Below are 57671 nucleotides of genomic sequence, written 5' to 3' on the forward strand. Positions count from 1 at the left end.
TGGGACGGGACATATAATGGAGTGCCGTTGCCATCAACAGATTACTGGTTTACGGTAGATTATCCGGAACAAGGAGTTATAAAACAATTTAAAGCCCATTTCTCATTAAAAAGATAAATTACAATGAATTTTAGAAAATTTTGTCTACTAGCTATACTTTTTGTATCTCAAGTTTCAAATTCCCAAGAAGGATTACCGGTATACTCTGATTACCTATCAGACAATTATTATTTGTTGCATCCTTCTATGGCTGGAGCTGCAAATTGTGCCAAACTGAGATTGACTGCCAGACAGCAGTGGTTTGGTCAAGAAGACGCTCCTGCATTGCAAACATTGAGTTTCAACGGGTCGCTGGGAGAGAGATCTGGAGGAGGAGTAATTGTTTTTAATGATAAAAACGGATATCATTCACAAACCGGGATGAAGTTGACGTATGCACATCACTTGATGTTTTCACGTGACCGTGTAGATTTGAATCAGCTATCTTTTGGAATGAGTGCCGGTTTTGTACAAAGTAGTTTGGATGAGTCGACTTTTTATACCAATGATCCTACTTACGATCCGGTAGTATTTGGTTCCATTCAAAGAGCCTCATATTTTAACATGGATATTGGTGCCTCATACAATTTTTTGGATTTTTATGTTCATGCCACTGTGAAGAATGCTCTGGCCAGTGACAGAAAGTTATATTCTGACCGTGAGCCGGTTAATTTAAGACGATTTATTTTGAATGCCGGTTATACTTTTGGGGATTCGGAGAGAATACTTTGGGAGCCGTCATTTATGTTTCAATTAGTGACTCAAACACAAGAGAAAACGGTTGACTTAAATATTAAAGCATATAAAGAATTAGACTTTGGGATGTTATGGGGTGGCTTATCGTACCGCAGAAGCTTAGACGGAGCCCAGTTTATTGAAGGAAATGCGGTTGCCGATCAAAAGATGCAATACGTAACACCGATATTGGGTGTGAATTTTAAGAACTATGTGTTCTCTTATACCTATTCTCATTTACTCGGCAATGTGAAATTTGATGCCGGTGGTTTTCACCAAATTACATTAGGAATTAATTTATTCTGTCAACCGGAGAAATACCACTGTAATTGTCCAGCGATTAATTAATATACTATACCAGTCCCGATTTGTTCGGGACTCTTTTTTTATGGTTATAAAGTCAGTAAACGGAAAGATGCCTCAAATCCCTGAGGATTGTTATGTAGCGGAAAATGCTACTATTGTTGGTGATGTAGTAATTGGTACTTCTTGCAGCATTTGGTTTAATGCTGTAGTGCGCGGGGATGTTCATTACATTAAAATCGGCAATAAGGTGAATATTCAAGACGGCGCGATTATTCATTGCACTTACCAAAAGCACCCAACCGTGATTGGAAATAATGTGTCAATTGGTCACAATGCGATTGTTCATGGGTGTACTATTCAGGATAATGTTTTGATTGGGATGGGCGCTATTGTAATGGACAATTGTGTGGTGGAGTCGAATTCGATTGTAGCTGCCGGAGCAGTGGTTACGCAAAATACGGTAATAGAATCGGGGTCGATTTATGCCGGGGTTCCGGCTAAGAAAGTGAAGGCCATCAATCAATCGGATTTTGCGGGAGAGATTGAACGGATATCTAACAACTATGTGATGTATTCAAGTTGGTTTAAAGAAGGCGAATAAAAGAAGCCGATAGCTTGGTTATAGCCCCGATGGCAGCGGACATCCTTTTTGTTTTATAGAGCTGTTGGTATGCGAGCAAGTCTTGCGAAACAAAAAGAGGGAAGCGGACAGCGGGAATAGGGTATAAAGAATTCCCGAAAGTTGGGCTTCTAAAAATCTTTTTGTACCACTTCGTATTTGTTTTTGAGGATATCACTCAGCACTTTTGGATTGGCATTGCTGTAAAAAATAGCCTTTCCTTTGAGCGGGTTATTGGTCAAACCCACTTTTTCTTCCAGTACTTTTTTGGTTTGTTTGGCAACGGCTTCCCCCGAATCGATGATTTTGACACGTGGCGGTACTATTTTTTGGATTTGCGGAATGAGGTATGGGTAGTGACTGCAACCGAGTACAAGATAATCGATATTGGCGTCAATCATAGGCTCGAGATAACGATGCAATAGCTGATTCATTTCGGGGGATTCTATCTCACCGTTTTCGATGAGCGTCACCAAGCCATGACCGATTTGTTCGATGATTTTAGTGTCCTGATATTTTTCGACGGTTTGATGGAACAGTTCACTGTTTAAAGTGCCTTGTGTGGCTAATATACCGATGGTATGACTTTGAGAGTTAAGTGCCGCCGGTTTGATGGCCGGTTCGATACCGATGAACGGAACGTCGAATTTGGCTCGGAGTTCTTTAATAGCATTAGTGGTAGCGGTGTTGCAAGCCACCACGATGATTTTGGCATTTTGGTTGAGTAAAAACTCCGTGTTTTTGATGCTGAGCGCAATGATTTCTTCCTTTGACTTTTGTCCGTAGGGCGCGTTTTTACTGTCGGCCAAATAGATGGTGTCTTCGTGTGGCAGCAGTTCGTGAATGGCTGTCCAAATAGACGTTCCGCCTACACCGGAATCGAAAAGGCCTATGGGATTGTTATTTGTCATTGTAACAAAAGTATAAAAAAACTGCTCTGCAGAAAATTCGGCAGAGCAGTTTTAACGTATCTTTTTATCAGATTAGAAACCTAAGTCTTTCTTCACATCAGCAGTTAAGTCCGGACCGTCGGCTAACAATAAGTCGGCCACGTTTAACACGTATTGGTATCCTTTAGCTTTTCCTACTTTAGCGATAGAAGCTTTGATTTTTTCCATCAATGGTTTCACCAAGTCGGCTTCTTTCTTTTGCAACTCTTTTTGAGCGTTGTCTCTGTAATCTGTGATTCTTTTTACCAAGTCTTGTACTTCCGTTTGACGCGTTTGGTTTACGGCGTCACCCACAGTAGAAGCTTCTTTGTCGTATTTCTCAATTTTAGCCTGATATTCTTGAGCCATAGTTTTGTATTCTGCATCGTAAGTAGCACTCAATTTTTCTAATTGTTTTTGTGCATCTAACATCGCCGGCATTTTAGAAATAATTTCATTTACATCTACATGTGCCGTTTTAGCTTGGGCATTGATAGCTTGGTTTGCGCCTAAAAACAATACAGTAGCTATTAGTAATGATTTCAATCGTTTCATTTTTAAAAGGTATTAATTATTATTTGTTATTATTTACTCGGTTTTGGGTTGGCTGCTTTTTTCCTCTTTGGCTTTTTTGGCAGCTTCTCTTTCTTCTAATATTTTTTTCTTTCTTTCTTCCAGGGCTTTTTTCTTGTCTTCAATCAGTTTGGCTCTGGCGGCAGCTTTATCCGCTTTCGGATCTGATGTTTTGGATGAATCTGACGACTTATCGTTGGTTTCAGCAGCGGGTTTATCGCCGGCCGTTTTATCGGTAGCAGGAACCGTGCCATTTTTTTTAGCTTCTTTTTCGGCGGCGGCTTGTTTGCGTTTTTCTTCTTGTTCTTTTTTGCGTGCTTCGGCAGCGGCTTTGCGATCGGCCACTAATTTGTCACGTTGTGCTTTCTTTTCTTCCAAGGCTTTTTTGCGAGCAGCAAGCGCCGGATTCTCATCCTCTACGTCTTCTTGGTATTCTTTTTTCTCTTGCTCTTTGAGTTCTTTTTTAGAAAGTTGCTCCCTTCTTTCGGCACGCGTAATGGCACGAATGACTTGGTCGCTGATGTCGTGTCTTTTGGCTGCAAATAGCATGGTCAAGTCGGAAGACTTATCGAACACATAATCGTATTTTTTTAATTCGGCTATATCTTGAACCGCATTGAATACTTGGTCTTGGATAGGTTTTACCAAAACGGCTTTTTGGGTGATAAGGTCGCCGTTAGGACCGAACTTTTTTTGTTGAAAATCTAATAATTCCGATTCTTGAAATTTAATTTCTTCTTCACGTTCATCGATTAACTCTCGGGTCAGTAAGGCTCTTTCGGTTTTTAAAGCATCTTTTAGTTTTGCAATTTCAATTTTTTTCGCTTCGATATCCTGCTTCCATCTTTGTGCTTTTTGTTCCAATTGGTTTTTAGCTTCGGTATAATCGGGTACATTTTGTAAAATATATTCCATGTCGATATAGCCTACCTTAATACCACGAGTTTGCGCATTACCTTGAAATGCTAAGGATAAAAGGAATAATGCTATTGCAAAACATTTTTTCATACGATTATGATTTAGAAATATGTACCAAATATAATTAAAATTGTTGACCAATGATAAAATGTGTCTCCCAACCGTTAGGTTGTGTATAGCCCGGAACCGGATCGAAACCGTGAGCAAAGTCGATTCCGAGTAATCCGAAGGCCGGCATAAAGATACGGATACCAAAACCGGCAGATCGTTGTAGTACAAACGGGTTGTATTCTCTGAATGTATCAAAAGAAGAACCGGCTTCTAGAAAGGTTAGGGCATAAATGGATGCCGCTGCTTTTAAGGTTAACGGATAACGAAGTTCTAACGAGAACTTGTTGTATACGGTGGCACCATCAATTGAAGAAAGGGATTGATTCGGATATCCTCTTAACTGTACCACTTCCCTGCCATCGAGAGAGAAATTCGCCAATCCGTCACCGCCTACAAAGAATCTTTCAAACGGAACCAAACCGCGGCCACTGTTGTAAGCGCCCAAATAGCCAAACTCTCCTAAAGCTCGTAACACCAACGCTTTTGAAGGGCCGCCGGCCAAACGGGTATACCAATCGGCTTTGAATTTTAATTTATAGTATTCGAGCCATTTGAATTTTTCTTGATCCACTCTTCCTCTGTCGGCAGAGGCATCCTGATAGCTGTATACTTTTTCGTAAATTCTGGAACCTGGTGTGGTTTCTTTCAGATAATCGCCCGGAGCCGGTAATTCACCGCTGGCATTGGCTGTTATCGTGTAACCGGCATCTTCTTGGTATTTTATTTTATAGGCTTCTAAGTTTTCTAAATTGCCGTAATCGATACCGTTGAACGCAGAATACGGTAAAGTGAATTTAGCCGACAAGCTAAACTCTGAACCATACGTAGGATAGATAGGATTTACCCCTTTGTTGTTTCGGCTCAAGCCTAATGTAAAGGCCAAGTTTCTCGAGGCACCGTCTCCAAACGTAAATAATCCGGTGTTGTAATTATTTAAGTCGTAGTACTGGAAGCTCACCGAGTTTGAAAATACAAAGAAATCATCCGGCACCGTTAATCTTTTGGCATACCCTACCGATAAGGATGTGATGTTAAAGCTTTTGCTTCGGTCTACATTACTTGATCTTCCGGAGTACAAAAATTGTTTACTGTGTGATAACGATGTCGAGAATTGTATTGGTTTTTTTCCGCCCAACCAAGGTTCGGAGAATGACAAGCTGTAGGTTTGGAAAAACGAACTGGCTTGTAAACGAAGCGATACTTTTTGTCCGTCACCCATAGGTAAAGGTTTGTAGGCTTCTTTCTTGAACATGTTTCTGGCGGAGAAGTTGTTGAATGACAATCCGAGGGTTCCGATGAAACCGCCACCGCCGTAACCACCTTGAAGCTCAATTTGGCTGGATCCTTTTTCAACTACATTGTATTCAATATCAACGGTTCCGGCTGCCGGATCCACGTTTTTAAATTTAGGGTCAATTGCCTCGGGGTCAAAGAAACCCAATTGTCCGATTTCTCGAATGGTTCGTACTAAATCTTCTTTGCTGTACTTTTGTCCCGGTTTGGTTCTTAATTCACGGTAAATTACACGATCGTTAGTTTTGTCGTTGCCGACTACTGTAATGTTATTGAAGTAAGCAATTGGGCCTTCCACAATTCTGATTTCAAAATCGATGGTGTCGTTAGCAGTTTTAACCTCTACCGCATTAATGTTTGAGAATAGATAACCGTTGTTTTGGTATAAATTGGTTAAATCTTCACCATCCGGTTTGGTTTTATCGGCTATTCTTTTTTCCAGCAAAACACCATTGTAGGTTTCCCCTTTTTTAATTCCGAGGATTCGTCCTAACAATTGATCGGAATACACCGAATTTCCTAAAAATTTAATGTCACCAAAGTAATATTTTCGCCCTTCTTCGACTTTGATGTTGATAGCCAACTTTGATTTTTTAGCATTTAAAAACACCGAATCTTTAATGACCCGAGCATCGCGGTATCCTTTTTCTTTGTACTTGTCAACGATAGAAGCTAAGTCTTCCTGGTATTTATCTTTGATAAATTTGGAAGCCTTAAAGATGCGAATCGGGTTAATTTGTTTGGTGTTTTTCATGGCACCTCTCAGTTTTTTATCCGAGAATTTTTCGTTGCCCTCAAAACTTATTTTAGAAATTTTGAGTTTATCACCGCGATCGATATTCACCAACATTTTTACCTGATTGCCTTCGGTGGTATCGGGTGTAGTGGTGATGAAAACTTTGGCTTTGTAATAACCGTCTTTTTTGTATTTGTTTTCGATGTAGTTTTTGGTAGTGGTAATCAGGTTTTCGTTAACAATTTTTCCTTTGGTCAAGGAATTGTCTTTGATTAGTGCTTCTTCTTTCGATTTTTTAATTCCCTTGAACTTCACTTCACTTAATTTCGGTAGCTCGGCAATATCCAAATCGAGCCAAATGCTGTCTCCTTCGGTTTTGTTAACATAAAAATCAATGTTGCTGAAAAGACCCAACTTCCCCAGTTTTTTGATGGCATTACTAATTTGCTCACCGGGTACGGTTATTTCCTGTCCTTTCTCCAAACCGGTAAAAGTAACCACTGTTTGTTGATTATAACTGATTTTACCGTTTACTTTAACATCGGCTAAAATATATTTTCTTCCTTGGTCAAAAGGTAATCTGTCCTGGGCTTGTAATTGAAAAATAGTTCCAAAAAATAAAAGGATAAGGAATATTTTTTTAGGTGTAATTTGCACTGAAATATTATTTAATCTGTTCACTTGTTTTTCCAAATCTTCGTTCTCTTTTTTGATAGCTGACAATGGCTTCATATAAATCTGCTTCTTTAAAATCGGGCCATAAAACATCGGTAAAATAAAATTCTGCATAGGCTATTTGCCATAGCAGAAAATTGCTGATGCGATGTTCACCGCTGGTTCTGATTACCAAATCTACATCGGGTAAATTGTGCGTGTAAAGATGCTGATTAATAATTGATTCATCAAGAGAGTCTGTTGAAATTATATTATTTTTAACTTTATCACTTATAATTTTAACAGCATTTAACAATTCTTCTCTGGAGCCATAACTTAGCGCCAAAGTTAGGGTCATTCTGCTGTTGTTTTTGGTTTTTTCGATTACGGTTAACAGTTCGTTTTTTGCTTTTTCGGGCAGCCTGTCAATATTGCCGATGCAGTTTAATCGAATGTTGTTTTTTTGAAGGGTTTCCAACTCGTTTTTCAGAGAGGAAATTAAAAGTTTCATGAGTGTATCCACTTCCAATTTGGGGCGATTCCAATTTTCGGTGGAAAAGGCATACAAAGTAAGGTTTTCGATGCCTAATTTAGCGCAGGTTTCCACGGTTATGCGTACCGATTTTGTGCCGTTTTCATGTCCGAAGGCGCGCAATAGACCTTTCTGTTTAGCCCAACGGCCATTGCCATCCATGATGATGGCTAGATGTTTGGGTAATCTGTTCGTGTCTATTTTTTCAATCAAATTCATTGTCTATTCTGCACAGTAACATGGCTTGTCGCCAAAGGTATATGTTAATGTAAAACCTGTAAACACATACCAATCTTTACTGTTTATGTTGCCAAATTGTAATGGCGCTAAATTTTCGTTTTTGGGCAAACTTCCGTCTAAGTTATCCGTAAAAGTGTAGCGAGCACCAACTTCTAATCCCAGAACAAAGTTTTTAATGACGTTGCTTTTAATGCCTACCGTCATCGGTATGGCTAAACTGCCTTCAGTGTAATCTTTTTTGGTTATTCCGTTTACGACATACAATTCGTCATAGGCAAAATAGGCCAAACCGGTATACACGTACGGCGTTACTATTTTGTCTAATTCTTCATGCAGATTGAATTCAAAAAAATTAAATTCCATGCCTGCCGATAGTTCTTTAATATTATTTTTAAATCGGTATCCTCGTGCATATCGTCCCGGAACTTCAGAGTCGGCATCATTGCCTGACAGGGTTGTCTGCGTGTAAGAAAATCTATACGAGTGTCGCGGACTTTTATTCCATTTATACAATATGCCAATCGCCGGTTCATTGGGTGATATATAATTGGTTTTACCAACGTCACCTATGAAATTACTCCCTCCGAGAAAGAGCCCGATTTCATGAATTTGGGCATTCAAAAAATTTTGAAAAATCAAACCAAAAAATAATACTAAAATCCTTTTCATTAAATTGAAAATAGCGTGCAAATATAATAATTATCAGTACTTATGCAGCATGAATTTCGTATTTCTGCTAAATAAAATAAAGTATTGACAATTACAGTGATTAATACTGATTACAATCTAAAACGAATTTTTTTGGGATGTAGTATAATGTAAGGTGCTTTTTTTCTAATTTCTCTTGTCCTGGCCCCAAAGCAATTTGTTGCGAAGGGTTTTAAAAAAAGTTTCTTCAGGTATTTCCACCATATTTATCACAAACGGAGTTTTTTTGATTTTCAGTTCGGCATTATTGCTAATGTAGGTAATTCGGGAGTCTAAAGAAACCAAATATTGTTCTTCTCTTCCTGAAACTTTTAATCTTATTTCAAGATTGTCGGGAACTACTAACGGACGTGCGGTTAAGTTATGAGGAGCAATGGGTGTAATAACCAAACCTTTAACATCGGGAGTTAAAATTGGGCCGCCGCAACTCAATGAGTAGCCGGTTGAGCCGGTTGGTGTAGAAATGATTAAACCGTCTGCCCAATACGAATTGAGGTATTCCTCGTTGAGATACGTTTCAATAGTTATCATCGAGGTCGTGTCTTTTCGGCTTACCGAAATTTCATTCATAGCAAACTCAATGTCTATGTCTTGGTTGTCGGGATTGATTTCTATTCCCAATAAGCTTCTCTGTGAAATAGTGTATTTTTTTTCTAATACCACCCGGAGGAAAGATTCGATATTTTCTTTTTGCACTTTGGCTAAAAAGCCCAATCGACCCGCATTTACGCCCAGAACCGGGATGCCGGAATCTCTTACAAAAGTAACCGCCCTGAGAATGGTACCGTCGCCTCCGATACTAATTAAGATGTCAAAAGAAGCGTCTAAATCCAGGTGAGAGGAAAAGGTTTGGTACTGCTTCTCAACAATTTTTTCTTCGTGTAGTATTTTCAAAAACTTTTCTTCAATCACTAACTCCACCTGGTTTTTATTAAAAAAAACAAAAATGTCTTTTATAATAGGTCTGGTATCGTTTTGATAGTATTGTCCGAAGATGGCGACTTTCATAATATGCGGCTCTAAGTTGATAACAGAATGCGTTGCAGTATACTTTGCAACCGTCTAGATGTTTAAATATTTGTCCAAATATTCAGAGCGCTCTTTGAGATTATTCAGGTAATGATCTTCGTGGTGCTCAGATATGATGTCATAGTTGTAACGACGAAATGTTTGAATAATCTCATTTATACCGCCCAGTGTAGTTTTGATGGTAATTTGTACTTTTTCTGCAGTAGCCGCTGAAACGAAAATGCCCAACAATTTGCCGTTGTTGCTTTCCACTATTTGAGCGATTTGACTCATAGAATAGTCATTGGCCGTCTTTTCAACCACGATGATACCCCCCGTTTCTTTGAGGAACGGGGTCTCGTTTAAAAACTTAATCACATCTGTGATTTCGTAATAGCCGATGTACGTATTGTTTTCATCTAAAATAGGAACCAGATTGGCGTTATTTCGAGCAAAAACTTCTAAAACGTCCAACCAAATCATACTGGTTCTGACAAAGAAACCTTCCAGAGCGTATCGGTAATCATGAGTGGTTTTTTCGGATTCAAAAGTTTCTGCATCCACAGCCGAAATACACCCCAAATAGACCCCGTTGTCTAAAACAGGGAAATGGGAAAACGTGCTATCGGCAAAAAAGTCCTGAATGACACCCACCAGTTCAGTGCTTGAAAAAGGCTTAAAATCGTTATTAATGTATTCCGAAAGTTCTCTCATGAATGTCGGTCTTGTTTATCGACTGCAAAATAATCAAAATTTGGGACATGAAGACGTACTTTTACTTTGTATTTTTGTAACCGAATTTTAAGCTGAAAAAAGATGACAAAGTTAAGTGTCAATATCAATAAAATAGCTACTTTACGAAATGCCCGCGGGGGTAATGTGCCCGATTTGCTTCAAGTTGCTAAAGACATACAACGATTTGGTGCCCAAGGCATTACTATTCATCCGCGCCCGGATGAACGACACATTCGTTACCAAGATGCCCGTGATTTAAAATCGGTCGTCTACACTGAATTTAATATTGAAGGCAATCCGCAACATAATTTCATCGATTTGGTTTTGGAGTGTAGCCCTACGCAAGTGACCTTGGTGCCCGATGCGATTGGTGCCATTACGTCTTCGGCCGGTTGGGACACCATACATTTTCAAGCCTATTTAACCGAGGTAATTGCCGAATTCAAAAGAAACGGAATTCGTACGTCTATTTTTGTTGATCCCGTTTTGGAAATGATTGAAGGGGCCAAAAAAACCGGTACCGATCGGATTGAATTGTATACCGAATCCTATGCGCACCAATATGGTTTAGGCAACAAAGCCGGAATAGAGCCCTACATAAAAGCGGCTGTTTTGGCTAATGAGTTGGAATTAGGGATTAATGCCGGTCACGATTTAAGTTTGGAGAACATCAAGTTTTTTAAGGACAATATCCCCGGATTGTTAGAGGTTTCCATCGGACATGCCTTAATTTCCGAAGCCTTGTATTTGGGATTAGAGAATGTGGTCAATATGTACTTAAACAAACTCAAGTAATGTTATACTCCAGAATAGAAGGTGAAGGCAAGCCACTTGTTATCATTCATGGTTTTCTCGGCATGTCCGATAATTGGAAATCATTCGGCTCGCTTTATGCCGCCGAAGGGTTTCAAGTGCATATGCTTGATTTGCGTAACCACGGAAGAAGTTTTCATTCGGATGAATTCAGCTATGCTGTAATGGCAAAAGATGTGTTAGACTATTGTCAGAACCATCAATTGCAAAATATTAATGTCATTGGACATTCGATGGGTGGTAAGGTCGCCATGCTCTTAGCCACTTCTTATCCAGAACTGGTTGAAAAATTAATTGTGGCGGACATTGGTCCGAAATATTACCCACCACACCATCAAGACATTTTGGCCGGGTTGAACGCCATAGACTTTGCCGGGAAGCCCGATAGGAACCAAGTAGAAGAAACCTTATATCCGTATATTCCCGATTTCGGTACACGACAATTTTTAATGAAGAACCTTTATTGGGTTGAGCCGGGTCAGTTGGCCTTTCGATTCAATTTAAAAGTTTTTAATGCGAAAATTGAAAGTATAGGTGAAGCATTGCCGGCCGAAAATTATTTTGAGAAACCCACGATGTTTGTTCGGGGCGGTAATTCCAAATACATTTTGGACACGGATGTTCCGAGTATTAGAAAACACTTTCCCAATATGTCGTTAGTAACCATTCCGAATGTTGGTCATTGGCTTCATGCAGAGAATCCGAAACTTTTTTTTGAGGAGACAATTACGTTTCTAAAATAAAAAAACCCTTTCAATTGAAAGGGTTTTTGTTTTATTAAGGGTTATGTATTAACTCTTGATGAATTTTTTAACCACTTTTCCTGAATCTGTATCAATGTTCATGAAATAAACACCAGCGTTTAATTCAGCAACATTAACTTGAACTTCAGCCAAGTTGTTTACTTTCATCGATTTTACCACTCTACCGTTAATGTCAGTAACAGTAACATCAGTTAAAAGAATATTGTAGTTGTTCGATACCGTTACTACGTTGCTGGCAGGATTCGGATACGTATTGAACTTTCTGGCGAAAGCTTCATTAACACCTAAATCAGCTGTAGTTACTTTAAAATCGTCCACCATAAACATATATTGGTCTAAGCCTTCATTTCTGATTCCTACTCTGATAGTTTGTCCGCTGTAGTCATCTAAAGAAAGAACTACTTCTTCCCAGTTTGGATACGGAGCTTCAGCACCCAACGCATCAAGGAACAAAATGAAATCATCACCTGAGGTTGGTGTTCCGCTTCCCACGTATACACCGATACTGTAGTCTTCTAATCCGTAAGTACTAGACATTGATTTTACCCAAACTGACAATTCATTTCCTGAACTACCAAGAGTAATAGGAGGGCTGATTAACCAATCATTGTTTGCAACATTTCCAGCTCCTGGAACAGCTGCCCAAGAAGCGGCATATTTAGAACCGGTACGAGGATCAAAATTTCTTACCTCAGCTCCTGAAGTAGCATTGGTAACCAAAGCAGTAGTTGGGTTGAAAATTTGATACGCCATAACAGCTCCGGCGTTAGCCCATGTCGGATTGTCAGCACCACCGGTATAGGTAGGTCTTAAATCTAAGTCAAGTGTAGACCAGTTACCAATACCCGTAATGATAAAATCATTGTAAGTTTCAAAACTATCCTCAAACAATACGTTTTGAGCGCTAGCTTGTAATCCGACTGCAGATAATGCAATAAGTAATAATTTTTTCATACGTTTTTTTTAAATGATTAATAGTCACAAATATATACGTATTTTTTTTATTTTTAGTAAATTTAACAGATTTCAAACAAAAAAATAAAGGAGTGATTTTGTTTTTGAGTTTGAATAACCTTGAAAATCAATCAAGTAAGTCTTTTTCTTTTTTGGGTAAAAAAACAGGAGTCGGGCCTTTTTTGTTAAAATCTTGCTCCGTATCGGTAAATGCTATAGTATTGTAATGTAAATATTGATTGTGATGAAACTACTGCTTCGATTATTGATAACAACTATTTTAGTACTTATTATATCTCATTTGATGAAAGGGGTCAGATTGGATAACGGTATAGAAACGTCGCTTAAAGTGGCGGTGGTTTTGGCCTTGCTTAATTTTTTTGTGAAGCCTGTTTTAGTGCTTTTCACGCTGCCGGTCACATTTTTTACCTTAGGGCTATTCCTGTTGGTTATCAATACCATTATCATCTTGCTTTGCAGCTATTTTGTGAAAGATTTTCACATTGCTAGTTTTTGGACGGCTATGTTGTTCAGTATCATTTTATCGCTTTCCCAATCCTTGGTTTACCAATTCACCGGAGAAACGAAATAAACAGGTAAAAATCAATTTAATAAAACTTGGTTGGGTTGCGGAAATGTTATACTTTTGCAACCCAATTTTAGTATGTAAAAAACACAAGAAATGAACATCACAAGAAATAACGTAGACGCGTTAAATGCTGTAGTTACCGTTGAAGTATCAAAATCGGATTACGCTGAAAAAGTAGAAAAAGTATTAGCAGACTATAGAAAAAATGCTAGCATTCCCGGATTCAGAAAAGGAGCTGTGCCGATGAGTCTAATCCAAAAACAATACGGAAAAGCCGTTTTGTTGGATGAAGTAAACAAATTGTTGCAAGAAAACCTTAACAACTATTTAGTTGAAGAAAAATTAGACATCTTAGGAAATCCGCTGCCTAAAGTAACCGAAGATTTCAATTGGGATGTTGAAGATTATAAATTCGAATTCGAATTAGGATTAGCACCGGAATTCAACGTGGATTTAGCCGCTAAAAACAGCTTGGTACAATACAAAATCGTAGCCGATGACAAAATGTTGAACGACCAAGTAGCGCGCATCCAAAAACAATACGGAAAGTTAATCGCTAAAGATGTAGTGGAAGCCGGAGACGATGTTTCAGGTGTTTTTGCCAACGAGGAAAAAGGCATCAACAACAGAACCACTTTGGCTATCGACGCTTTCGCCGACAAAAAAACGCAAAAAGCATTCATCGGTAAAAAAGTAGGCGATGTAGTGACGCTGAAAACCAAAGGGTTGTTCGATGACGATCACAAATTAATGGATTATTTAGCCGTGGGTCACGATGATGTTCACGGGTTGGATATCGAGGTAACCTTCACTATCGACGAAGTAATTGCGCACGAACCGGCTACTCTAGACCAAGAGTTGTTCGACAAATTATTCGGACCAAAAGTGGTAACTTCGGTAGACGAGTTAAAAGCTAAAATCAAAGAAGACGCTGAAAAACAATTCGCCCAACAAGCCGATCAAAAATTCTTAAACGATGTAACCGAGTTCTTAATCGCCAACACTAAGTTCGATTTACCGGCCGAGTTTTTGAAAAAATGGATCCAAACTACCGGTGAAAACCCGTTAACTGCTGAAGAGGCTGAGGCGGAATACGCTAAATCTGAAAACGGTTTGCGTTACCAATTAATCGAAGGTAAAATCATCACCGATAACGGGTTGCAAATTACTTTCGACGATTTAAAAGCCTACACGACTGAGCTCATCAAAAAACAAATGGCACAGTTCGGTCAAATGAACCCAACCGACGAAGATGTGCAAGGTATCGTGGCGCGTGTGATGTCCAACCAAGACGAAGTGCGTCGTTTGTCTGAACAAGTCATGAACGAAAAAATGTTGAACTTGTTCAAAGACAAGGTAAAAGCCAAAACCAAAGAAGTAAACTACGACGAGTTCATCAAAGCCATGTACGGCGAGTTGAAACACTAAAAGATTATTTACTATATTTGAGCGTCAAAGTAATTTGGCGCTTTTTTATTAGAAGCTAATCCGGCTATACGTTCCAATCTTTTTATTGTTGTCAACCTGAGCGCAGTCGAAGGGTTTTTCCAAACAATAAAAAGGATTTCCACTACTATCCGGGCTAGGGTTCCAACCTTAAGCGACACAATGTCATCTTTTAAAAAAGGCACAACCTTTGACTAAATCAAAATCATAGGAAGTTTACGGTGAACCACTGTAAACTTTTAAACTCATAAACTTTTAAACCAAAATCTAAAATGGACTACGGAAAGGAATTTAAAAAGTTTGCGACCAAAAAACACGGCGTAAACAGTCTGTATTACGATAAAATCGTAGCAAGCATGACACCTTATATCATCGAAGAACGCCAACTCAACATTTCGCAACTCGATGTGTTTTCGCGTTTAATGATGGACAGAATCATCTTCATGGGAACGGGTGTCGACGATTATATGGCCAACATCATCCAAGCGCAATTATTATTCTTAGAAAGTGTTGACGCCTCTAAAGACATCCAAATTTACATCAACTCTCCGGGCGGAAGCGTGTATGCCGGTCTCGGCATTTACGATACCATGCAGTATATCAAACCCGATGTGGCTACGATTTGTACCGGAATGGCAGCGTCTATGGGTGCCGTATTGTTGTGTGCCGGAGCGGCCGGAAAACGTTCCGCGTTACCGCATTCCAGAGTCATGATACACCAACCGTCAGGCGGCGCTCAAGGGGTAGCTTCCGATATGGAAATCAACTTAAAAGAAATGTTGAAACTGAAAGACGAATTGTACCACATCATTTCGCATCATTCCGGCCAACCTTTCGAAAAAGTATACAAAGACTCAGAGCGCGACTATTGGATGATCGCCGATGAAGCCAAAGAGTACGGAATGATTGATGAAGTGTTAAGAAGATAATATTGAGGCGCTAAGGCGCTAGGGTTCTGAGGTACTGAGCAATCAAAAACCTTAGAACCTTAGCACCTCAGATTCTTAGAACCTTAAAAAAAATAATGGCAAAACAAGTTTTAGAATGTTCCTTTTGCGGGAGGAAAAAGCCGGAGACCAATTTATTAATCGCCGGGATTAATGCACATGTCTGTGATCGTTGTATAGAGCAGGCGCACGGCATCGTGATGGAGGAATTAAAAGGAAATGCCGTAAAACCATCGGCCGATTTGGTGTTGAAAAAACCCAAAGAAATCCGTGCGTTTCTCGACCAATACGTTATCGGGCAAGACCAAACCAAAAAAGTCATGTCGGTAGCCGTATACAACCACTACAAACGTTTGATGCAATTGCAACATGAGGAAGATGTGGAGATTGAAAAATCCAACATCATCATGGTCGGCCAAACCGGAACCGGAAAAACCTTAGTAGCTAAAACCATCGCGCGTATGTTAGACGTTCCGTTAGCGATTGTAGATGCCACCGTGTTAACCGAAGCCGGTTATGTGGGCGAAGACGTGGAAAGTATTTTAACCCGTTTGTTGCAAGCCGCCGATTACGATGTAGCCAAAGCGGAAAGAGGTATCGTATTTATAGACGAAATTGACAAAATTGCCCGTAAAAGCGATAATCCGTCTATTACCCGAGATGTTTCCGGAGAAGGGGTACAACAAGCCATGTTGAAATTGCTGGAAGGCACCGTGGTAAACGTACCGCCGAAAGGGGGAAGAAAGCACCCGGACCAAAAATTCGTGGAAGTCAATACCAAAGACATTTTATTTATCGCCGGTGGTGCGTTTGACGGCATCGAGCGAATCATTTCCAAACGACTGAACCGTCAAGCCGTAGGGTATAGTACTTCAAAAAATGCGGACAGTATCGACAAAGACAATTTGTTGCAATACATCATCCCCAAAGACATCAAAGATTTTGGATTAATTCCGGAAATCATCGGTCGTTTGCCGGTATTAACACATATGGATCCGTTAGACAAAGCCACCTTACGCGCTATTCTAACCGAACCGAAAAATGCGTTAATTAAGCAATACGAAAAGCTATTTGCCATGGACGAAGTAGAATTCTCCATCACGAACGAAGCGTTGGATTACATAGTGGAAAAAGCGTTGGAGTACAAACTCGGTGCCCGCGGCTTGCGCTCGTTATGCGAAGCGATACTGACCGATGCGATGTACGATTTACCAAGTTCGGAGGAAAAACAACTCCACATCGATTTGGATTATACGCACGATGCGTTGACCAAAAACTTATTGAAACGTTTAGAAATAGCGTCATAAAAAAATCCCTCATATGAGGGATTTTTTTATTTACTAATTATAACCGATTACTTCATAAAACCGCCACCCGATTGGTTTTTCTCAATGTTGATTTCGGTGTTTTCTTTTTTCAAAGACAAATCTCCAAAATTATAGGTCAACGATATTCGGAAGGTTCTGGTGTCCTGTTTTTGGTAAAACTTAGTTTCCAAATTGGTCGAAGAAACCAAAGCATTTACCTCGTTTTTATTGAACACATCAAAACAATGCAAGCCGATTTTCAGGTTTTTGTTCAGGAAGTCTTTGTTGAACGAAATGTCAAACTGCTGAATCGGTTTGGTAATTTGATAGATTTCCCAAGTGCCTTTCGGTAAAATGAAATACGACATGGAGTTTTTGATATCCCAAGGCAAAATAAATTGTGCTTGTGCCGAGAAGTTCCAAATCGGTTTGTTCTCAAATGAAAAAGTATAGCCTTCCGTGGTGGTTTTGATGTAATTCACATTTAAGAAAATATAATTCATCTTATCCATGTTATTCATACGCTTTTGAAACTCTTCTTTACCTTTAAAGAAGTAATCCAATGGCACCGGAAACGAAGCAAACAAGCTCATGGTTTTGACTTTGTCAAACTGTTGGAAAGTTTGGTTGCTTACCAATTCGCCCGGTTCGGCAGTGAAAATAAAATTGTTTCTGTCTCGAGCAATGGTATAATTTCCACCGATATTTACAAATTGAAACGCCGTCAGTTTCAACTCGAAGTTGTCAAAAAACGCCGGATCCAAAAACGGATTTCCTTGCGAGGTGTTGTATTGGTCGAAGTTGGCAAAATTATTCGGGTCCAATACATTGTAATCGGCTTGGAAAATTTTCTTGGAGTACGAAGCCGACAAGTTCATATTTTCGCTAAACTCATACAAAGCACTCGCATTCGGGAAAAAATTTGAGTTCGTAAAGTTGACTTTGGTTTCATTGCCTTCCTGAATGGCCAAACGATCTACTTTATAATCTTCAAAACGCAAACCGGCGGTCAAACTCAATTTTTTGAATTTTTTTCGCGCTTCTACATAAAAAGCCAAGTTGGTTTCATCGTAATCAAAATCGATGACACTGTTTACGGGGGAATTCAAATTGTAAATACCTTTGTCTTCTACTTTGATATAATTGAATTTTCCACCCGTATTTAACGAGAAATCCAACTTTTTAAACGGAATGGTAAAATCATATTTCAAATAATAATTAGCCAAATTAAAGTCGATTTTTCCATTATAGTAGGTGGCATCGCCATTGTTTTGTCCGACAGAAGTCGTGTTGGGCGTGCGATTAAAGAAGTTGCTGTAAGCCGTGACATCAAAGGCTCTGCCTAAGGTGTCGAGTTTTGTTTTGTATTGCAAACTCAGTTCGTTTACACTATTTTTCATTTTCGATAAACCATTGTTGTAAAAATCAATTCCGGTTCCGGCCGTACGGGCTTTGCTGGTAATGCGATCGTTGCCCAAATTCAAATTATAGTTGAATAAAAGATTCGACTTTTCATTGATTTTGTAATTGGTTCCGGTTCGCCAATAAAAATTACGATTGGTGAATTGTGCAAAATTCTTTTGAAACAAATGTTCATCCGGATCAAAAGAGGTAAAGGTTTGATCATTATTGTTTTTGCTTTCGCTGTCGATGTAGTTGTACCCAATCATGGTTTGCCAACTCAAGTCTTTCACCTTTCCGTTTAATAAAATTTGCGGACTCGGTTTTTGGTATTCATTAAAATTGTAATTGATGTTAAAACTGGCGTTAATGCCTTTTTTACGTTTACTGCTGGTTACGATATTGATGATGGAACCGCTGGCATCGGCATCAAAAGAAGCGCCGGGATTGTAAATGAGTTCCACTTTCTCAATGGCGTTGGCCGGTAAAGTAGCCAAGTAGTTTTGCAAATCATTTCCGCTCAAGGAACTCGGAGCGCCATCAATATAAATAGTAACGCCTTTACTGTTTAAAGTAATGGTTCCGGTGGGCGAGGTAATTACGCCGGGAATTTTTTTTACGGCTTCCAAACTACTGCCACTGTTGAGCATGGCATTGTCGCGCACACTAATGGTGGTTTTGTCGGATTCGACTTTAAGGTACTGTTTTTTGTTGCCGTAAACAGTAACTTCTTTTAATTCGTTGGGGTTTTCGGAAGCTTTGTTTTCGTCTGTTTTCGGTGCTTCCTGTGCAAAAAGCATACTCGTAAAGAGCAAGCATAAGGTAATGCTTAGTGATTTCATTGGTGATTGATTGTTTGATTGATGATTGTCATGTAAGACTTTCGGAACAACCAAATGTTACACCATCAATGAAATTTTTAGCAAATATTTTCGGAAGGTACAAGAATGCTTTTAGGAACTTCAATGTTGCAGCGACCCGGACCGCATCGCAATCGCTTTGGACCACAAGAAGTTAGAAAGCCGGAGAGCAAAAGTAAAATAAGCAGTTTTTTCATTTGCGATTTACAGTTTGGTATTTATATTTTGTTGCATTTGCAGCAATTGTTCTAAATAATCGCGTTGATTGGACAATCTCGGAATTTTGTGTTGTCCGCCGAGTTTGTTGTTTTCTTTGAGCCAATCGTAAAATAAATTTTCTCGGGCGACGTTAATTTTGAGTTCATTGAGCGTCATATTGTTGTAGCGTTTCGCCTCATAATCGGAATTGACCGATTGGATATTTTCGTCCAATGTTTTTTGAAATAAAGTTATGCTTTCCGGACGCTTCTTGAATTCGATCATCCATTCGTGGGCGCCTTTTTCTTTACCGTCCATAAAAATCGGCGCTACGGTATAATCAATGACTTCACAATTCAATGCCGAACAAGTTTTCGCAATGGCGGTATCGGTGTTTTCAATCATTAATTCCTCACCAAAAACATTAATATGGTGTTTGGTTCGGCCGGAAACGCGAATGCGATACGGACTCAAAGATGTAAACCGCACGGTATCGCCTATCATATAACGCCATAAGCCGGAGTTGGTGGTAATGACCATGGCGTAATTTTTAAACAATTCCACTTCCGACAAACGCACTATTTTTTGATTTGGCGTCCCAAATGTATCCATCGGAATAAACTCATAGAAAATCCCGTAATCCAACATTAACAATAAGTCGTTGGAATAATTCAAGTCCTGAATAGCGAAGAATCCTTCCGAAGCATTGTAAATTTCATAATATTTGAAATCGGATTTCGGCAAAATCTTTTTGTACTGTTCGCGATAGGGTTCAAAACTTACGCCACCGTGAAAATACACTTCTAAATTCGGCCATAAGTCAAATAGGTTTTCTTTACCGGTTTCGGTTAAAATTCGGTTCAACAAAACCAACATCCACGAAGGCACGCCGGCAAAACTGGTCACGTTTTCGGTTTTAGTTTCGTTGATAATCGCCGTGAGTTTGCTTTCCCATTCGCTCATCAGTGAGACCTTGTTGCTGGGTGTACTGCTGAATTCGGCCCACATCGGCATGTTTTCGATTAGAATGGCCGACAAATCGCCGAAGAACGTATTGTTGTTTTCGTATATCTGCGAACTGCCGCCCAGACGCAAACTTTTGCCCAAAAACATCTCCGAATTCTCGTTGTTGTTCAAATACATGCACAACAAATCCTTACTGGCTTTGTAGTGACAGTCTTCCAGCGCTTCGCTGCTCACCGGAATGAACTTGCTCTTGGCATTGGTAGTACCGCTCGATTTGGCAAACCATTTGATGGGTGTGTTCCAAAAAATATTCTGATAGCCTTTGCGCGTTTCCTCAATCATCGGTTCTAAATCCTCGTAGGAAGAAACCGGAATGCGCTCGGCAAAAGTTTCGTAGGATTTGATACTCTCAAAATCGTACTTTTTCCCGATAACTGTTTCGTCGCAATTCCGAATCAAATTCATCAGCAACTCTTGTTGCACTTCATTCGGATATTTTAAAAACAACTCAATTTGATGAATGCGTTGTTTTAAAACCCAGGAAGCGATAGAATTAATAATCGGAAACGGCATGATTTAATTGAGGATTATGAATTGCAAATTAGGCATAATAATCATAGGCTAAAATAGAAAATAATTCCTAAAGTTGTAGTTTAATCTGAACTATTGCCGCAGGTCATACGAAATTTTAGTTCCTTACGAAAATAAAGCATTCTTAACGCCATCAATAGACAAAAATTCAATCTTGAAATTTTTTAATAATAAAATTTGTATAATTGTCATTGATAAAAAAATTAAAAATGAAAAAAGGTTTTCTGGTTTTATTCTGGTTTTGTTCGCTGATAACTCATTCACAAAGTAATGACTTGGCTTCTATTTCTACGGGAAAGTTTTTAGGTTTTTCTGCGCTTTTCAATGAAGAGGAAGCGCTTTTCGGATATTTAGCAATTTATTCTAAAGGAAAAGAATCTCCTACTACAGAAAAATTTGAATACGTTTATTTTGATAAAAATTTGAATAAGGTTGCCAATAACGATTTTGTTGCTCAAAATTATATTACAAGTTTCAGAACGTATATAAATATAAAAGGAAATATTGAATTGTATCCTGTTGTTGACAGTGAAAAATATGCCAAGGCCAAAAAACAAACTATTCCAACGGTTAAATTAATTAATCTAAAAGATAATTCAATAAGTGACCTTCCGGTTTTTTCATATGAGGATGATAAATTGGTTACATTGGATGCCAATTTATCTGAAAAAGATAGAGAAGATTTTTTAAGGAAGTTTTTAAGATCAAATGATTACCTACCCAGGACAGAGGTGAACTTTCTCAAAGACGAATCTATTTTCATTTTAAAATACAAGCATGATCCATATAAAGGATTGAAATTTGATTACGGTATTATTAAATACGACAGTAATAAAAATGAATTGTGGCGGTTTGAATTTAATAAGGATAAAAAAGCTAAAATAGATCAAACAATTGATATTATATATTTTGATTCTGAGAATATTTACTTGACGGAAAAGACAACAGTAAAAAAAGATGTCACATTTAAGTTGATAAAAATTAACTTAAAAACCGGTTTGAAAGAGATAGAAGTGCCAATCACTAATTATTCTGAACATTCCATAAAAAGCTTGAGAATTTTTAACAACAGAGTTGATAACATTTACAATAAAAGAAAGTTTGATGACAAGATAGTATTTGTTGGACAAATTATTGAGAGTTTGTATAGCGGAACAGATAAAGGCTGTTTCAGAATGATTATCGATAAAAAAACAAATGAAGTTCAGTTTGATAACTTGTATTATTCACAAATACAAGGCTTTATAAATTCCAAAATTCCATCGGCAAACGCTGAAGGATACTGGTTGGTGCCAAGAGATTTTTATTTCTTCCAAGATGGAAGCATTGGGTTTATGTTTGAAAAGTTCAAAGGAGGAGGTGTTTCTGTGATGGGTATTGGAGGAAAGATTAAAACAGCAGACTTGGTCTATGTGGAGACGAATGAAAGCTTTGTGCCGAAGACAGCCAAAGTTTTTGAAAAGGATATTACTAAAGGCTTCACAAATTCAGATTATTTATTCTCACAGTATGGAAAAGAAATAGATGATGTGGTCTTTTTTTACAAAGACTTTCAGAAAGATTCAGACGGGGAAAAGAATTGGAATTTATATATTAATACCCTTAGATCAGGAGTTATCAATAGTGAAAAAATTCCGATTTCCTCCAAAACAAATACAATCCTTCCTTATGTGGCCAAGAATGGTTATGTTCTTTTGAGGGAATTTAATAAGGACAATAAATACAATGCTATTCGGTTGGAAAAACTCAATAATTAGAGTTCAGCTTGTAAAAATCTGACACGTCAAATAATTTAGGCATATTTCGTCCATAGACATAGTGATAATTTTAAAATATTAAAGTTTCTACATGAAAAAAGTTTACGTTTTCCTTTTGCTGATTTTAAGCACCATTAATTATGGTCAAAACAAAGATTTGGCGTCGTTGTCTAACGGGTCACTTATCAACTTCAGTCCGCTGTATAATGAAAATGAGCAACTATTTGGTTATATAGTTTTGTTTGGTAAAGGAAAAATATCAGACGTAGAACAAAAATTTGAATTTGTTTTCTTGGACAAGAATCTCAATAAAGTTGCAAACAAAGATTTTGAGGCTGAAATTTCCGTTTATAATTACAAGTTTGGGGTAAACAATAAAAATCAAATTATTTTATATCCTGATTACAAAGATTTTTTTTCCTCAAAAAAAGAGAGGGATAGAACCATAATCGCGAAGGAGCGTTTGATTGATTTAAAGAGCAATACAGTAACCATCTTAAATAACTATTGTTACACTGACAAACAAATTGTAGTATGTAATGAAACAACAACAGTTGGAGAAAAAAAACAAGCAGCCAAAGATTTGTCTAAAGATTTGGGGTATGCTTATTACTCAAGGGTAGAACAATTGGAGGATGATTCTTTTTTAGTGCATGAAACTAGTTCAAAGAATAAGGGCTTTTACTTTGAAAATAAATACACGCTTTTTAGTCCTGAAAAGAAAGTAATGTGGACATATGAATTACCTAAAGACATCAAGAAAGACGACAGGGTTTACATTGAGACGATATATTTTGATAAAGAATATTGGAATTTCATAGAAACTAATATTCATAAAGACAAAGCAACATTCAAGTTTGTCCGCATTAATTTAAAAACTGGTCAAAAACTAATAGAGGAGTATTTACCCGAATCTAAAAACAGGAGTTATTATAGTTTGTTCAGATTTGGAGGACAAAAAGGCGGTATATACAATAAAAAGGACTTTGATGATAAACTTATCATTATGGGGATTTTAATTGATAGTGAAGAAAAGCAAAACCGGATAGGCTTTTACAAAGTAGAAGTAGACAAAATAAAAAATAAAATTTCAATAGTTGATATGCCATTTACAGACGCTAAGTCATTTTTACCTAAAATAAATGAAAAGGGTGTTGTTGAAAATGGTTATAAGCTTCAGATTCGCGATCTTTTTATCTTAAAAAACGGCGAAGTTGGATTGTTGTTTGAAAAGTTCAAATACAGCTATATTCCCATGGCAGGAAGCATTCCAAAAGCCACCGATTTAATTTGCTTTTTAGCCGATGAAAAATTTAAACTCAAAGAGGTTAAGACCTTTGAGAAAGATAAGTCATTAGCGGATATTGGAGATTATTTGTATTCATATAACATTAACGACGATAGCGGCGTTGTTTTTTATTACAAGGACAAACAAAAAAATGAAGAAGGAGATAAAAACTGGAATTTATATATTTCGGTTTATAAAAACGGCAAATTTTCACAAGAGAAAATTCCGATTTCCTCAAAAGAGAATACCATATTTCCATACATAGCTAAAGAGGGTTACATTCTTTTAAGAGAATACAACAAGAACTCAAAATACAATGGTATTCGATTGGAAAGATTGAATTTTTAATGATTCTCCGACGAATAAAAATCAGCAATTTTTTTTATTTCATCTAAATTTAAGTTCCACATAAAACTCAGAAATAGCTGGTAACTTTCAGATTGTTCTTGAGGCGAAACTCTGTCCAAGTATCGGTTTAGGGTATAATTCTTTCGTGCTTCATAAATCTTAGTAAAAGATTTTCCCAGCCATTCGCTAAAAAAGGCAGTATTAACTTTGTCCCTTTCCAAGTACAGTAGTGCTGCATAAATTGAAAGACCATAGTCTTCATTGAAATATAAGTTCGGGACAGTTTCCAAGTAGGCAATTTTAGCTAGTTTTTTATATAATTCCGGATTCGGATTATAGGCTTTGGTTTCCGATTTTACCTCCGGAAATAACGATAAAATTCGGGCTATTCTGGTTTCTGTTTCAGGATGGGAAGCAATCGAATCGGTGTCGATTTTCTCTGTAAATTTAGAATAATCATAACTTGAAAAATCTTCTTTTTGAAGCCATTTTTCATTAAAAGGTTGGGTGGCTAAATCAAAGTACTTTTTATATACGGTTTCAGATAACCCAGCCGGCTTTATCGAATCATATCGTTGCATCAACTTCATTGCAGATAAATATTCGCTCTTAGAGTAATTTGTTTTTCTGTATAAAACATAACCTAATGAGTCGGCTTGCAATTCTTGTTGTTTGGCTCTGTTCCCTTTATCATAAAGGCGTTCGCGAAAGAGCGTCAAAGCTTTATCACTAACGCTGTATTTTTCTTTTTTCAGTTCGGATATTCGTCTTTTTGTATTTTTCTCTTCTAAAAAGTCTCTTTCTTTCTTTTTTAAGCTATGCTCCAGTACTTTGTGGGCAATTTCATGAGACAAAACACCCGCAAATTGGTCTTCGTTGTCTAACCAATAAAAAAGACCAAGATTCAAAACAAAAGTTCCGTCGGTTATACAAAAAGCATTCAGAGAGTGACTCTTAGAAATTAGAATTTTAAATTTTGTGTCTTTAAGTTCAGGATTTCCTTTTTTGATTTCTTCTAAAACGTTTGAAGCGAATTTGGTTATTTCGTCTTCGAAAATGAAGTTTCCTTTTTTGATTTGCGCTCCAAATTCCGTTGAAAACTCGGTATAAGAGTTGGAAATGTATTTGGCGAGCTTAGCATCGTATTTCGATTTTATCTCTTGGATATACCTTTCGTTGTCCGCTTTAAATTCTTTAAGAAAGGAATCCCTCTTGTCATTTTTTGTGGTGTCAATAGGAGTGTATTTTTGCGAGTGCAAATTATATGACCAGAATACCAGAGTAATCAGAAGAAATATTATTTGGTGCTTTTTTTTAGTCATTCTACAAAACATTAATATTTTTACAATCAATTCAAAAATAATATTTTTTTCCATCCCATGACTTACGAAGGCGTATTAACCAAAATGCAAACCGAATTCTCCAACCCAATTCAATATTATTTGGTGTTTGAGAATAGTTTTTTAAGCTTGAATCAGCTGTTAGACAAATCGTTGGAAATCTCTTTTCAAGGCTATCAATGTTTGAATTGCGGTAAAAAGAAAAAGATTTTCCGCCAGGGATTTTGCTACGATTGCTTTATGAGTTCTGCGGCGGCAGGCGACTGGATTATGAAACCCGAATTGAGTACCGCGCATTTAGACATCGAAGACCGCGATTTAGAGTATGAGAAGAAAGTCCAGTTGCAACCGCATATTGTGTATTTGGCCTTGTCGAGCGAAGTGAAAGTGGGTGTCACCCGCAAAACCCAAGTGCCCACACGTTGGATTGACCAAGGCGCGGTGCAGGCCGTTCCGATAGTAGAAGTACCGAATCGCTATTTGGCGGGGATTACCGAAGTGGCGCTCAAAAATTATTATGCCGATAAAACCAATTGGCAAAAAATGCTCAAAAACGAAGTGCCACAAATTGATTTAATGGCCGAACGATTACAATTGGAAAACCGTATTCCAACCGAAGTACGAGAATTTTTTCATCCCAACCAAGAAGATTTGTATGAGTTGCACTATCCGGTGCTGCACTACCCAACCAAAGTCAGCAGTCTCAATTTAGACAAATCGCCCAATTTCTCCGGAAAACTCACCGGTATCAAAGGCCAATACTTACTCTTTGAAGACGGAACGGTTTTTAACGTCCGAACGTTTGAAGGTTATGTGGTGAGAATCAATATTTAACAAAAAACCCTTTCTTTTGGAAAGGGTTTTTTGTTATTGAGGTGTGTTGGTTGTCGGTTTGGGCTCCTCTTTTTTCTTTTTGTTCCAAAGCCCTTTCAACAAGTCGTTGGCTTTGGTTTTCACATCCGTTTTCACATCCGTTTTGGTGGTATCGGATTTGGGTTTGGTTGCGTTGGAGATAATTGAATTCACGGCATCTTTTCCGCCCGAAACCAATTTATCTTTTTGTTGCTTTACCAAATTATTCACCAAATTGGTGGTGGCTTGTTTGACATCGGTAGTCACTTTCGGATTGCTGAACGTACCGCCCAGAATGGCATTTATCGGAACACTCTCTACTTTTTTGGCATCGGCCGGCGATAACTTTGCAATCAAATTGTTGGCCTCTGTGCCCAAATATTTGGCCGGCACATCCAATTTCAAATTGTAGTTCATATTTTGGTCAAAACCATGCGTTCCGCCAACGGTCACTTTGATGTCTTGGTATTTTAAATCGAATGGTTTTACGTTGACTTTTCCATTGGTAAAGGTCACCGCTGCTTTTAGATCGTTGAGGTTTAGTTTTTTCAAATCCACAAAATTCAGTTTGTCGTCCAAAGCCGTCAGCAAGGTTGAATTACTCGAATTGACAGTGGTTGAAAGCAATTGTCCCAACAAATCACCGGATACACTATTCAATTCCGGCGTCATTTCGGTCGCATTCAAATTGCCCGATAATTTGATTTTAGAGTTCAGTTTTCCGTTAATCACGCCGGCTATCGGCGCAATTTTTTTCATCATTTCTAATTGGGTAAAGGTTTGCATGATGTCGACACCGTTCAACCCTAAATCCATATTAAATTTCGGGGTTTTTTCTTTGGTGGATACATCGCCGTTAAACGCAATCGAACCCCCGAAAATATCGGTTTTTCCGTTTTCTAATGTGGCTTTTTGGTCTTTAATGATAATCTTTCCGGACACATTCTTCAAGACCAGGTTATCGTACAAAACGGTATTAGCTTTAGCGGTAAGCGAACAGTTTAAAAATGCCGGAATTTTCATTGGCTCCTTGGCTTTGGTCTCTTTTTGGGCATCGGCCTCGGTGGTCATAAAATCGTTAACTGCCAATTGGTTCGAGTTGAGGTTGAAGTTTCCTTTCAACTCTTGGTTCTTAAATACAAAACCATAGAAGTTTTCCAACACACCATTTACCGCCAAATCGGTTTTTCCGGTTACGGCGTTGAATTGTTTCAGATTTACGCGACTCGGGTCGAAAGACACTAAAGCGCGACTGATTTTCATGGTTTTGCCGTTTTCATCAGTGTAATTAAAACCGGTTAAATCAATGGTTCCTGCATTTTTGATACGGGCGTAATCGCTTTTTTCTACCGATTGCATGTCGAATTCGGTTTTCACATCGGCTTTTAACACTCCGGTTAACGGTTTGTCTAATTTTACCGGATAAGCTTTAGTAACATTCGCCAAGTTGATTGTGCCTTTGAGTTCGGCATTCACCAGGGCATTTTCAGCTACGTTTTTGATATTGGCTTTGGCGTTAAACACATCTTGGTCAATTTGAAACGATAATTTATCCAAATTCACATAGGTGTCGTTCATTACACCGGTTTCGTTGATGATTCGGGTATCAATCACAATATTCTGTACCGATTTCGGTAAGTTCGGATATTGGAACGAAGCGTTATTCGAGGCAATTTCCACATTGAATTTCGGCACCGTAGTATCGGTTAATTTGCCTTTCGCAAAACCGGTTACGGTGAAATCGCCACTGGTTTTTACGTCTTTCAAGTTGCTCGAATATTGGGCCGGAATCAACCCTAAAAAGTTTTTAAAGGAAGAAGTCGGTGTTTTAAAAGTCAAATCATACACTTGCCCGTCTTCCGCCATTTGAATGAATCCGTCAAATTGCAACGGCAGTTCGTTGATTTTGGCTTCGTTTTTCTTGAAGGTATACCTGCTTTGGTCTAAGTCGATTCCGAGCACGGCATCTAATGAAATCGCTACGTTTTTCATGTAGTTCACTTTGTCCATGTCAAGGGAAACTTTGGTCTTGGTTTTGGTTACCAAATCCAATTTAGAAGCGGCAAAATCACCCGTGCCTTCATGGTTGATGCTGTCCAAAACCATTTTGATTTTCGAACGTTCGTCGTAGTATTTGAATCGGAAGTTTTCCACCGAATATTCTTTGATTTTCAGCGAAAGCGGCTTGCTCTTACTGTCGTCGGCCTGCTTTTCTTCTTTCAAAGCAATATCGAAATTCCCGATACCGTCTTTGTTGAAAATGATATTGATTAAACCGTTTTTAGTAGCAATACCATCAATTTGCATCGGTTCGTTTTCACTATTGAATAATTGTCCGATAGCCATTTTGAGATTCAACTCGTCAAAAGCCACTAGAGTATCACCGGCAAACGGCGCTTTGTTGATGATAGTCAACTTTTCGATGTTCACGCTGGCATTCGGAAAGTTTTTAAACAAACTTAAATCGGCATCGGCAAAAGCGACTTTGGCATCGACTTTTTCGTTTATGGCTTTTTCGATTTTGGCTTTGATTTGATCTTTAAAGAAATAAGGAATGGCAAAAGCGGAAACCACTAAAAGTACCAAAACAATCCCGACAATTTTTAAGATTTTCTTCAACATAATGAGGCAGATTAAGTTACGACTTGACTAAACAAAAATAATGCCTTTTCGGAATAAAACGGTTATTATTTAGGGAAGTTTTATGATTTGCAAACGGTATCGTTTTAGGACAAAATTTATTAACAGTAGGCTTCTTTTTGCCGTTAGTGTGAAATAGTTTTAGTTAATTTGTGCTTCTATGAATAAGCAACACCAAGTCATTTTATCGTTGGGTACCAACCAAGGCAACCGACTCGAAAACATCGAGCGCTGTCTGTCGGATTTGCACAACGAAATAGGAACGATTATCCGAGTTTCCAAATTATACGAAACAGCGTCTTGGGGATTTGAAAGCGCCAAATTTTACAACTGTGCGGTGGTGATGCACACCCATAAATCGGCGCATCAATTGCTCGAGGAAGTATTGATTTTGGAGGAAGCGTTGGGGAGAGTTCGAGAAAACACGGAAGGCTATCAGCCCCGAATTATTGATATTGATGTGATTGCGTATGACGAAGAAATTATCGCATCTGAAAAGTTACAAGTGCCGCATCCCGAAATGCAAAACCGTTTGTTTGTGTTGTTGCCCATGCGCGATTTAAACCTCGATTGGCGTCATCCCATTTTGCAAAAATACTTACACGAATTGTTAGTGCTTTCCGAAGATAAAAGCAATTGTGTGGTCGTGCAAAATCTCGAAATACCCATTAACACCATCAAACTCGACCATTTTAATTATATCGCTATTGAGGGGAATATAGGGGCCGGAAAAACCACATTGACCAACAAGTTGGCCGAAGATTTTAACGCCAAAACGGTTTTAGAGCGTTTTGCCGACAACCCGTTTTTACCGAAATTTTACGAAGATCAAAGTCGGTATGCCTTTCCGTTGGAAATGTCCTTTTTAGCCGACCGCTACCAACAAATTTCCGATGATTTGGCGCAGTTCGATTTGTTTAAGGATTTCATAGTGGCCGATTACCATATTTTTAAGTCCTTGATTTTTGCAAAAGTGACTTTGGCTGAAGATGAATATCGGTTGTACAAAACCATGTTTGATATCATTTATAAAGAAATGCCGAAGCCCGATTTGTATATTTATTTGTATCAAAATACAGAACGGCTTTTGGAAAATATCAAATTGCGCGGCAGAAGTTACGAGCAGGAAATCCCGGCAGAATACCTCGAACGAATCAATAATGGCTACTTAGATTACATCAAATCGCAAACCAACCTTAATGTTTTGATTATTGATGTTACTCACAGGGATTTTGTGAACCATCAGGAAGATTATGTGTATGTCTTGAACCAAATCAGGGATAAAATACAATAGCTTATCGCAGCATCGAGAAATGCCCTCTGATTTCGGGCGTTTCACGGTTCATTTTTGCTACAAACCAATAATCGGTAGAAGGCAACAGTCGACCGTTATAGGTTCCATCCCAAAAAAGATTCTGCTGATTCAGCACCGTGATTAGTTTGCCGAAACGATCAAAAATTTTCACTTCAGCCTCCGGAAAAAAGGAAAGTCCTTTGATAAACCAAACATCATTTACAGCATCACCGTTCGGCGTGAAAAAGTCGGGAATAGAGACCACAATAAAGGGTTCGTCATCAGTTCCGCAACCATTTCTTTCTCTGACATAAGCCCTATACAATCCTCCTTCATTGACCCAAAACGTATTGGAAGATTGGTAGATGATCCCGTCCAGCGAATATTCGAAATCGCCTTGTTGGGTGGTGTTTATGGTGACTTGTAAGTCGTTTACCGTAACGGAGGCAATAACCGGTTGTGTATTGTAAGCAATGGTAAAATGTTTGGTTTGGGTACAATTCCCGGGAGCCGGAGTGGTTATCTCCACCGAGTAATCCGTTAATCCCATGGTGGTAATGGTTTGAGACGTTTCTCCGGTAGACCAGAGGTAGGTCATGCCCGGATTTCCGGCGCTCAGGGTTATATTTTGACCTTCGCACAGCTGATAACTTTCATCTGAAGCATCAGGCACGGGATAAACATTGACTGCGACGGCAGCTCTGTCGGAAAGGCAATTGTTATAATTGGCTTCAGCATAAAAAACAGTGTCTTGATTGATATTAGGTACCACAAAATGAGTTCCCAAAAAAATAGGATTGGTACTGGTGGGACTATCGTACCAAAACAGTATTCCCGAGGTAGTGGCCACATCAATTACCATATAACTTTGTTCGCACATATAGTACGGAGAAGTAACGGTTAACACCGGTTTTGGGGTTACAAAGGCAGTGACCGGAACACGAGAGCTGTCATTGCATCCGGGATAACCGGCGGCGGCATAAAAAACAGTAGTGACAGCAATACTTGGTGTAGTGAAACTACTCCCTGTAGCTATAGGTGTTCCACCTGTTGGTGTGGGATACCAATTAACAATGCCCGTGTTTGAAACCGCTTGCAAGGTAACGCTGCCGGTTCCACAACGTGTCGCGGTACCGGTAGCGGTGATGGAAGTAATGGTCAGTGTTGTGCTGGTGGCGATGTGTAAAATAGGATCACCGGGCATGCCGCCATATTCTACAATATATCCTTTAGGTTGGTAACTTCCGCTGGGATCTCCGGTATTGGAAAGATCATTCCACGAACCTAAGATGCCCACGCCGGGTGCTGTAATATGGGCGTAATCTTCCCCGTTGAAGTCATTGGGTTCTCCTGAATTCCAAAAGGCAAAGTTGTTGGTAAAACCGGTAAAATTTCCGTTCCAAAAAACGGTGCCGTTTTCCGGCCCGGTCATCCATTTCCAGATGCCTTCGGTTTCACTATCACTACCGCCAATCCAACCCGCACCGGTGTTTTGTTCACCGGCAATTTGAGCTTCTTCCGGGGAGGTTAGTGTTGCCAAATAGCCCTGTAACCCGTAATAAGTACTATTTTCGGCTGCAATTTTAGCGTCGCTCCAGGTAATCCCGAGATTTGGAATGTATAAATAATAATGCCCGTTAGACGGCAGGTAATTGGCTTGTCCTACCGTAATGGAAAAGTTTCGAATTCCCGTTGGATTGGCAGCGGTTGAAGAAAACTCAATGTCTTCGATAGCCAATTCTAATTGGGTATAGGTAGGCTGAGATGTGGTCCCGGTTAGGGTTAACGTTCCGGTAACGCTATTCCAATTGGAAGTAACATTAGGGTGATTTCCGGTTACCGTTAAGATGTCGGCACCGGCATCGTATCCGGAGGAAATTTGAATGTAAATGGCGTCGATTCCGGCATCGTCGGGATCGGTAATGGTCATGTCGGTTACAATCTTAACAGCAGTTCCCGGACAGTAAATTTGGTTTCCGGTAGCACTAAGGTATGGAGCAACATTAGCTTGGCTCCACGAAAGGTGAAATCCAAAAACGAAGAAGACAGTTACTAAGACCCAACGGTATTTCTTTTTCATGCGCTAAAATTACAGAAAAATAAGGTTATTGCTTTTCTGAAAGGTCTTAAATCGATGCTAAATTAACGCAACAATGCAGCTGAGTTAGGGGATCATTTTATGAAATAAGTCCCAAACCACTATACCGGCACTCACAGAGACGTTCAAAGAATGCTTGGTTCCTAATTGTGGTATTTCAATACTACCGTCGCATAGTTCAATCGCTTTTTGAGATACGCCGTATACTTCATTTCCGAAAACCAAAGCGTATTTCTCGCCTTTCACTACTTTAAAATGTTGAAGTAAAACAGCATCTTCTACTTGTTCAATGGCCAAAACTTTGGTGTTTTCCTGCTTGAGTTTTTGAATCACTTCCGTAACTTCTTTTTGGTATTCCCAAGCTACGGTTTCTGTGGCTCCTAAGGCGGTTTTGTGGATTTCTTTGTGAGGCGGAACAGCCGTAATGCCGCATAAATATATTTTTTCTATCAAAAATGCATCTGCAGTCCTGAACACAGAACCAATATTGTGAAGACTTCGAATATCATCCAGAATTATAATTAAAGGGGTTTTCTCGGCCGTTTTGAAATCGGCTACCGATTTTCTCTCTAATTCTTTATTTTCTAGTTTACGCATGTTGATTTAGTAAAAAGACGTTGTCGATGATGTTAAAGATGCCGTCCATTTGTTTCGGATGCCGCAAAGATATTCAAAAAAAAAATCCCGAGCTGACTCGGGACTTTTCGAATTTATAATTAAGTGTTCTTAACTTTTGGTAGGCTCAACTTTGTTTTCTAAAGGCAAAACAGTTCCTTTAATAGTAAGTACTTTAGTTTCCTGACCAACAGCATTTGATTTAACGGTTACTGTTTTAGTGAAAGGTTGTCCGGCTCTTGAAGTATCATATTTCACCCCAATAACACCTTTTTCACCCGGTTGGATTGGTTTTTCAGGTTTTGTTGGAACGGTACACCCGCAAGAACCCTGAGTACTTTCAATAATTAACGGTTTATTTCCGTTGTTTACAAACACAAACTCTCTTTTTCCATCAGAATTAGCCGGAATGGTTCCGTAATCGATGGTTTCATTTTCAAATAACATTCCAGGGCCATCTACTTTTGGGGTTTCAATTTTAGCGGTTTCTTTTTTAACGGCTTTTTTAGCTGTTTGAGCATTTGATGTAGCCACACCAAAAATAGCTAAGGCAGCAAGTACAATTATTTTTTTCATTTTTTAAAGTTTTTAAGTTTATAAAGCAAATCTATTTAAAATATAAAATGAGCTCTTTTTTTTTGCCTTAATATTAAATTAATTTTTTTTCAGCCGGCAATTAGGGTTAAAATATTTAAATTCGCTTTCTCATAAATTTAATTCGAAATCCATTGTCAGCCAAAGAGAATAAAGTAAAAGAAACGCCTCTAATGAAGCAGTATAACGAGATTAAAGCGAAGTATCCCGACGCTTGTCTCTTGTTTAGAGTAGGTGATTTTTATGAAACCTTTGGTGAAGATGCTATTCGTGCTTCTAAGATTTTAGGCATTGTTTTAACCAAACGAGGTGCCGGCTCTGATACCGAAACAGCATTAGCAGGATTTCCGCACCATTCTCTTAATACCTATTTGCCGAAACTGGTTAAAGCCGGTTTACGGGTGGCCATTTGCGACCAACTCGAGGATCCCAAAATGACCAAAACCATTGTAAAGCGTGGGGTGACCGAGTTGGTAACTCCGGGTGTTGCCATGAATGATGAGGTCTTACATGCTAAATCGAACAATTTCTTAGCCTCGATTTATTTTGGTAAAAGACAGTTAGGCGTGGCTTTTTTAGATGTCTCAACCGGAGAGTTTCTAACTGCACAAGGCCAAGAAGAATATATCGACAAGCTCTTGCAAAATTTCAGTCCGAGTGAAATTTTGATTCAAAAAAACAATAAAACACAATTCAAAGAGGCTTTCGGCGAAGATTTCAATGTGTTTTATTTAGAAGATTGGGTGTATAAAGAAGATTATGCCAAAGAATCTCTTTTAAATCATTTTCAAACCAACTCGTTAAAGGGATTCGGCATCGAAGAATTACAAGACGGAATCATCGCTTCGGGTGCTATTCTCTATTATTTATCCGAAACCCAACATAACAAACTGCAACATATTGCTAACATTCAGCGGATAGCCGAAGATGCGTATGTGTGGATGGACCGTTTTACCATTCGCAATTTAGAGTTGTACCACAGTCATTCTCAAAATGCGGTAACACTTTTAGATGTGATTGATAAAACAATTTCTCCTATGGGTTCGCGTTTACTCAAACGCTGGTTGGCGTTGCCGTTGAAAGACATAAACGCCATTAGGAGCCGGCACGACGTGGTTTCGTATTTGAAAGACCATCAGGAAGTTCTTCAAAAAATACAATACCAAATCAAACAAATTTCCGATTTGGAACGTTTGATTTCTAAAGTAGCTACCGGAAAAATTTCGCCACGCGAAGTTATTTATTTGAAAGAGTCGTTGGATGCCATTATTCCGATAAAGACTATTGCTTTGGAAAGTCCGCAAGAAGCAGTTCGCGTGATAGGAGATAATTTGCATGCTTGTGATTTGCTTCGCGAGAAAATAAAAAACATACTCAACCCGGACGCGCCCGTAGCGATTGCTAAAGGAAATGCCATAGCGCCCGGCGTTCATGCCGAACTCGACGAATTGCGCAGTATTGCCTTTTCGGGTAAAGAATATTTGGAAGGCATTGAAGCTCGGGAATCGGAACGCACCGGAATTTCATCCTTAAAGATATCCTTCAATAATGTATTCGGTTATTACATTGAGGTTCGAAATACCCATAAAGACAAGGTGCCGGCCGAATGGATTCGCAAGCAAACCTTGGTCAATGCCGAAAGGTACATTACGGAAGAACTCAAAGAGTACGAAACAAAGATTTTAGGAGCTGAAGAAAAAATTCATCAAATCGAGAGCCATTTGTTCGAACAATTGGTGGTTTGGATTGGTACTTACATTAAGCAAGTACAACTCAATGCAACCCTGGTAGCACAATTAGATTGCCTAACCTCTTTTGCCCAGTTGGCCATCGAGAATCAGTATGTTTGTCCGGTTTTGGATGATTCCTTTGAGTTGGAAATTACCAACGGTCGTCATCCGGTTATCGAAAAGCAGTTGCCTGTTGGTATTCCTTATGTGGCTAACGATGTTTTTTTGGATCGGGAAACCCAACAAATTATTATGATTACCGGACCCAACATGTCGGGGAAATCGGCCATATTGCGTCAAACCGCTTTGATTGTGTTGTTGGCGCAAATGGGAAGTTTTGTGCCGGCTGAGAAAGTAAGGATGGGTGTAGTGGATAAAATTTTTACCAGAGTTGGGGCCAGTGATAATATTTCTATGGGGGAATCGACTTTTATGGTAGAGATGAATGAAACGGCTTCCATCTTAAATAATATTTCGGAGAGAAGTTTGGTGTTATTGGATGAAATTGGTCGCGGAACCAGTACGTATGACGGTATTTCGATAGCCTGGGCGATAGCCGAATTTTTACATGAAAATCCGTCCAAACCCAAAACACTTTTTGCTACGCATTACCATGAGTTGAATGAAATGACCGAACTCTTGCCGCGCATTCAAAATTACAACGTGTCGGTAAAAGAGTTAAAAGACACCGTACTTTTCATCAGAAAGTTGGTCAAAGGCGGAAGCGCACACAGTTTCGGAATTCATGTGGCAAAAATGGCCGGGATGCCGCAAATGGTGATACAAAAGGCTCAAAAGCTTTTGAAGAAGTTGGAGAAGAATCACTCGAGTGATGCGTTAAATACTATAAAATCCACTAAGGATGGCTCGGGTCTAAAAGGCGAACAGGCGCAGCAAATGCAGCTTAGTATTTTCAGTTTAGACGACCCGTTATTGGAAGAAATCAGAGAAGATATCGTCAATCTCGATATCAATACACTAACACCCGTTGAGGCTTTGATGAAGCTCAATGAACTCAAAAGAATGTTGCTGAAAAAGTAGGCCTCATCGGTTAATTTTGCTAATCAGGGAATTAGAATTTCATCGCGTTTTTTTTCTAAAAAAGGTTTGTATAATTCAATTTTAGTGTTACATTTGCATCCGCAATACAGCACAAGTGTTGCAGTTCTTTAAAAAAATGCACGCGAAAATAGCTCAGTTGGTAGAGCGCAACCTTGCCAAGGTTGAGGTCGCGGGTTCGAGCCCCGTTTTTCGCTCTAAACCAATGCTCGAGTGGTGGAATTGGTAGACACGCTGGACTTAAAATCCAGTGAACAGTAATGTTCGTGCGGGTTCAAGTCCCGCCTTGAGTACAAAAGCTTCAAACAATGTTTGGAGCTTTTTTTGTTATAACACTTTAGTATACGCCAATGGGTACCTTTGTCATCAGTAAACGCCATAATGGTTTTTATAAATTTGAATTTGTTTCTCGAAAAGGGAAGCCTGTTTTTACCAGCATCGATTACGAATTGCGCTTTGAATGTGAAGAAGCCATTGCGTTTTTCAAAGCGCATGTGGAAGCCTATCAGTTTCTGAAATTTAAAACGGCTAAAGGGAAGTGTTTTTTCAGACTCATTTATCAAGATGTTTTGTTGGCGGTAAGCAGAAAGTACTCCACCGAACTGATGTTACAGAAAGGGATTCGGGAAATTACATTATACGCGGATAAAGCAGAGATTTTAGATTTTTCCGGAGCCGATATTTTTTCCGATAATTAGAAGATAGGAATTACATAAATAAAGAAAGCCACGCTTAGCGTGGCTTTTAATCTTTTTAAAAATAATTAGTTGCTAATTATTTTTTTTCAGCTGGAGCAGCAGCGTCAGCAGCAGGAGCAGCAGTAGTGTCAGCAGCAGCAGCAGTAGTGTCAGCAGCTGGAGCAGCAGTAGTGTCTGCAGTAGCTTCTACAGCAGTTGTATCAGCAGCAGCAGCATCAGTAGCCTCAGCTTGTTTACAAGATACTACTGTTAAAGCAGCAACAACAGCTAAACTTAAAAATACTTTTTTCATCTTACTTAATTATAAAAGGTTAATTATTAATTCGAGGCAAAGATATAAATTTTTTTATTCGGAAAAACTTTTATTTAACTTTTTTTAAAAATCTCTATTTTGCTTCGCTTTTTTACTTTACAAGTATCGTGCCAAAACTTAAGATAAGCTTAATTTTTTTTCTTCGGCGCTATAATTTTCATTTCCTTAATGAGATTATCGGCTCCGGCAAATTTATCCACAATGAATAAAACGTAGCGAATGTCAACCATAATATTGCGACAAATATCAGGCGAATAGTAGATGTCGCTCATGGTTCCTTCCCAAACACGGTCAAAATTCAAACCAATTAAATGGCCATTGGCATCCAAAGCCGGACTCCCCGAATTACCCCCGGTGGTGTGATTGGTAGCAATAAACGCTACCGGCATTTTTCCTTTGGAACCATATATGCCATAATCTTTGGCATTGTATAAGTCGATGAGTTTTTTGGGTACATCGAACTCATAATCCCCCGGGATGTATTTTTCCATTACACCGTCCAAGTAGGTAAACGGTTCGTATACTACAGCATCACTAGGTTTGTACCCTTTAATTTTGCCGTAGGTCACACGCAAAGTACTATTAGCATCCGGGAAAATTCGGGCCGATTTCGGACTCAACTCTAAAATGGCTTTCATGTAGGTGCGTTGGGTGGCAATATTTCTGAGGTTAATCTCATCGTATTTGGGCGCTACCGATTTTAAATAACCGTCCGCCATCGCTTTGATTACTTTAAAGCCGCTGTCTTTGTTTATTTTTTCTAAAACCGTTTTCGAATCGCCGGTGAGTAATTCTTTGATTTTATCATAGCTTACCAATTGTGACGTCGAAAAAATTTCGGAAGCCAAAGCACTCGCATCGCTGTTTTCCAAACTACTCGGCAAGAATTGTTTCGGATATTTTTTTAGGTAAATAGCAAACAATTGTTCAAATACTTTTTGATCTACAGCCGGACTAAAGTCTTTGTAAAAATCGCCCAAACCATTGATTAAATTATTTCTTCGGTCGTTAAACGATTGCTCGCCTTTCGTATTGTACAATTGTTCCAGCTGATATAACTTGTAGCCTAAGGTTAAAATTTCGGTATTGCGCAATGCAATTTCAGTGAATAAATCACGAGCCAAGGCGTATTCTCGAATTTCAGTGTAATTCTTTTCAAAATCCGACAATAGGTTGCCGTATTCGGCCTGTTTCCCTGCGGCAATCACTTTTTGTTGAAAATCTTTTTCAAATTGTTGCTTCACCGCAACCGCATTTGATTTCTTCAATCCTTTGGTTTCACCAATCCATTTTTTCCAATAGTTGGCTACGCTGGCATATTTAGAGGCATACTGAATTTTAATGGCGTTGTCTTTTCGCATGAATCCGTCCTGCACTTTCAAAGCCGCATCTCTTACTTCTATTTTAGCCGGATTCAAATCGGTTATAATTTGATTCACCGCTACAGACGGCAAATATTCCTGGGTTCTGCCCGGATATCCCATCACCATGGTAAAGTCGTTTTCTTTTAATCCCTTAACCGAAATAGGGAAAAAATGTTTCGGTTTGTAAGGGACATTGTCTTTGGAATAGGCTGCCGGTTTGTTATTTTTATCGGCATAAATTCGGAACAATGAAAAATCACCGGTATGGCGTGGCCACACCCAGTTGTCGGTATCAGAACCGAATTTACCAATGGAGCTCGGCGGCGCCCCCACCAATCGCACATCGCGATAGGTTTCGGTCACAAATAAAATATACTGATTTCCGTCATAAAAAGTACGAATACTGTTTTCCTGCCACGATTCTTTTGGCAAAGATTTGTTTAAAATACTGATGTTTTCCTGAATCTTTTTTTGCTTATCAGCCTCAGCGGTCATACCCGAAACACCTTCTAAAACTTTAGCTGTCACATCTTCAATGCGGACAATAAAGGTTACAAACAGGTCTTTGTTGGGTAATTCATCTTCCATTTTATACGCCCAAAAACCGTCTGTTAAATAATCGTGTTCTAGTGTGGAATGACTCTGAATGTTGTCAAATCCGCAGTGATGGTTGGTCAGAATTAAGCCTTTATCCGAAATCACCTCGGCCGTACAGCCACCGTCAAAATGCGGTACCGCATCTTTTAAGCTGGAGTGGTTCACGGCATAAATGTCGTCGGCACTGATTTTCATGCCCAAATTTTTCATTTCTGTTTCGTTCATTCCCTTTAACAAAGAAGGAATCCACATGCCGCCTTGTTGAGCCGATGCCTGAACAAATACAAATAAGAGGAGCGTTTTTAAAAATTTCATAAGTAAAGATTTGAAGTATGTGTTTGTTAATTTTTGAATTCGTTACAAAGATGCTTCAGGATGATCTCTGTGGCGCCCTTGTTCATTTGGACAAAAGTACCGCAAATATGGCCTTTTTCGTGACGGATATCGTCGTTTGCTATCAGATGATTAAAAGTATCATGCAACTCATTTTGATTTGAGATCGAAATACAACCTTCCAAATGCACCAAGGCTGTCGCTTCTGCAAAATGGGTATAATGTGGTCCAATAACAATCGGAATGCCGAAAGTAGCCGGTTCCAAAATGTTGTGAACACCCGGATGTCCGAAGCCGCCACCTACATAGGCTATATCCGCATAACTGTAAATTTTCGTCAAAATTCCGATGGTGTCGATGATGAAAACCTGAAAATCGGAGAGCTTTTGATGTTCTTTTTGAGAAAATAAGACCGTCGGTTTTGAAAGCTGCGATTGAAGATGGGCAATTTGTTCTGCCTTGATGTTATGTGGCGCCATGATAAATTTGACATCGTGATTGGATTGATTGATATAATTTACCAACAAACGCTCATCTTTCGGCCAAGAACTGCCAATGACTACGGTGGTCGTATTGTTTTTAAATTGCTCGATAAAATCCAGTTTATTGTCGCGATCCAATATGGAAACGACGCGGTCAAATCGGGTGTCGCCTGAGATTTTCACATTTTGATAGCCAATCGATTGCAGTAACTTTTTAGAACTTTCGTTTTGCACAAAAAAGAAATCGAACGTTTTCAGCGCGTTTCGATAGAAACTGCCGTACCATTTAAAAAAAGCTTGTTTTTCTCTGAAAATTCCCGAAATCAAATAGGTTTTGATTTGAGCCTTTCGCAATTCATGGAGGTAGTTGGGCCAATATTCGTATTTGATAAAAAAAACCAATTCGGGATGCACTATTTTCAGCCATTGTTTGGCATTCGACGGCGTATCTAAAGGCAAATATACTGTCAGGTCAGCAACGGTATTGTTTTTTCGAACTTCAAAGCCCGAAGGCGAAAAGAAACTCAACACTATTTTGTGGTCGGGAAATTCCGTTTTTATTTTTTCCATAACCGGTAAGCCTTGCTCGTATTCACCCAAAGAAGCCGCATGAAACCAAATGGTTTTGTCTTCCGGTTTGATGTTGTTGCGCAAGGTTTGAAAAACCGTTTTTCTGCCGTTGACAAACAGTTTCATTTTCGGACTGAAAAGTGCCAAAATTTTCACCACCTGGGCCGCCAAAAGCAACAATAGATTATAGAAAAAAAACATCCTGAATAATTTGTCGCGCTAAAATACGTTTCTTTTACGGAAGATGAAATTCTACTTCAGAATTTGTTACTTTTGCTACGCATAATTTTGTTACTATGAGAAAAATTCAAATGGTTGACTTAAAAAGTCAATACGATAAAATAAAAGACACTGTAAACGCTTCTATTCAAGAGGTTTTAGATACGACGACCTACATTAACGGGCCTTTGGTTCACGAGTTCCAAAAGAATTTGGAGCACTATTTAGATGTGAAACATGTGATTCCATGCGCCAACGGAACCGATGCTTTACAAATTGCCATGATGGGTTTGGATTTAAAACCCGGTGACGAAGTAATTACGGCCGATTTTACTTTTGCAGCCACGGTTGAAGTGATTGCTCTGTTGCAATTGACGCCGGTTTTAGTGGATGTTGATATCGTGAATATGAATATTTCCATCGAGGCGATTAAGAAAGCGATTACTCCAAAAACCAAAGCCATTGTACCGGTGCATTTGTTTGGCCGCGCCGCCAATATGGAAGCTATTATGGCCATTGCCAGAGAGCACAATTTATATGTTATTGAAGATAATGCCCAAGCCATTGGTGCCAACTGTAAATTCTCTGACGGAACTAAAAAGAAAGCCGGAACTATCGGACATGTGGCTTCCACGTCTTTCTTTCCGTCCAAAAATTTAGGTTGTTACGGCGATGGCGGAGCTATTTTTACTAATGACGATGCCTTAGCTCACAAAATACGAGGGATTGTAAACCACGGCATGTATGTGCGCTACCATCACGATGTGGTAGGCGTGAACTCTCGCTTAGACAGTATCCAGGCCGGCGTTTTAAATGCCAAGTTACCTTTTTTGGATGAATACGGAAAAGCCCGTCAAGACGCCGCCCGCAAATATTCGGCTGCGTTTGTCGGCCACAAAAACATCATTGCACCGACTATTTGTGACCAGTGTGATTGCCATGTGTTTCACCAATACACCTTACGCATTATCGACGCGGATCGCAACGGTTTGATGGAACATTTATTGGCCAAGGGTATTCCGTGTGCTATCTATTACCCGATTCCGTTGCATAGTCAAAAGGCCTATGCCGATTCGCGTTACAAGGAAGAAGATTTTCCGGTAACCAATCAGTTGGTTAAAGAAGTTATTTCGTTACCGATGCACACCGAGTTAGACGACGAACAAATTCAATTTATTACCGAAAGCGTTTTAGAATATTTAAAATAGTTATAGACTGTAGGTTGCAAGTTATGATCAAGTTTAACACACAACCTACAACGTATAACCTACAACAAAAATAAATGAAAGTACTAGTTACAGGAGGTTTAGGATTTATCGGTTCTCATACCGTAGTCGAATTACAAAATCAGGGATTTGAAGTAGTGGCTGTCGATAATTTATCCAATTCTTCTGAAACGGTAGTAGACGGAATCACCCGAATCACCGGCACAAAACCGCTGTTTGAAAATATCGACTTACGCAATAAAAGTCAGGTGCAAGAATTGTTTTTACGCCATGCCGATATGGCGGGTGTGATTCACTTTGCCGCCTCTAAAGCGGTTGGCGAAAGTGTGGAAAACCCATTGTTGTATTACGAAAACAATATCAACAGTCTGGTTTATCTTTTACAGGAAATAACTAAATTACCTCAGGCCAATTTTATTTTCAGCTCTTCATGTACTGTTTACGGTCAAGCCGAAAAAATGCCGATAACCGAAGATGCCCCCATTCAACCGGCTGTTTCTCCCTATGGCAACACCAAACAAATCGGAGAGGAGATTATAAAAGATACGGCCAAGGTAACTTCGTTGAATTCTATTTTACTGCGCTATTTTAACCCAATCGGTGCCCATCCTTCGGCAGAAATTGGCGAGCTTCCTTTAGGGGTTCCTCAAAACTTAGTCCCGTTTATCACTCAAACGGCGATGGGTATTCGAAAAGAGTTGTCTGTTTTTGGGAACGATTATCCAACTCCCGACGGAACCTGTATCCGCGATTATATTCATGTGGTCGATTTGGCCAAAGCTCATGTTGTGGCGCTACAACGTTTGCTGCAAAATGAGCAAACGGAAAAAGTGGAAACCTTTAATTTAGGAACCGGCAAAGGGAGCTCGGTTTTAGAAGTGATTCAGACTTTTGAAAAAGTTACGGGGCAAAAATTAGCTTACAAAATTGTCGACAGAAGACCCGGCGATGTGATTCAGGCCTATGCCAGCACCCAAAAAGCAAAACAAGTGCTAGGGTGGCAAACCGAATTGTCCTTGGAAGATGCTCTGGCTTCTGCTTGGAAATGGGAACAAAAGGTGAGAAGCTAGTCGACATATTTACAATAATCCTCTTGGTGTAAATGAACGGTAAACCCGATTTAAAATTGCTCTTCTGCCTCTTTGTAGTGGCAGTAGTTTGGGGTACCACCTATCTGGGCATCCGAATTGCGGTAGAAACCATGCAACCCTGGTACATTACCTCGTTTCGACAAGGATTAGCCGCTCTTATTGTTTTGGGAATTTTAGGTTACAAAAAACAATTGGCTTGGATAGGTTGGGAAAACTTTAAACTGCAGTTCATTCCGGCCGTATTGATGATTGTGATGGCCAACGGTTTTACCACCATAGCTGAGCAAAGTGTCCCGAGCGGACTAACCTCTATTCTCAGTGCTTTATCACCGTTGGTGGTTTTCATGGGAAGCATTGTGGCCGGACAACAAAAAGCCAGTCTCAAAGGTTTTGTGGGAGTGCTGTTAGGCTTTTTAGGAGTTGTATTTATTTTCAGAGACGGGTTAGGAGATATCTTAGATCCGAATTACAAAACCGGAATCCTCTTCCTGAGTATTGCCATTTTATCCTGGTCTATCGGAACGGTATATACCAAAAGACACAACCACAAATCCAATAACATTGCGCTGAATCTGTTTTACCAGTTTTCTATCGCCGCTATCATACAATACATTTTGGCCTTAGTCATCAACCCTGATGTCGATTTCTCGGCTTGGAGCAGTCGTAGCATTGCCGCCACTTTATACCTTTCGGTTTTCGGTTCAGTGGCAGCCTTTTTTTGCTATCACTATTCCTTAAAAAAAGTGACCGCAATTCAGGTTTCGGTACTCAATTACATCAATACCGCTATTGCTGTTTTCTTGGGATGGCTCTTGTTGGATGAAGTGATTACCTTCGATTTTATCATTGCCACTTTATTAATTATTTTGGGTGTATTCATTACCAATTATAAGAAATCCCGAACCTAACACAACTGCGCAAAAAAAATCCTCACATAGTGAGGATTCAGGGTTATTTGGTAACAGATTCTTTTAGCTTTTTGGCTGTTGCTTCCATTTTTTCAGCGCTTTTTATTTTGGCACTGTCAATCGTCGCTTTGGTTTTTTCTCTCAGCGAATCCAATTTTTTTTCTGCTCTTACTTTGGCCGAATCGATGCCTTCTTTCATTTCTTCGGTAACGGCCTCTTTAGCAGCATCTAATTTTTCTTGTGTTTCATTTTTGCACGATACCAATACAGCCATTAAGGCTAAAGACAAAACAATTTTTTTCATTTTTTAAGATTTGATTTTTAATAACAAATTAGGGTCAGGACAATTCCGCAAATAGTGCGCCAAGGTTTTCGAACTGCAAACGCCGGGATAATCGCCTTGCTTGTTTTCCATATCGATGATAATTTGAAAATGCAAATGCGGCGCGTAATCACCGTTTATCGGAGGCAAACCTAAGGTAGCAATGCGCTCCCCTTTGGCGACTGCTTGCCCCGCTTTTTTGTTGTTTAAACTATCCAAACTCAAATGGCCGTACAATGTGTGAAACAAATAACCTTCGATTTCGTGTTGTAAAATAATAGTCGGACCGTAATCGCCCAGGGCATCGTTATTTTGAAAACTGTGAATCGTTCCGTCTAAAGCGGCGTAAATCGGTGCGGCCTCGTTCATCCACAAATCCAGACCAATATGGATGTTGCGCTCGTCGGTGTTTTCTTTTTTAAAAACCGTACTCCGTTCATATAAATTACGAATTTCGTTATACCCGCCAAAGGCAATTTTGGCTTGATGTTGGTCTAAATGTTGTTGAATGTAGTGCTCATAGTCTTTGGAGGCGTTCAGTTGTTGTAGGGCTAATTTTTCATTCGTAACCGATAAATCCAAAGCCACATAATCGGTATAGTCAATGTGGTTGGCAATTACTTTAGCCGCCTGGGTTTGCCGTAACATGTCGAGGATAGCATTCATAGGTCACAAAAATAGACAATCCCCGCAAATCGTAGCTTCGCGAGGATTGTATTTTATAATTATTTGGCAATGCGGTTAGGCCGAAATCGTTTCCACTTCGCGGTCAATTTTATTGACTAGGCCCACCAATACTTTTCCGGGACCCACTTCCGTAAAACTGGTCGCCCCGTCTTTAATCATTTGTTGTACCGATTGTGTCCATTTTACCGGAGCAGTCAATTGGATGATTAAATTTTTCTTGATTTCATCGGCATCCGAAACGGCGCTGGCTGTAACATTTTGGTACACCGGACAACTTGGTGTGTGGAATGTGGTTGCTTCTATAGCTGCAGCCAATTCTTCACGAGCCGGTTCCATCATCGGCGAATGGAATGCTCCGCCAACCGGTAACAATAAAGCTCTTTTAGCGCCGGCAGCTTTCATGGCTTCACACGCGGCTTCCACGGCTTTGTACTCGCCCGAAATCACCAATTGTCCGGGACAGTTGTAATTGGCTGCTACGACAATACCGTCAATAGAAGCACACACGTCTTCTACAATTTCATCGTCTAAACCTAACACCGCAGCCATAGTCGAAGGGGTAATTTCACAGGCTTTTTGCATGGCCATTGCGCGTTGGGAAACCAACTTTAAGCCGTCTTCAAACGACAAGGTACCGTTGGCCACCAAAGCCGAAAATTCTCCTAACGAGTGTCCGGCAACCATATCGGGTTGGAAATGGTCTAACGTTTTGGCCAAAATCACTGAGTGTAAAAACACGGCCGGTTGGGTTACTTTGGTTTCTTTGAGTTCATCGGCAGTGCCTTCAAACATAATATCGGTAATTCGGAAACCCAAAATTTCGTTGGCTTGTTCAAAAAGGGCTTTGGCTACAGCCGAATTTTCATATAGGTCTTTGCCCATTCCGGTGAATTGAGCGCCTTGACCGGGAAATACGTATGCTTTCATTGGAATAAAATTAGAGGACAAAAATAAGGATAACTGTCGAATAAAGAACAACTCAGGTGAAATTGTAACTTTTGGGTCTAGTATTACGTCCAATAGCAAACTTAAAAACCAAAAAACTATGAAGAAGTATTTACTGGTTGTAATTCTTTTCTTTTTACTGATTTATCTGGTAATGCCCGTTCTCAACTACGGATTTTACAGTGTCAGCATCATTGTTTTAGTATTGTTGTTTTTCTTGTTCTTATTTTCTTTGGGCATCACTACTGATAAAGCCGGAAAGAAATTCATTGTGAATCATAAACCAAAAAAGTGGATACTTTTGGCAATGGCAGTCGTTCTTGGTTATATAACGGTATTGCCTTTAATCACTTCAGCCACCTTTTTGTACACTTCCAAATATCAAAAAATGATAGGGGAAGTGAAGAGAGGTAATGAAATTTCCAAACATATTGCACCAATTTCTATGGATAAAATCAGAGTAGTTGATCAGGAGTTGGCTTATTTGTTAGGTGAAAAAATAATCGGATCGCAACCGGCTCTGGGAAGTCAGATTCAATTGGGTCGATTTTCGATTCAAAAAGTCAAGAACGAATTGTTTTGGGTAGCCCCTTTACTGCACTCGGGATTCTTCAAATGGTTTAACAACCAAGAAGGAACGCCGGGCTACGTGATGGTTTCCGCTACCAACGAACGCGATGTCAGATTGGTAGAAGCAATAGACAACAAACCGCTCAAAATAAAATACCAACCCGGTGCCTATTTCCAAAGCGATATTCACAGGCATGTTTATTTTAACGGTTATGCTTCCATCGGTTTGGAGGATTTTGTTTTTGAAATTGATGAAAACGGAAAACCGTATTGGGTGATTTCCACTTACCAAAAAAAAATAGGGTTTTCGGGTAAAGATGCTACCGGAGTTTTAGTAGTAGATGCCCAAACCGGAGCGATACAACAACATGCTATAGCCGATACACCGGCTTGGGTAGATCGCATTCAGCCGGCGGTAATTATAGAAGAGCAATTGAACGATTGGGGTGAACTGATTAACGGCTATTGGAATTTTTCCAACCGAGACAAATTGCAAATCACTGAAGGGTTGACTTTGGTTTACGGCAAAAATGACCGTTCGTATTGGTACACCGGATTGACTTCAGTAGGCAGTGACGAAAGCGCTGTTGGGTTTGTTTTAGTCGATACCCGAACCAAAGAAACTACTTTTTACAAACAAAGCGGAGCTACAGAATACGCCGCTCAGCAATCGGCAGAAGGAAAAGTGCAAGAGAAAGGGTATCGCGCTTCATTGCCTATTCCTTATAATATCAATAATATTCCCACTTATGTGATGACCTTGAAAGACGACGGCGGATTAGTCAAAATGTATGCGATGGTAGCCATTAACGATTACACTATAGTGGGCGTTGGGAACTCAATGAGAGAAACCTTAACAGCTTTCAAGAGTGCCTACAACTCTTCCGGAAATAAAATTAACCCGAGTACTACGGAAGCTAAAAAAAGTATCAAATCTGTGATTACTCGAATTCAGAATGATGTGAAAAATGGCAACAGTTTTTATTATTTCACCATCAAAGATTATCCGAGAATATTTGTGGGTTCTACCCAAGTTTCCGGAGAATTGCCTATTACAGTAGTAGGCGATAGTGTGGAAATTTCGTTTGATATTGATGAGGAAAAAATAATCGATGTCACCCGATTTGACAACAAAGCGTACCAATAATCAAAAAGCCCTAAACAATGTTAGGGCTTTTTTTATAATGAGATGTTCGATATGATTTGTTTTAACGCTTCTTCCCATTCGGGAGTAACGATTTTACCGTCTTTAAAATTATCGTGAAAACTCGGCAACGAAAAACTGCCTTTTACCACGCCGCCTTGGTAGGGCATGCGTTTTACGGCGATATCCAAAACGGTACTGCCGCCGCGTGCTCCCGGCGAAGTAGCTAATAACAGCATCGGCTTTTCCTGAAAGGTTTTGCCGTTAATGCGCGACATCCAATCTAAAATGTTTTTAAAAGCCGTAGTGTAGTTGCCGTTGTTCTCGGCAAACGAAATGACTATCAAATCTGAAGCACCGATTTTTTGGTAAAAGTCGTGCGCCAATGGCGGAATACCGCCGGCCTTTTCCCGATCTTTCGAGTAAATCGGCATTTCGTAATCGTTCAAATCCAATAATTCCACAACGGCATCGGGAAATTGCAGGGCCGCATAATGAGCCAGCTGTTTGTTAATCGAATCGCTGCTGTTGGAAGCGCCAAAGGCGAGTATTTTGATCATGGTTTGGCATCGTTTAGGTAATACGTCAAGGCGCCCGACGGGCATTTTTTAACCGTTTCAATAATCTTTTCGGTAGTCGAATTGTCGGGATGAATCCACGGTTTTTCACGAGGTTTAAAAACCTCCGGATTGTTGCGAACGCATTCGGCGGCGTGTTGGCACAGCGCGTTTTTCCATACAATGGTTACTTCCCCATTGCTGTATTCTTTGGTTAGGTCTTTCGCATCCATAATTATAGTGTGGTGTTAATGGTTATTTTGTTTTTTAAAATCTTCGAAATCGGACATTTCTCGGCAATCAAAAGCAAACGCTCTTTCTGTTTGTCAGTTACAGTATCCGGAAACGAAATCGCTCTCGAAATGGTAGTTTCCAATTCGGGATTGAGTTCCTGAGCCAAATTCAACGAAATATGAATCTCGGGAATATCCCAGCCTTTGCGGTCAATGTACATGCGTAAGGTCGACAAGGTACAACCGGCCAACGACGCTAAAAAAGTGGAAAACGGATCGGGACCTATATTTCGGCCGCCTATATTTTCGGGTTCGTCCATCAGCAAAGTCCCGTTGCGCCACGAAATGGTGCACAAGTATTTTTGGGTGCCGATTTTACCTTCTACATTATTTTCTAAAAGATTTGCCATACTCTAAATGATTATAAAACGTCTCTGAATTCAGAAACTTTGTCAAAAACACTTTTGGCAAACGGGCAAAGCGGAATAATCTTGATGTGATGCTCACGAGCGTATTCTACGGCTTTGGTGACCATTTTTTTGCCAAAACCTTTGCCTTCGTTGCCCGGATTGACCTCGGTGTGGTCGATGATGATTTTATCGTCACCGGCAAAAACAAAAGTCATTAGCGCTTCTTGTTTACCATCGATTTCAATGTAAAAAAAGCCTTTGTTGCCGTCTGTTTTTAATTGTACTGTTGCACTCATAGTTTTCTTTTTAGTTGTCATTTCGACCAACGGGAGAAATCTCATAACGCCGGTTGGATATTGTGATTTCTTCTCGGTCGAAATGACAAGTGGGATTATTGAAACATAGGAACTTCCATCAACAAGATTTCAGCATCGGAAGTGGCTTCAAACGTTACGCTTTCAAAATCAGTAATACCCAAACCATCGCGTTGGTCTAAGTCTTGTCCGTCTACGTTTACGCTTCCTTTGATGACAAATACGTAAAGGCCGTTACCTACTTTTTTACGGTTGTATTCCAACGTCACACCTTGGTCTAAATTTCCCATGTGGAACCAAGCGTCTTGGTGAATCCAAACACCGGCATCATCAGCATTAGGCGACAAAATTTGTTGCAATTTATTATGACGGTCAGTGGTGTCTAAGGTTATTTGTTGGTAACGCGGTTCTACATTTCTGTATTTGGGGAACACCCAAATTTGCAATAAATTGGTTCTTCGGTCGTGATTCGGATTGAATTCACTGTGTTGGATTCCGGTTCCGGCACTCATGACTTGTACATCGCCAAATTTGATCACTTCGGTATTGCCCATGCTGTCTTTGTGCGCCAAATCGCCCTCGAGCGGAATGGTGATGATTTCCATATTGTCGTGCGGATGTGTTCCGAAGCCCATGCCACCGGCCACAATATCGTCGTTTAACACGCGCAAAACGCCAAATTGTACTCGGTCGGGATTGTAGTAACTCGCAAAACTAAACGTATGGTGCGCATCCAACCAACCATGATTGGCATGTCCTCGGGTGTCGGCTTTGTGTAAAATGGTATTTTTCATGATGTATAAATTTAGTGATTATTATGATACAAATTTACAATCAAGGATACTCTTGGGCACTTAATGTAGGTTAAGAAATATTTGAAGTTGCTGAGTGGCTGAGTAATTAAGCAGCTGAGTTATTTGATAATCAGTAAGATGAATGAGGATTGCGTTTACTTCTTCAACATTCGCGCTTTCATTTTACTAAAAAACTCAGGAGTCACGCCAATGTAAGAAGCAATTTGCTTTTGGGGTAATTTTTGAATGAGTGTGGGGTATTTTTTGCAGAATTTTTCAAAGCGTTCTTCAGCGGTTAAGCTTAAATTGTCCATCAAGCGCTCTTGGTTGGCCACTAAAGAATTCTCAATTAAGATTCTGAAAAAGCGTTCCAGTTTCGGTATTTCCAGATACAGTTGATCCTGATGGGTTTTGGAAAGGACTACTACTTCCGAATCTTCCAAGACTTCAATAAAAAGATTGCCCGGCTTTTGTGAGAGCAAACTGTACATGTCACTAATCCACCAACCTTCGCAGGCAAAACTCAAAACGTGTTCTACGATGTTGTCGTTGATGGTAAAACTGCGAAGCAAACCCGAATTCACAAAATAGGAGTCTTGGCAAACCTGACCGGCATTTTGCAAAATGGTTTTGGCTTTTACGGTTCGGGTTTCTATTTTTGAGAGAAACAAGGTTTCTTCTTCGGGAGTCAGCACAATGTGCTTGGCGATATTTTGTAAAATCAGGCTCATGTTTTCAAAAGTACGAAAATAAGCCCTGAAAAAAGCGGTCTTTCTTAGGAGGAAAGACCGCATTGGTTTTTTAGTGTTTGTGACCGTCGTGATTGTTATGATCGTCTTTTTTTAGAGGCAGTAACTTAAAACTGGAAGCTACGAATCGGTCATTTTTGATTTCACCGACCACTTCTGCTTTTCTGATGGCGGAACAAAAACCGTCTTCAGCATGGGCATCACCGTGTTTGTTGATGTCGGTTCCGTCTACGAAATAGGCTTTGCCATCAATGCGAACGGCTAAGTCACAACCGGCTTTGCCTTTCATTCCAAATTGACATTGTCCGCAAGACGCTTCTACGACTTGAGGTTTTTTTTCTTGGGCATTTAGGGCATTGATTCCAAAAGTCAGGAGCGCCACTATTACTAATTTTTTCATGATTATAAATTTACGGTTACTAATTTTGCGGTTTCTTTGGCTCTTTTCACTACGTTTTCGATGGGCGTTTCTATGGTGTCGTGCGTCAATACGACGCCCATGCGACGGTAAGGTCGAGCACTCGGCTTCCCAAAGATACGAAAATCGGTTTTAGGTAAGGCCGCTATTTCGGAAATTCCGCTGTAGGTTGGATTCGTCGAATTGCCATTGGCCAAAATTACGGCACTGGCACCCGCTTTTTCCAACGTAATTTCAAAGATGGGCAAACTCAAAACGGCGCGTAAATGCAATTCAAATTCGTTGAAGTTTTGGGTGCCGGCTAAAGTGACCATTCCTGTATCGTGTGGTCTTGGGGATAGTTCTGAAAAGTAAACCCCTTCGTCCGTCAGGAAAAATTCGACTCCGAATAAACCGGCGCCGCCCAACGCTTCGGTGACTTTGCGTGCCATGTCTTGGGCTTCCCGGAGGTCTTTATCAGAAACCCGGGCCGGTTGCCAGCTTTCCTGGTAATCGCCACGCTCTTGTCGGTGACCGATGGGCGCGCAAAATAGGGTTGGGTTGTTGTTTTGCGTTACGGTGAGTAAGGTAATTTCGGAATGAAAATTGACAAAGGCTTCAACGATGACCTCGATGATGTCGCCACGCGAACCTTCCTCGGCGTATTGCCAGGCTTTTAGAATATCGGCTTCGGTTTTTATGGTCGATTGGCCTTTGCCGGAGGAACTCATCAACGGTTTTACCACGCAAGGAATGCCAACTTCTACTACTGCTTTTTGTAGTTCATCGGCTGAGGTTGCATATCTATAGTTGGCGGTACGCAAGCCTAAGTCTTTGGCCGCTAAATCGCGGATGGCTTTGCGGTTCATGGTAAAGTTGGCGGCTTTGGCAGATGGTACCACCGTGATGCCTTGTTTCTCGTACTCGTAAAAACGTTCGGTACGAATGGCTTCGATTTCGGGAACGATAAAATCCGGTTGGTGTTGGGCTACAATGCGGTCGAGTTCGGCACCATCGAGCATGTTGATCACTTCGAAGTGGTGGGCGACTTGCATGGCAGGAGCGTTTTCGTAGCTGTCGACGGCAATCACCGTTTGTCCGATGCGTTGGGCGGCGATTACGAATTCCTTTCCTAATTCTCCGGAACCGAGTAAGAGTATTTTTGCCATTGTATTTTGGTTTAGTTGTTTTGTTTAAGTTGTTTTTGCGTTAGGGATTGCAGTGGAAATCCTTTTTTAATTTGTTTGTCATTTGGGCTTCGACAAGCTCAGCCTGACAATGGTTTGGGATAACAAATTAAAAAAGATTGGAACGGAAAGCCCGACCTGAAAGGGAACGCCCAATACCACTCCATCGTATGATTAAAAAAGCCCCAAGTTTCCTTGAGGCGTATCGTTTTAAGCTAATGCTTCCTTAATTCTTTTGAACGCTTCTGTCAGTAAGGCTTCGCTGGTGGCGTAGGACAAACGGATGCAGTTCGGGTTTCCGAAAGCGTCGCCGGTTACCGTAGCTACATTGGCTTCGGAAAGCAAATACATGGAAAAATCATCGGCATTGTTGATCGTTTTTCCGCGTAAGGTTTGGCCGAAATAGGCGGAAACATCGGGGAACAAGTAAAAAGCACCTTCGGGCACGTTGATTTTGAAGCCCGGAATTTCTTTGGCCAAAGCGACTACTAAATCTCTTCGGTTTTTGAAGGCGGATACCATGTTGTTGAGTACACTCGGGTCAGCTTCCACAGCGGTAATGGTCGCGCGTTGGGCGATAGAGTTGGCGCCGGAAGTCACTTGGCCTTGCATTTTGGTACACGCTTTGGCGATGATTTCGGGTGCGCCGATGTATCCGATTCTCCAGCCGGTCATGGCAAAGGCTTTGGCGACACCGTTTACGGTAATCGTTCTGTCGAATAAGCCCGGAATGGAAGCGATGCTGCAAAACGTTCCGGAGAAATTGATGTGTTCGTAAATTTCGTCGGAAACGATGTAAATATTTGGGTATTTTGCCAAGACTTTCCCGAGGGCTTCGAGTTCTTGGCGGTTGTACACCGAACCGCTTGGGTTACACGGTGAACTGAACCACATCATTTTGGTTTTGGGTGTGATGGCTTTTTCCAGTTGCTCGGGTGTGATTTTGAAATCGCTTTCAACAGACGTTGGGACTTCTATCGGAACGCCGCCGGAGAGTTTGATGATTTCGTAATACGAAACCCAATACGGAGCCGGAAGGATTACTTCGTCGCCCTCGTTTAACATGACTTGGGCCACGTTGTATAGTGATTGTTTAGCACCGGTGGAAACTACGATGTTAGCCGGTTTGTACCCGAGATTGTTGTCTCTTTTAAATTTGTGACAAATGGCTTCTTTGAGTTCTACATACCCGTCAACAGGCGTATAAGTACTGTAGTTGTCATCGATGGCTTTTTTGGCCGCTTCTTTGATGAAATCGGGTGTATTGAAATCGGGTTCCCCTAAACTGAGGCTGATAATGTCTTTCCCTTGGGCTTTTAATTCTCTGGCCAATGCGGCCATAGCCAGGGTTTGCGATGTAGATAGATTGTTAATTCTGTCCGATAAAATAGTCATGAGTGTTGTGGTGTTGTAAAAAAGAGACGCCGATAAAGGCGTCTGTTTCATTAGGTTAATTGCGGATTTCTTCCCAGCTCTTTTAAGTGTTTGAAATGGGAGATGATAGCTTCACGAGTTGTTTTGAATTCGTAATACGGCAATTCACATTCTTTAGCAGTTTGCTTTACAATTTCGGCTATTTTGCCGTAGTGAATATGGCTGATATTCGGGAAAATGTGGTGTTCAATTTGGTGGTTCAATCCGCCGGTGTAATAATTTACCAACCAGTTTTTAGGGGCAAAGTTGGCGGTAGTAAACAATTGGTGAATGGCCCAGGTATTTTCGATTTCGCCGTTTTCATCCGGAATCGGGTTATGGGTATCTTCTACTACGTGCGCCAACTGGAATACCACACTTAGGATAACTCCGGCCGTGTAATGCATTACCAAAAAGCCTAAAACAACTTTCCACCAGACAATTCCCATCACCATAGGCAATACTAACCAAATAGAGAAATAAATAATTTTAGTGATGATTAAAGTGGTCCAACGAATCACCGGTTTTTTAAATTCACCGTAAGACAAGTTTCTTTTCAAATAGCGTTTCATTTGAAGAAAATCGGTGGTAATGGCCCAGTTGAATGTTAATAAACCGTACAAGAAAACAGAATAGTAATGTTGGAATTTGTGAAAACGATACCATTTAGCGGTTTTGGAAAAACGCAAAATTCTGCCGGCTTCCAAATCTTCATCATGACCTAAGATATTGGTGTAGGTATGGTGTAGCACATTGTGTTGCACTTGCCAGTTGTAAACGTTTCCGGCCAAGACATAGATGCTTCCGCCCATAATTTTATTTAGCCAAGACTTGCTGGAGTAGGAACCGTGATTGCCATCGTGCATTACATTCATTCCAACGCCGGCCATTCCGATACCAATAACGATATTTAAGATGAGATAGGCCCAAAACGGCATATCCATACTCAATAGCAAGAAATACGGCGTCAGGAAAATACTGAACATTACGATGGTTTTTACATGTAATTTCCAGTTTCCGGTTTTTTTGAGGTTATTTTCTTTGAAGTAATTGTTAACACGTGAGTTTAGGGTGCGAAAGAATTTTAAATTGTCTTTCGTTGAAAAAGTTGGAGCTGTGGTATTCATTTGTAGTTATTCAATTTTTGCCAAAGATAAATATTATAATTTTTTAAAGATTATAATCAAATCATAAATATTAACCAAAAGCAGTATTTTTGTTGAAAATTCATTTTATGGAAGAAATTATCAAACAATTTCCTAATCTTAGTGATAATCAGATACTACAGTTTCAAAAGTTAGAAGCATTATATCAAGATTGGAATGCCAAAATCAATGTAATTTCGAGAAAAGACATAGATGAATTGTATACCAAACATGTACTGCATTCTTTGGCGATTGCCAAAATACAGCCGTTTGAACCGGGAACTTTTGTTTTGGATGTCGGCACCGGGGGTGGTTTTCCCGGTATTCCGTTAGCCATTTTATTTCCGAAAACCCGTTTTTACTTGATTGACGTGATTGCCAAAAAGATTAAAGTCGTGCAAGCGGTGGCAGACGCATTGGGATTACAGAACGTCAAAGCCGAGCAAATGCGCGCCGAGAATGTCAAAGGCGATTTCGATTTTATTGTGAGTCGCGCTGTGACCAATATGCCCGATTTTTACAGTTGGGTGAAAGACAAAATCAAAAAACAAAACAAGCATGCCTTGAAGAACGGAATCCTGTATCTGAAAGGAGGCGATTTAACCGAAGAATTGGCTCCTTTCCCGAAAGCGAAGGAATATCCTATAGCCGATTTCTTTTCGGATCCGTTTTTCGAAACCAAAAAAGTAGTGCATTTGCCTTTAAAGTTTACCCTATAAAAAAAGTCCCATTGTTGGGACTTTTTTATTACGGTTTTACGATTTTTTTGGTGATGCTTCCCGATTCATTGGCAATTGTAATCAGAAAGACGCCTTTGTTGAGTGACAGCGGAATTTCATAGGTGCCGCTAAGAGTTTGGTTGGAGGCCTGATACATTACTTTTCCTAACATATCGTGTATGGTAATGTTTGCTTTGTCGATGGTATACGAGGTGTGGATGGCGATGTTATTTTCCACCGGATTTTGAATCCATACCGATTCTAAAATCGGATTGGTGGTAGCCAAGGAGCCGTTTACAATTTCGTTGATGGCAAAAGTGACGTTATTGCTGTTAAGCGTCACGTGGTTTTCGTTAACCGTTGGAATGGATGAAGCTACAAAGGGCGTTACCGAACTGCCGGTAACCGGTGTATACAGATTATTGGTGTTGCTGATTGCCATGGAGCTCCAAGTTGGGATGAACGTAAAATAATCGGCATTCAAATTATCAAAGAACTCCGTTAATAGCGGGTCGGTACCTAAGTCGGCTTGAAATCCGGTCATGTCAAATCTTCCGCCCGGAGCGGTGTCTAATCCGTCGGTATAGGTTGGCGCTTTTGAATTGGCCAGACTTTCAAAACCGGTAACCCAAACGACTACAACAAATTGCTGGCCTCTGAATCGGCTAACTTGATTGGTCTGATTGGCGTAAGGCGTGAATCGTAAGTTGATGATAGCGCGCTGGGTTGATGTGATGTTGAACGTGTGATTCATGACTTCGAAATTCGGAGTATAGTTCATAGTTCCGTTGCCGGCACCATTAGAGATGGCTACATTTCTCACGGTGGTTGGGAATCCCATAGTGTTTAACTCATTTTGAAACGCATCTCTGAAATTAGGCGCACCGGTTGGAACCAAAGAAGCCGAAGCCGTATTGAACTCGAAGGCACTTCCCGAAACGAGATGACCTTCCATATGGTCGATTAACATTTGTCGGGCGGCCGGACTTTTAATCAAGCCATCTACTACGGGCTGAACGGCGGCGTTACCTACCGGTCCGTAGGCCATGTAATTAAATAAATGTTGAAATCCAATGGGTACATTGGCTCCCTGATGGGGAGAATCGAAAGAGATGTACAAGCGAGTGTCGTGGTTTAAGCTGTTCATTTCCATGTAACGCAATGCATAGCGCGAGATTAATCCGCCCATGCTCGGACCAATCACCACATTTTTTTGCGTTCCCACTTTTTGGGCATTGATTTGATTGATTAATTCGACCAAAATGAAGGCATTTCGCTGGATAAAATCGACGCCGCCATCCACCACTGTGGTTGAATTCGGTCGTGTGTATGTTGGGAAGTTTACTAAAATAATATCGAATCCCAGGGTTCTGAGATAGTCGGCTAAATTTTGACCGGTACCATAATTCAAACTGCTGTATAAAGTAGCGATGTTGCGGCTGTCTCCCGGATCAAATCCATCTACCAAAAAAACCGGTTTGTCCAAAACTCCGTCAACAGTATCGGGGAAAATTTCATATTCACCTTGACCGTAATATGCTTCCGTCTCGCCGTAACCTTGGTACGGAATGGAAGCCGTAATTGAAGTAACCACATTGGGTTGCAGGGTGGTTGTATTGTTTCTGTTGGCGACATTACCGGCAGAACCTTCTATTTGTATAACAAACGATTGCAGGACAACATCTCCGTTAGTGAAA

At 39.9% G+C, this 57671-nt stretch carries 53 protein-coding genes and 2 tRNA genes (1 of these 55 running past the window's edge); 22 read left to right on the forward strand and 33 right to left on the reverse strand.

All coding sequences use genetic code 11. The annotated features are described in order from the left end of the window. The 3 genes from QHT84_RS09860 to QHT84_RS09870 form a co-directional block, all read left to right on the forward strand. Positions 1–117 (forward strand): T9SS type B sorting domain-containing protein (locus QHT84_RS09860; RefSeq protein ID WP_283239549.1); only part of this gene is annotated, 117 nt, incomplete at its 5' end. A 6-nt stretch (positions 118–123) separates the two neighbouring features. Beyond that, positions 124–1122 carry a PorP/SprF family type IX secretion system membrane protein gene (locus tag QHT84_RS09865; RefSeq protein WP_283239398.1) on the forward strand — a complete coding sequence of 333 codons (999 nt, stop codon included), beginning with the start codon at positions 124–126 and terminating at the stop codon, positions 1120–1122. A 40-nt stretch (positions 1123–1162) separates the two neighbouring features. After that, complete coding sequence (locus QHT84_RS09870; protein ID WP_283239399.1) at positions 1163–1681, forward strand: gamma carbonic anhydrase family protein; 519 nt, start codon at positions 1163–1165, stop codon at positions 1679–1681. A gap of 149 nt (positions 1682–1830) precedes the next feature. Here QHT84_RS09870 and murI read toward each other — a convergent pair whose 3' ends face one another. From murI to QHT84_RS09910, 8 genes are all read right to left on the reverse strand, one after another. Next, entirely contained in the window at positions 1831–2610 is a 780-nt protein-coding gene (gene murI / locus QHT84_RS09875; protein ID WP_283239400.1) for a glutamate racemase, read from the reverse strand. A gap of 72 nt (positions 2611–2682) precedes the next feature. After that, on the reverse strand, positions 2683–3183 hold the full coding sequence (locus tag QHT84_RS09880) for an OmpH family outer membrane protein (protein ID WP_283239401.1): 501 nt from the start codon (positions 3181–3183) through the stop codon (positions 2683–2685). A 33-nt stretch (positions 3184–3216) separates the two neighbouring features. Continuing rightward, positions 3217–4209 carry an OmpH family outer membrane protein gene (locus QHT84_RS09885; RefSeq protein ID WP_283239402.1) on the reverse strand — a complete coding sequence of 331 codons (993 nt, stop codon included), beginning with the start codon at positions 4207–4209 and terminating at the stop codon, positions 3217–3219. Positions 4210–4243: 34 nt separating this feature from the next. Continuing rightward, complete coding sequence (gene bamA / locus QHT84_RS09890; protein ID WP_283239403.1) at positions 4244–6991, reverse strand: outer membrane protein assembly factor BamA; 2748 nt, start codon at positions 6989–6991, stop codon at positions 4244–4246. After that, positions 6924–7664 carry an isoprenyl transferase gene (locus tag QHT84_RS09895; protein ID WP_283239404.1) on the reverse strand — a complete coding sequence of 247 codons (741 nt, stop codon included), beginning with the start codon at positions 7662–7664 and terminating at the stop codon, positions 6924–6926. Before QHT84_RS09895 ends, bamA begins: the two co-directional genes overlap by 68 nt. A 3-nt stretch (positions 7665–7667) precedes the next feature. Then, complete coding sequence (porG, locus tag QHT84_RS09900) at positions 7668–8354, reverse strand: type IX secretion system protein PorG (RefSeq protein ID WP_283239405.1); 687 nt, start codon at positions 8352–8354, stop codon at positions 7668–7670. 165 nt (positions 8355–8519) lie between these two features. Further along, a complete protein-coding gene (locus QHT84_RS09905; protein WP_283239406.1) occupies positions 8520–9401 on the reverse strand; it encodes an NAD kinase in 882 nt (293 codons plus the stop codon). Between the two features lie 54 nt (positions 9402–9455). Continuing rightward, positions 9456–10115, reverse strand: coding sequence for a CBS domain-containing protein (locus QHT84_RS09910; protein WP_283239407.1), 660 nt, complete (start codon positions 10113–10115; stop codon positions 9456–9458). Positions 10116–10217: 102 nt separating this feature from the next. Here QHT84_RS09910 and QHT84_RS09915 point away from each other — a divergent pair, with 102 nt between their 5' ends. Together QHT84_RS09915 and QHT84_RS09920 are read left to right on the forward strand one after the other, a co-directional pair. Beyond that, entirely contained in the window at positions 10218–10931 is a 714-nt protein-coding gene (locus tag QHT84_RS09915) for a pyridoxine 5'-phosphate synthase (protein WP_283239408.1), read from the forward strand. Further along, the gene (locus QHT84_RS09920) at positions 10931–11692 is read left to right on the forward strand and encodes an alpha/beta fold hydrolase (protein WP_283239409.1); all 762 of its coding nucleotides are present in this window, start codon (positions 10931–10933) and stop codon (positions 11690–11692) included. Before QHT84_RS09915 ends, QHT84_RS09920 begins: the two co-directional genes overlap by 1 nt. Positions 11693–11740: 48 nt before the next feature. Here the strand turns inward: QHT84_RS09920 and QHT84_RS09925 are convergent, their stop codons facing one another. Further along, positions 11741–12667: a T9SS-dependent choice-of-anchor J family protein gene (locus QHT84_RS09925; protein ID WP_283239410.1), complete on the reverse strand. Its 927-nt coding sequence runs from the start codon at positions 12665–12667 to the stop codon at positions 11741–11743. Between the two features lie 244 nt (positions 12668–12911). Between QHT84_RS09925 and QHT84_RS09930 the strand changes: the two genes are divergently transcribed. The 4 genes from QHT84_RS09930 to clpX all read left to right on the forward strand — a co-directional run bounded on the left by QHT84_RS09930 (position 12912) and on the right by clpX (position 16956). Next, positions 12912–13259, forward strand: coding sequence for a phage holin family protein (locus tag QHT84_RS09930; RefSeq protein ID WP_283239411.1), 348 nt, complete (start codon positions 12912–12914; stop codon positions 13257–13259). 90 nt (positions 13260–13349) lie between these two features. Then, a complete protein-coding gene (gene tig, locus QHT84_RS09935; protein WP_283239412.1) occupies positions 13350–14684 on the forward strand; it encodes a trigger factor in 1335 nt (444 codons plus the stop codon). 290 nt (positions 14685–14974) lie between these two features. Continuing rightward, positions 14975–15631 (forward strand): ATP-dependent Clp endopeptidase proteolytic subunit ClpP, encoded by a 657-nt coding sequence (gene clpP, locus QHT84_RS09940; RefSeq protein ID WP_283239413.1) that lies wholly within the window; start codon positions 14975–14977, stop codon positions 15629–15631. Positions 15632–15726: 95 nt separating this feature from the next. After that, complete coding sequence (gene clpX / locus QHT84_RS09945) at positions 15727–16956, forward strand: ATP-dependent Clp protease ATP-binding subunit ClpX (RefSeq protein ID WP_283239414.1); 1230 nt, start codon at positions 15727–15729, stop codon at positions 16954–16956. A gap of 47 nt (positions 16957–17003) precedes the next feature. On the opposite strand, the gene QHT84_RS09950 is transcribed toward clpX, so the two are convergent. After that, positions 17004–19199 carry a TonB-dependent receptor domain-containing protein gene (locus tag QHT84_RS09950; protein ID WP_283239415.1) on the reverse strand — a complete coding sequence of 732 codons (2196 nt, stop codon included), beginning with the start codon at positions 19197–19199 and terminating at the stop codon, positions 17004–17006. 222 nt (positions 19200–19421) lie between these two features. Beyond that, positions 19422–20954, reverse strand: coding sequence for a GH3 auxin-responsive promoter family protein (locus QHT84_RS09955; RefSeq protein ID WP_283239416.1), 1533 nt, complete (start codon positions 20952–20954; stop codon positions 19422–19424). Positions 20955–21181: 227 nt separating this feature from the next. On the opposite strand from QHT84_RS09955, the gene QHT84_RS09960 reads away from it, so the two are divergent. Both QHT84_RS09960 and QHT84_RS09965 read left to right on the forward strand, forming a co-directional pair. Further along, on the forward strand, positions 21182–22729 hold the full coding sequence (locus QHT84_RS09960; protein WP_283239417.1) for a hypothetical protein: 1548 nt from the start codon (positions 21182–21184) through the stop codon (positions 22727–22729). A 91-nt stretch (positions 22730–22820) separates the two neighbouring features. Continuing rightward, on the forward strand, positions 22821–24365 hold the full coding sequence (locus QHT84_RS09965; protein ID WP_283239418.1) for a hypothetical protein: 1545 nt from the start codon (positions 22821–22823) through the stop codon (positions 24363–24365). On the opposite strand, the gene QHT84_RS09970 is transcribed toward QHT84_RS09965, so the two are convergent. Then, positions 24362–25687 (reverse strand): M48 family metalloprotease, encoded by a 1326-nt coding sequence (locus QHT84_RS09970; RefSeq protein ID WP_283239419.1) that lies wholly within the window; start codon positions 25685–25687, stop codon positions 24362–24364. The two genes, QHT84_RS09965 and QHT84_RS09970, sit on opposite strands and share 4 nt — an antisense overlap. A gap of 57 nt (positions 25688–25744) precedes the next feature. On the opposite strand from QHT84_RS09970, the gene QHT84_RS09975 reads away from it, so the two are divergent. Beyond that, a complete protein-coding gene (locus QHT84_RS09975) occupies positions 25745–26539 on the forward strand; it encodes a DUF2797 domain-containing protein (RefSeq protein WP_283239420.1) in 795 nt (264 codons plus the stop codon). A gap of 33 nt (positions 26540–26572) precedes the next feature. Here QHT84_RS09975 and QHT84_RS09980 read toward each other — a convergent pair whose 3' ends face one another. After that, the gene (locus QHT84_RS09980; RefSeq protein WP_283239421.1) at positions 26573–29179 is read right to left on the reverse strand and encodes an AsmA-like C-terminal region-containing protein; all 2607 of its coding nucleotides are present in this window, start codon (positions 29177–29179) and stop codon (positions 26573–26575) included. 178 nt (positions 29180–29357) lie between these two features. Here QHT84_RS09980 and folK point away from each other — a divergent pair, with 178 nt between their 5' ends. Next, positions 29358–30491, forward strand: coding sequence for a 2-amino-4-hydroxy-6-hydroxymethyldihydropteridine diphosphokinase (gene folK / locus QHT84_RS09985; RefSeq protein WP_283239422.1), 1134 nt, complete (start codon positions 29358–29360; stop codon positions 30489–30491). A gap of 1 nt (position 30492) precedes the next feature. Here folK and QHT84_RS09990 read toward each other — a convergent pair whose 3' ends face one another. The 3 genes from QHT84_RS09990 to QHT84_RS10000 form a co-directional block, all read right to left on the reverse strand. Then, positions 30493–32571 (reverse strand): T9SS type B sorting domain-containing protein, encoded by a 2079-nt coding sequence (locus QHT84_RS09990; RefSeq protein WP_283239423.1) that lies wholly within the window; start codon positions 32569–32571, stop codon positions 30493–30495. Positions 32572–32655: 84 nt separating this feature from the next. Continuing rightward, positions 32656–33186, reverse strand: coding sequence for an RNA methyltransferase (locus QHT84_RS09995; protein ID WP_283239424.1), 531 nt, complete (start codon positions 33184–33186; stop codon positions 32656–32658). A 129-nt stretch (positions 33187–33315) separates the two neighbouring features. Then, complete coding sequence (locus QHT84_RS10000; RefSeq protein WP_283239425.1) at positions 33316–33780, reverse strand: DUF1573 domain-containing protein; 465 nt, start codon at positions 33778–33780, stop codon at positions 33316–33318. 152 nt (positions 33781–33932) lie between these two features. On the opposite strand from QHT84_RS10000, the gene mutS reads away from it, so the two are divergent. The 4 genes from mutS (at position 33933) to QHT84_RS10020 (ending at position 37285) form a co-directional block, all read left to right on the forward strand. After that, a complete protein-coding gene (gene mutS, locus QHT84_RS10005; protein ID WP_283239426.1) occupies positions 33933–36569 on the forward strand; it encodes a DNA mismatch repair protein MutS in 2637 nt (878 codons plus the stop codon). A 142-nt stretch (positions 36570–36711) separates the two neighbouring features. Continuing rightward, positions 36712–36784, forward strand: a tRNA-Gly gene (locus tag QHT84_RS10010). A 10-nt stretch (positions 36785–36794) separates the two neighbouring features. Beyond that, positions 36795–36880, forward strand: a tRNA-Leu gene (locus QHT84_RS10015). A gap of 57 nt (positions 36881–36937) precedes the next feature. Further along, the gene (locus QHT84_RS10020; protein WP_283239427.1) at positions 36938–37285 is read left to right on the forward strand and encodes a DUF1508 domain-containing protein; all 348 of its coding nucleotides are present in this window, start codon (positions 36938–36940) and stop codon (positions 37283–37285) included. A 76-nt stretch (positions 37286–37361) separates the two neighbouring features. Here QHT84_RS10020 and QHT84_RS10025 read toward each other — a convergent pair whose 3' ends face one another. The 3 genes from QHT84_RS10025 to QHT84_RS10035 form a co-directional block, all read right to left on the reverse strand. Beyond that, on the reverse strand, positions 37362–37577 hold the full coding sequence (locus QHT84_RS10025) for a hypothetical protein (RefSeq protein WP_283239428.1): 216 nt from the start codon (positions 37575–37577) through the stop codon (positions 37362–37364). A 149-nt stretch (positions 37578–37726) separates the two neighbouring features. Further along, on the reverse strand, positions 37727–39874 hold the full coding sequence (locus tag QHT84_RS10030) for a S46 family peptidase (RefSeq protein WP_283239429.1): 2148 nt from the start codon (positions 39872–39874) through the stop codon (positions 37727–37729). A gap of 26 nt (positions 39875–39900) precedes the next feature. Beyond that, positions 39901–41145, reverse strand: coding sequence for a 3-deoxy-D-manno-octulosonic acid transferase (locus QHT84_RS10035; protein ID WP_283239430.1), 1245 nt, complete (start codon positions 41143–41145; stop codon positions 39901–39903). A 95-nt stretch (positions 41146–41240) separates the two neighbouring features. Between QHT84_RS10035 and QHT84_RS10040 the strand changes: the two genes are divergently transcribed. From QHT84_RS10040 to QHT84_RS10050, 3 genes are all read left to right on the forward strand, one after another. Next, positions 41241–42371 (forward strand): DegT/DnrJ/EryC1/StrS family aminotransferase, encoded by a 1131-nt coding sequence (locus QHT84_RS10040; protein WP_283239431.1) that lies wholly within the window; start codon positions 41241–41243, stop codon positions 42369–42371. Between the two features lie 74 nt (positions 42372–42445). Next, positions 42446–43459, forward strand: coding sequence for a UDP-glucose 4-epimerase GalE (galE, locus tag QHT84_RS10045; RefSeq protein WP_283239432.1), 1014 nt, complete (start codon positions 42446–42448; stop codon positions 43457–43459). 32 nt (positions 43460–43491) lie between these two features. After that, entirely contained in the window at positions 43492–44388 is an 897-nt protein-coding gene (locus QHT84_RS10050) for a DMT family transporter (RefSeq protein WP_283239433.1), read from the forward strand. 43 nt (positions 44389–44431) lie between these two features. Here QHT84_RS10050 and QHT84_RS10055 read toward each other — a convergent pair whose 3' ends face one another. The 3 genes from QHT84_RS10055 to fabD all read right to left on the reverse strand — a co-directional run bounded on the left by QHT84_RS10055 (position 44432) and on the right by fabD (position 46324). Next, a complete protein-coding gene (locus QHT84_RS10055) occupies positions 44432–44692 on the reverse strand; it encodes a hypothetical protein (protein WP_283239434.1) in 261 nt (86 codons plus the stop codon). 3 nt (positions 44693–44695) lie between these two features. Beyond that, positions 44696–45376, reverse strand: coding sequence for a peptidoglycan DD-metalloendopeptidase family protein (locus QHT84_RS10060; RefSeq protein ID WP_283239435.1), 681 nt, complete (start codon positions 45374–45376; stop codon positions 44696–44698). Positions 45377–45451: 75 nt separating this feature from the next. Beyond that, entirely contained in the window at positions 45452–46324 is an 873-nt protein-coding gene (gene fabD, locus QHT84_RS10065; protein WP_283239436.1) for an ACP S-malonyltransferase, read from the reverse strand. 118 nt (positions 46325–46442) lie between these two features. On the opposite strand from fabD, the gene QHT84_RS10070 reads away from it, so the two are divergent. After that, positions 46443–48059 carry a hypothetical protein gene (locus QHT84_RS10070; RefSeq protein WP_283239437.1) on the forward strand — a complete coding sequence of 539 codons (1617 nt, stop codon included), beginning with the start codon at positions 46443–46445 and terminating at the stop codon, positions 48057–48059. Positions 48060–48091: 32 nt separating this feature from the next. Here the strand turns inward: QHT84_RS10070 and QHT84_RS10075 are convergent, their stop codons facing one another. The 10 genes from QHT84_RS10075 to QHT84_RS10120 form a co-directional block, all read right to left on the reverse strand. After that, positions 48092–48616 (reverse strand): NADPH-dependent FMN reductase, encoded by a 525-nt coding sequence (locus QHT84_RS10075; protein ID WP_283239438.1) that lies wholly within the window; start codon positions 48614–48616, stop codon positions 48092–48094. After that, entirely contained in the window at positions 48613–48846 is a 234-nt protein-coding gene (locus QHT84_RS10080; RefSeq protein ID WP_283239439.1) for a (4Fe-4S)-binding protein, read from the reverse strand. The genes QHT84_RS10075 and QHT84_RS10080 overlap by 4 nt, the downstream gene beginning before the upstream one ends. A gap of 2 nt (positions 48847–48848) precedes the next feature. After that, positions 48849–49256: an OsmC family protein gene (locus QHT84_RS10085; protein ID WP_283239440.1), complete on the reverse strand. Its 408-nt coding sequence runs from the start codon at positions 49254–49256 to the stop codon at positions 48849–48851. 11 nt (positions 49257–49267) lie between these two features. Next, on the reverse strand, positions 49268–49552 hold the full coding sequence (locus tag QHT84_RS10090; RefSeq protein WP_283239441.1) for a GNAT family N-acetyltransferase: 285 nt from the start codon (positions 49550–49552) through the stop codon (positions 49268–49270). A gap of 95 nt (positions 49553–49647) precedes the next feature. Next, positions 49648–50364, reverse strand: coding sequence for a pirin family protein (locus QHT84_RS10095; RefSeq protein ID WP_283239442.1), 717 nt, complete (start codon positions 50362–50364; stop codon positions 49648–49650). 155 nt (positions 50365–50519) lie between these two features. Next, positions 50520–51095, reverse strand: a complete 576-nt coding sequence (locus QHT84_RS10100; protein WP_283239443.1) for a Crp/Fnr family transcriptional regulator — start codon at positions 51093–51095, stop codon at positions 50520–50522. A gap of 70 nt (positions 51096–51165) precedes the next feature. Continuing rightward, the gene (locus QHT84_RS10105) at positions 51166–51513 is read right to left on the reverse strand and encodes a DUF6370 family protein (protein WP_283239444.1); all 348 of its coding nucleotides are present in this window, start codon (positions 51511–51513) and stop codon (positions 51166–51168) included. A gap of 2 nt (positions 51514–51515) precedes the next feature. Then, complete coding sequence (purT, locus tag QHT84_RS10110; protein WP_283239445.1) at positions 51516–52679, reverse strand: formate-dependent phosphoribosylglycinamide formyltransferase; 1164 nt, start codon at positions 52677–52679, stop codon at positions 51516–51518. A 228-nt stretch (positions 52680–52907) separates the two neighbouring features. After that, on the reverse strand, positions 52908–54092 hold the full coding sequence (locus tag QHT84_RS10115; RefSeq protein WP_283239550.1) for a pyridoxal phosphate-dependent aminotransferase: 1185 nt from the start codon (positions 54090–54092) through the stop codon (positions 52908–52910). A 50-nt stretch (positions 54093–54142) separates the two neighbouring features. After that, complete coding sequence (locus QHT84_RS10120) at positions 54143–55237, reverse strand: fatty acid desaturase family protein (protein WP_283239446.1); 1095 nt, start codon at positions 55235–55237, stop codon at positions 54143–54145. Between the two features lie 107 nt (positions 55238–55344). On the opposite strand from QHT84_RS10120, the gene rsmG reads away from it, so the two are divergent. After that, complete coding sequence (gene rsmG / locus QHT84_RS10125) at positions 55345–55974, forward strand: 16S rRNA (guanine(527)-N(7))-methyltransferase RsmG (protein WP_283239447.1); 630 nt, start codon at positions 55345–55347, stop codon at positions 55972–55974. A gap of 28 nt (positions 55975–56002) precedes the next feature. Here the strand turns inward: rsmG and QHT84_RS10130 are convergent, their stop codons facing one another. Beyond that, positions 56003–57671, reverse strand: partial view of a T9SS type A sorting domain-containing protein gene (locus tag QHT84_RS10130; RefSeq protein ID WP_283239448.1) — the 3' portion only. The gene runs 629 nt beyond the window's last position; only the last 1669 of its 2298 coding nucleotides appear in the window; the start codon falls outside the window, past its right edge — the gene reads right to left on this strand; it ends in the stop codon at positions 56003–56005.

Origin of the sequence: Flavobacterium sedimenticola, assembly GCF_030053345.1 — a bacterium.
Taxonomy (GTDB): domain Bacteria; phylum Bacteroidota; class Bacteroidia; order Flavobacteriales; family Flavobacteriaceae; genus Flavobacterium; species Flavobacterium sedimenticola.

Bases quoted from the DNA above. Each gene is read 5' to 3' on its own strand.
- QHT84_RS10075 (WP_283239438.1), bottom strand. From the start codon at position 48,616: ATGATCAAAATACTCGCCTTTGGCGCTTCCAACAGCAGCGATTCGATT.
- QHT84_RS09910 (WP_283239407.1), bottom strand. From the start codon at position 10,115: ATGAGAGAACTTTCGGAATACATTAATAACGATTTTAAGCCTTTTTCA.
- QHT84_RS10025 (WP_283239428.1), bottom strand. From the start codon at position 37,577: ATGAAAAAAGTATTTTTAAGTTTAGCTGTTGTTGCTGCTTTAACAGTA.
- QHT84_RS09920 (WP_283239409.1), top strand. From the start codon at position 10,931: ATGTTATACTCCAGAATAGAAGGTGAAGGCAAGCCACTTGTTATCATT.
- folK (WP_283239422.1), top strand. From the start codon at position 29,358: ATGAATAAGCAACACCAAGTCATTTTATCGTTGGGTACCAACCAAGGC.
- fabD (WP_283239436.1), bottom strand. From the start codon at position 46,324: ATGAAAGCATACGTATTTCCCGGTCAAGGCGCTCAATTCACCGGAATG.
- galE (WP_283239432.1), top strand. From the start codon at position 42,446: ATGAAAGTACTAGTTACAGGAGGTTTAGGATTTATCGGTTCTCATACC.
- QHT84_RS10120 (WP_283239446.1), bottom strand. From the start codon at position 55,237: ATGAATACCACAGCTCCAACTTTTTCAACGAAAGACAATTTAAAATTC.
- QHT84_RS09915 (WP_283239408.1), top strand. From the start codon at position 10,218: ATGACAAAGTTAAGTGTCAATATCAATAAAATAGCTACTTTACGAAAT.
- tig (WP_283239412.1), top strand. From the start codon at position 13,350: ATGAACATCACAAGAAATAACGTAGACGCGTTAAATGCTGTAGTTACC.
- QHT84_RS09865 (WP_283239398.1), top strand. From the start codon at position 124: ATGAATTTTAGAAAATTTTGTCTACTAGCTATACTTTTTGTATCTCAA.
- QHT84_RS09925 (WP_283239410.1), bottom strand. From the start codon at position 12,667: ATGAAAAAATTATTACTTATTGCATTATCTGCAGTCGGATTACAAGCT.
- QHT84_RS10040 (WP_283239431.1), top strand. From the start codon at position 41,241: ATGAGAAAAATTCAAATGGTTGACTTAAAAAGTCAATACGATAAAATA.
- QHT84_RS09880 (WP_283239401.1), bottom strand. From the start codon at position 3,183: ATGAAACGATTGAAATCATTACTAATAGCTACTGTATTGTTTTTAGGC.
- QHT84_RS09990 (WP_283239423.1), bottom strand. From the start codon at position 32,571: ATGAAAAAGAAATACCGTTGGGTCTTAGTAACTGTCTTCTTCGTTTTT.
- QHT84_RS10060 (WP_283239435.1), bottom strand. From the start codon at position 45,376: ATGAATGCTATCCTCGACATGTTACGGCAAACCCAGGCGGCTAAAGTA.
- bamA (WP_283239403.1), bottom strand. From the start codon at position 6,991: ATGAAGCCATTGTCAGCTATCAAAAAAGAGAACGAAGATTTGGAAAAA.
- QHT84_RS10035 (WP_283239430.1), bottom strand. From the start codon at position 41,145: ATGTTTTTTTTCTATAATCTATTGTTGCTTTTGGCGGCCCAGGTGGTG.
- QHT84_RS09870 (WP_283239399.1), top strand. From the start codon at position 1,163: ATGGTTATAAAGTCAGTAAACGGAAAGATGCCTCAAATCCCTGAGGAT.
- QHT84_RS09955 (WP_283239416.1), bottom strand. From the start codon at position 20,954: ATGCCGTTTCCGATTATTAATTCTATCGCTTCCTGGGTTTTAAAACAA.
- QHT84_RS09975 (WP_283239420.1), top strand. From the start codon at position 25,745: ATGACTTACGAAGGCGTATTAACCAAAATGCAAACCGAATTCTCCAAC.
- QHT84_RS10105 (WP_283239444.1), bottom strand. From the start codon at position 51,513: ATGAAAAAATTAGTAATAGTGGCGCTCCTGACTTTTGGAATCAATGCC.
- QHT84_RS10020 (WP_283239427.1), top strand. From the start codon at position 36,938: ATGGGTACCTTTGTCATCAGTAAACGCCATAATGGTTTTTATAAATTT.
- QHT84_RS09905 (WP_283239406.1), bottom strand. From the start codon at position 9,401: ATGAAAGTCGCCATCTTCGGACAATACTATCAAAACGATACCAGACCT.
- porG (WP_283239405.1), bottom strand. From the start codon at position 8,354: ATGAAAAGGATTTTAGTATTATTTTTTGGTTTGATTTTTCAAAATTTT.
- murI (WP_283239400.1), bottom strand. From the start codon at position 2,610: ATGACAAATAACAATCCCATAGGCCTTTTCGATTCCGGTGTAGGCGGA.
- QHT84_RS10100 (WP_283239443.1), bottom strand. From the start codon at position 51,095: ATGAGCCTGATTTTACAAAATATCGCCAAGCACATTGTGCTGACTCCC.
- QHT84_RS09895 (WP_283239404.1), bottom strand. From the start codon at position 7,664: ATGAATTTGATTGAAAAAATAGACACGAACAGATTACCCAAACATCTA.
- QHT84_RS09970 (WP_283239419.1), bottom strand. From the start codon at position 25,687: ATGACTAAAAAAAAGCACCAAATAATATTTCTTCTGATTACTCTGGTA.
- QHT84_RS09930 (WP_283239411.1), top strand. From the start codon at position 12,912: ATGAAACTACTGCTTCGATTATTGATAACAACTATTTTAGTACTTATT.
- QHT84_RS10080 (WP_283239439.1), bottom strand. From the start codon at position 48,846: ATGGATGCGAAAGACCTAACCAAAGAATACAGCAATGGGGAAGTAACC.
- purT (WP_283239445.1), bottom strand. From the start codon at position 52,679: ATGGCAAAAATACTCTTACTCGGTTCCGGAGAATTAGGAAAGGAATTC.
- QHT84_RS09980 (WP_283239421.1), bottom strand. From the start codon at position 29,179: ATGTTGAAGAAAATCTTAAAAATTGTCGGGATTGTTTTGGTACTTTTA.
- QHT84_RS10030 (WP_283239429.1), bottom strand. From the start codon at position 39,874: ATGAAATTTTTAAAAACGCTCCTCTTATTTGTATTTGTTCAGGCATCG.
- QHT84_RS09950 (WP_283239415.1), bottom strand. From the start codon at position 19,199: ATGAAATCACTAAGCATTACCTTATGCTTGCTCTTTACGAGTATGCTT.
- QHT84_RS10095 (WP_283239442.1), bottom strand. From the start codon at position 50,364: ATGAAAAATACCATTTTACACAAAGCCGACACCCGAGGACATGCCAAT.
- QHT84_RS10085 (WP_283239440.1), bottom strand. From the start codon at position 49,256: ATGGCAAATCTTTTAGAAAATAATGTAGAAGGTAAAATCGGCACCCAA.
- QHT84_RS09965 (WP_283239418.1), top strand. From the start codon at position 22,821: ATGAAAAAAGTTTACGTTTTCCTTTTGCTGATTTTAAGCACCATTAAT.
- QHT84_RS10090 (WP_283239441.1), bottom strand. From the start codon at position 49,552: ATGAGTGCAACAGTACAATTAAAAACAGACGGCAACAAAGGCTTTTTT.
- QHT84_RS09885 (WP_283239402.1), bottom strand. From the start codon at position 4,209: ATGAAAAAATGTTTTGCAATAGCATTATTCCTTTTATCCTTAGCATTT.
- QHT84_RS10050 (WP_283239433.1), top strand. From the start codon at position 43,492: ATGAACGGTAAACCCGATTTAAAATTGCTCTTCTGCCTCTTTGTAGTG.
- clpX (WP_283239414.1), top strand. From the start codon at position 15,727: ATGGCAAAACAAGTTTTAGAATGTTCCTTTTGCGGGAGGAAAAAGCCG.
- QHT84_RS09960 (WP_283239417.1), top strand. From the start codon at position 21,182: ATGAAAAAAGGTTTTCTGGTTTTATTCTGGTTTTGTTCGCTGATAACT.
- QHT84_RS10000 (WP_283239425.1), bottom strand. From the start codon at position 33,780: ATGAAAAAAATAATTGTACTTGCTGCCTTAGCTATTTTTGGTGTGGCT.
- rsmG (WP_283239447.1), top strand. From the start codon at position 55,345: ATGGAAGAAATTATCAAACAATTTCCTAATCTTAGTGATAATCAGATA.
- QHT84_RS10070 (WP_283239437.1), top strand. From the start codon at position 46,443: ATGAAGAAGTATTTACTGGTTGTAATTCTTTTCTTTTTACTGATTTAT.
- QHT84_RS10055 (WP_283239434.1), bottom strand. From the start codon at position 44,692: ATGAAAAAAATTGTTTTGTCTTTAGCCTTAATGGCTGTATTGGTATCG.
- QHT84_RS09995 (WP_283239424.1), bottom strand. From the start codon at position 33,186: ATGCGTAAACTAGAAAATAAAGAATTAGAGAGAAAATCGGTAGCCGAT.
- clpP (WP_283239413.1), top strand. From the start codon at position 14,975: ATGGACTACGGAAAGGAATTTAAAAAGTTTGCGACCAAAAAACACGGC.
- QHT84_RS10115 (WP_283239550.1), bottom strand. From the start codon at position 54,092: ATGACTATTTTATCGGACAGAATTAACAATCTATCTACATCGCAAACC.